This window comes from Streptomyces sp. NPDC002176, from assembly GCF_044903645.1.
Lineage (GTDB): Bacteria > Actinomycetota > Actinomycetes > Streptomycetales > Streptomycetaceae > Streptomyces.
Genome location: NZ_JBJDQW010000005.1, coordinates 224,805 through 281,275 on the forward strand (window position 1 = coordinate 224,805; position 56,471 = coordinate 281,275).

50 protein-coding genes and 1 tRNA gene (2 of these 51 cut by a window edge) are annotated in these 56,471 nt (G+C 71.9%); 23 read left to right on the plus strand and 28 right to left on the minus strand.

From position 1 onward, the window contains the following. A protein-coding gene (gene clpB / locus ACI2LY_RS23870; protein WP_404708949.1) for an ATP-dependent chaperone ClpB crosses the window boundary here: on the minus strand, positions 1-2,597 show its 5' portion. Its footprint begins 1 nt before the window's first position; the window shows 2,597 of its 2,598 coding nt (coding positions 1-2,597); the start codon lies at positions 2,595-2,597; only part of the stop codon is in view: it crosses the left edge, with 2 bases visible at positions 1-2. A 115-nt stretch (positions 2,598-2,712) separates the two neighbouring features. On the opposite strand from clpB, the gene ACI2LY_RS23875 reads away from it, so the two are divergent. Beyond that, positions 2,713-3,126 carry a pyridoxamine 5'-phosphate oxidase family protein gene (locus ACI2LY_RS23875; RefSeq protein ID WP_404708950.1) on the plus strand — a complete coding sequence of 138 codons (414 nt, stop codon included), beginning with the start codon at positions 2,713-2,715 and terminating at the stop codon, positions 3,124-3,126. Positions 3,127-3,264: 138 nt separating this feature from the next. Here ACI2LY_RS23875 and ACI2LY_RS23880 read toward each other — a convergent pair whose 3' ends face one another. Then, positions 3,265-3,600: a hypothetical protein gene (locus tag ACI2LY_RS23880; protein WP_030816552.1), complete on the minus strand. Its 336-nt coding sequence runs from the start codon at positions 3,598-3,600 to the stop codon at positions 3,265-3,267. 349 nt (positions 3,601-3,949) lie between these two features. On the opposite strand from ACI2LY_RS23880, the gene ACI2LY_RS23885 reads away from it, so the two are divergent. After that, positions 3,950-4,963: a helix-turn-helix transcriptional regulator gene (locus ACI2LY_RS23885; protein WP_404708951.1), complete on the plus strand. Its 1,014-nt coding sequence runs from the start codon at positions 3,950-3,952 to the stop codon at positions 4,961-4,963. Between the two features lie 9 nt (positions 4,964-4,972). Here the strand turns inward: ACI2LY_RS23885 and ACI2LY_RS23890 are convergent, their stop codons facing one another. The 6 genes from ACI2LY_RS23890 to dnaK all read right to left on the minus strand — a co-directional run bounded on the left by ACI2LY_RS23890 (position 4,973) and on the right by dnaK (position 11,849). Further along, on the minus strand, positions 4,973-6,001 hold the full coding sequence (locus ACI2LY_RS23890) for a LuxR C-terminal-related transcriptional regulator (protein ID WP_389004023.1): 1,029 nt from the start codon (positions 5,999-6,001) through the stop codon (positions 4,973-4,975). A 219-nt stretch (positions 6,002-6,220) separates the two neighbouring features. Next, a complete protein-coding gene (locus tag ACI2LY_RS23895; protein ID WP_393913151.1) occupies positions 6,221-7,330 on the minus strand; it encodes a sugar ABC transporter substrate-binding protein in 1,110 nt (369 codons plus the stop codon). Positions 7,331-7,666: 336 nt separating this feature from the next. Beyond that, entirely contained in the window at positions 7,667-8,125 is a 459-nt protein-coding gene (locus ACI2LY_RS23900; protein WP_030816557.1) for a heat shock protein transcriptional repressor HspR, read from the minus strand. 5 nt (positions 8,126-8,130) lie between these two features. Continuing rightward, positions 8,131-9,315 (minus strand): molecular chaperone DnaJ, encoded by a 1,185-nt coding sequence (dnaJ, locus tag ACI2LY_RS23905; protein WP_404708952.1) that lies wholly within the window; start codon positions 9,313-9,315, stop codon positions 8,131-8,133. A 45-nt stretch (positions 9,316-9,360) separates the two neighbouring features. Next, positions 9,361-10,011: a nucleotide exchange factor GrpE gene (gene grpE / locus ACI2LY_RS23910; RefSeq protein WP_404708953.1), complete on the minus strand. Its 651-nt coding sequence runs from the start codon at positions 10,009-10,011 to the stop codon at positions 9,361-9,363. Next, entirely contained in the window at positions 10,008-11,849 is a 1,842-nt protein-coding gene (gene dnaK, locus ACI2LY_RS23915; protein WP_161148360.1) for a molecular chaperone DnaK, read from the minus strand. The genes grpE and dnaK overlap by 4 nt, the downstream gene beginning before the upstream one ends. Before the next feature lie 284 nt (positions 11,850-12,133). On the opposite strand from dnaK, the gene ACI2LY_RS23920 reads away from it, so the two are divergent. Together ACI2LY_RS23920 and ACI2LY_RS23925 are read left to right on the plus strand one after the other, a co-directional pair. Further along, a complete protein-coding gene (locus ACI2LY_RS23920; protein WP_404708954.1) occupies positions 12,134-14,416 on the plus strand; it encodes a (Fe-S)-binding protein in 2,283 nt (760 codons plus the stop codon). Positions 14,417-14,636: 220 nt separating this feature from the next. After that, complete coding sequence (locus ACI2LY_RS23925) at positions 14,637-15,392, plus strand: hypothetical protein (RefSeq protein WP_404708955.1); 756 nt, start codon at positions 14,637-14,639, stop codon at positions 15,390-15,392. Between the two features lie 69 nt (positions 15,393-15,461). Here ACI2LY_RS23925 and ACI2LY_RS23930 read toward each other — a convergent pair whose 3' ends face one another. Next, entirely contained in the window at positions 15,462-15,788 is a 327-nt protein-coding gene (locus tag ACI2LY_RS23930) for an antibiotic biosynthesis monooxygenase family protein (protein ID WP_389004011.1), read from the minus strand. Positions 15,789-15,957: 169 nt separating this feature from the next. Between ACI2LY_RS23930 and ACI2LY_RS23935 the strand changes: the two genes are divergently transcribed. Then, positions 15,958-16,884, plus strand: a complete 927-nt coding sequence (locus tag ACI2LY_RS23935) for a YIP1 family protein (protein WP_404708956.1) — start codon at positions 15,958-15,960, stop codon at positions 16,882-16,884. A gap of 69 nt (positions 16,885-16,953) precedes the next feature. Here ACI2LY_RS23935 and ACI2LY_RS23940 read toward each other — a convergent pair whose 3' ends face one another. From ACI2LY_RS23940 to ACI2LY_RS23950, 3 genes are all read right to left on the minus strand, one after another. Further along, positions 16,954-17,451 (minus strand): phosphoribosyltransferase, encoded by a 498-nt coding sequence (locus ACI2LY_RS23940; RefSeq protein ID WP_393594093.1) that lies wholly within the window; start codon positions 17,449-17,451, stop codon positions 16,954-16,956. Between the two features lie 13 nt (positions 17,452-17,464). Further along, positions 17,465-18,040: a dCTP deaminase gene (gene dcd / locus ACI2LY_RS23945; RefSeq protein ID WP_404708957.1), complete on the minus strand. Its 576-nt coding sequence runs from the start codon at positions 18,038-18,040 to the stop codon at positions 17,465-17,467. Between the two features lie 82 nt (positions 18,041-18,122). After that, on the minus strand, positions 18,123-18,281 hold the full coding sequence (locus ACI2LY_RS23950; protein ID WP_389004004.1) for a hypothetical protein: 159 nt from the start codon (positions 18,279-18,281) through the stop codon (positions 18,123-18,125). Between the two features lie 218 nt (positions 18,282-18,499). On the opposite strand from ACI2LY_RS23950, the gene ACI2LY_RS23955 reads away from it, so the two are divergent. Next, positions 18,500-18,573 (plus strand) — tRNA-Gly (locus ACI2LY_RS23955). A 94-nt stretch (positions 18,574-18,667) separates the two neighbouring features. Here ACI2LY_RS23955 and ACI2LY_RS23960 read toward each other — a convergent pair. Beyond that, positions 18,668-19,111, minus strand: a complete 444-nt coding sequence (locus ACI2LY_RS23960) for a PIN domain-containing protein (RefSeq protein ID WP_404708958.1) — start codon at positions 19,109-19,111, stop codon at positions 18,668-18,670. Further along, entirely contained in the window at positions 19,108-19,374 is a 267-nt protein-coding gene (locus ACI2LY_RS23965) for a CopG family transcriptional regulator (RefSeq protein WP_404708959.1), read from the minus strand. The genes ACI2LY_RS23960 and ACI2LY_RS23965 overlap by 4 nt, the downstream gene beginning before the upstream one ends. Positions 19,375-19,506: 132 nt before the next feature. Here ACI2LY_RS23965 and ACI2LY_RS23970 point away from each other — a divergent pair, with 132 nt between their 5' ends. Genes ACI2LY_RS23970 through ACI2LY_RS23980 form a run of 3 tightly spaced genes read left to right on the plus strand, consistent with a single transcriptional unit; the run spans position 19,507 to position 23,590 of the window. After that, positions 19,507-21,702, plus strand: coding sequence for an MMPL family transporter (locus tag ACI2LY_RS23970; RefSeq protein WP_404708960.1), 2,196 nt, complete (start codon positions 19,507-19,509; stop codon positions 21,700-21,702). A gap of 5 nt (positions 21,703-21,707) precedes the next feature. Beyond that, the gene (locus tag ACI2LY_RS23975) at positions 21,708-22,922 is read left to right on the plus strand and encodes a sensor histidine kinase (protein WP_404708961.1); all 1,215 of its coding nucleotides are present in this window, start codon (positions 21,708-21,710) and stop codon (positions 22,920-22,922) included. Beyond that, on the plus strand, positions 22,919-23,590 hold the full coding sequence (locus ACI2LY_RS23980) for a response regulator (protein WP_404708962.1): 672 nt from the start codon (positions 22,919-22,921) through the stop codon (positions 23,588-23,590). Before ACI2LY_RS23975 ends, ACI2LY_RS23980 begins: the two co-directional genes overlap by 4 nt. A gap of 16 nt (positions 23,591-23,606) precedes the next feature. Here the strand turns inward: ACI2LY_RS23980 and ACI2LY_RS23985 are convergent, their stop codons facing one another. Beyond that, positions 23,607-24,749 carry a helix-turn-helix domain-containing protein gene (locus tag ACI2LY_RS23985; protein WP_404708963.1) on the minus strand — a complete coding sequence of 381 codons (1,143 nt, stop codon included), beginning with the start codon at positions 24,747-24,749 and terminating at the stop codon, positions 23,607-23,609. 241 nt (positions 24,750-24,990) lie between these two features. Between ACI2LY_RS23985 and ACI2LY_RS23990 the strand changes: the two genes are divergently transcribed. The 3 genes from ACI2LY_RS23990 (at position 24,991) to ACI2LY_RS24000 (ending at position 29,563) form a co-directional block, all read left to right on the plus strand. Next, positions 24,991-25,521 (plus strand): DUF4232 domain-containing protein, encoded by a 531-nt coding sequence (locus ACI2LY_RS23990; protein WP_404708964.1) that lies wholly within the window; start codon positions 24,991-24,993, stop codon positions 25,519-25,521. Positions 25,522-25,650: 129 nt separating this feature from the next. Continuing rightward, the gene (locus tag ACI2LY_RS23995; protein WP_404708965.1) at positions 25,651-26,409 is read left to right on the plus strand and encodes a polysaccharide deacetylase family protein; all 759 of its coding nucleotides are present in this window, start codon (positions 25,651-25,653) and stop codon (positions 26,407-26,409) included. An 88-nt stretch (positions 26,410-26,497) separates the two neighbouring features. After that, entirely contained in the window at positions 26,498-29,563 is a 3,066-nt protein-coding gene (locus ACI2LY_RS24000) for an FG-GAP-like repeat-containing protein (protein ID WP_404708966.1), read from the plus strand. Between the two features lie 46 nt (positions 29,564-29,609). Here ACI2LY_RS24000 and ACI2LY_RS24005 read toward each other — a convergent pair whose 3' ends face one another. Continuing rightward, positions 29,610-30,980, minus strand: a complete 1,371-nt coding sequence (locus tag ACI2LY_RS24005; RefSeq protein ID WP_404708967.1) for a phosphatase PAP2 family protein — start codon at positions 30,978-30,980, stop codon at positions 29,610-29,612. Positions 30,981-31,283: 303 nt separating this feature from the next. Here ACI2LY_RS24005 and ACI2LY_RS24010 point away from each other — a divergent pair, with 303 nt between their 5' ends. Then, on the plus strand, positions 31,284-31,598 hold the full coding sequence (locus ACI2LY_RS24010; RefSeq protein WP_404708968.1) for an SCO5918 family protein: 315 nt from the start codon (positions 31,284-31,286) through the stop codon (positions 31,596-31,598). A 73-nt stretch (positions 31,599-31,671) separates the two neighbouring features. On the opposite strand, the gene ACI2LY_RS24015 is transcribed toward ACI2LY_RS24010, so the two are convergent. Together ACI2LY_RS24015 and ACI2LY_RS24020 are read right to left on the minus strand one after the other, a co-directional pair. Then, positions 31,672-32,742, minus strand: coding sequence for an LAETG motif-containing sortase-dependent surface protein (locus ACI2LY_RS24015; protein ID WP_404708969.1), 1,071 nt, complete (start codon positions 32,740-32,742; stop codon positions 31,672-31,674). 197 nt (positions 32,743-32,939) lie between these two features. Beyond that, the gene (locus tag ACI2LY_RS24020; RefSeq protein ID WP_404708970.1) at positions 32,940-33,806 is read right to left on the minus strand and encodes a PhzF family phenazine biosynthesis isomerase; all 867 of its coding nucleotides are present in this window, start codon (positions 33,804-33,806) and stop codon (positions 32,940-32,942) included. Positions 33,807-33,897: 91 nt separating this feature from the next. Here ACI2LY_RS24020 and ACI2LY_RS24025 point away from each other — a divergent pair, with 91 nt between their 5' ends. Then, a complete protein-coding gene (locus tag ACI2LY_RS24025; RefSeq protein WP_404708971.1) occupies positions 33,898-34,788 on the plus strand; it encodes a LysR family transcriptional regulator in 891 nt (296 codons plus the stop codon). A gap of 27 nt (positions 34,789-34,815) precedes the next feature. Here ACI2LY_RS24025 and ACI2LY_RS24030 read toward each other — a convergent pair whose 3' ends face one another. Next, on the minus strand, positions 34,816-36,750 hold the full coding sequence (locus ACI2LY_RS24030) for a TerD family protein (protein WP_404708972.1): 1,935 nt from the start codon (positions 36,748-36,750) through the stop codon (positions 34,816-34,818). A 266-nt stretch (positions 36,751-37,016) separates the two neighbouring features. Here ACI2LY_RS24030 and ACI2LY_RS24035 point away from each other — a divergent pair, with 266 nt between their 5' ends. Then, a complete protein-coding gene (locus ACI2LY_RS24035) occupies positions 37,017-37,778 on the plus strand; it encodes a glycosyltransferase (protein WP_404708973.1) in 762 nt (253 codons plus the stop codon). A 19-nt stretch (positions 37,779-37,797) separates the two neighbouring features. Here the strand turns inward: ACI2LY_RS24035 and ACI2LY_RS24040 are convergent, their stop codons facing one another. The 5 genes from ACI2LY_RS24040 to ACI2LY_RS24060 form a co-directional block, all read right to left on the minus strand. Continuing rightward, positions 37,798-39,879 (minus strand): ATP-binding protein, encoded by a 2,082-nt coding sequence (locus ACI2LY_RS24040; protein ID WP_404708974.1) that lies wholly within the window; start codon positions 39,877-39,879, stop codon positions 37,798-37,800. Between the two features lie 265 nt (positions 39,880-40,144). After that, positions 40,145-41,152 carry an MIP/aquaporin family protein gene (locus tag ACI2LY_RS24045; RefSeq protein WP_404708975.1) on the minus strand — a complete coding sequence of 336 codons (1,008 nt, stop codon included), beginning with the start codon at positions 41,150-41,152 and terminating at the stop codon, positions 40,145-40,147. A 135-nt stretch (positions 41,153-41,287) separates the two neighbouring features. After that, positions 41,288-41,941, minus strand: coding sequence for a DUF4328 domain-containing protein (locus ACI2LY_RS24050; RefSeq protein ID WP_404708976.1), 654 nt, complete (start codon positions 41,939-41,941; stop codon positions 41,288-41,290). Between the two features lie 139 nt (positions 41,942-42,080). Then, complete coding sequence (locus ACI2LY_RS24055) at positions 42,081-42,500, minus strand: hypothetical protein (protein WP_389003973.1); 420 nt, start codon at positions 42,498-42,500, stop codon at positions 42,081-42,083. Between the two features lie 132 nt (positions 42,501-42,632). Further along, positions 42,633-43,313: a DUF6445 family protein gene (locus ACI2LY_RS24060; RefSeq protein ID WP_404708977.1), complete on the minus strand. Its 681-nt coding sequence runs from the start codon at positions 43,311-43,313 to the stop codon at positions 42,633-42,635. Between the two features lie 278 nt (positions 43,314-43,591). Here ACI2LY_RS24060 and ACI2LY_RS24065 point away from each other — a divergent pair, with 278 nt between their 5' ends. Continuing rightward, positions 43,592-44,338 carry a DUF4142 domain-containing protein gene (locus tag ACI2LY_RS24065; RefSeq protein WP_389003969.1) on the plus strand — a complete coding sequence of 249 codons (747 nt, stop codon included), beginning with the start codon at positions 43,592-43,594 and terminating at the stop codon, positions 44,336-44,338. Here ACI2LY_RS24065 and ACI2LY_RS24070 read toward each other — a convergent pair. Both ACI2LY_RS24070 and ACI2LY_RS24075 read right to left on the minus strand, forming a co-directional pair. Further along, positions 44,335-45,981, minus strand: coding sequence for a glycoside hydrolase family 13 protein (locus ACI2LY_RS24070; protein ID WP_404708978.1), 1,647 nt, complete (start codon positions 45,979-45,981; stop codon positions 44,335-44,337). The two genes, ACI2LY_RS24065 and ACI2LY_RS24070, sit on opposite strands and share 4 nt — an antisense overlap. 67 nt (positions 45,982-46,048) lie before the next feature. Then, a complete protein-coding gene (locus ACI2LY_RS24075; protein ID WP_404708979.1) occupies positions 46,049-47,014 on the minus strand; it encodes a nucleoside hydrolase in 966 nt (321 codons plus the stop codon). A gap of 168 nt (positions 47,015-47,182) precedes the next feature. Here ACI2LY_RS24075 and ACI2LY_RS24080 point away from each other — a divergent pair, with 168 nt between their 5' ends. The 4 genes from ACI2LY_RS24080 to ACI2LY_RS24095 all read left to right on the plus strand — a co-directional run bounded on the left by ACI2LY_RS24080 (position 47,183) and on the right by ACI2LY_RS24095 (position 50,924). Then, entirely contained in the window at positions 47,183-47,971 is a 789-nt protein-coding gene (locus ACI2LY_RS24080; protein ID WP_404708980.1) for a hypothetical protein, read from the plus strand. Positions 47,972-48,134: 163 nt separating this feature from the next. Next, positions 48,135-48,338: a hypothetical protein gene (locus ACI2LY_RS24085; protein WP_404708981.1), complete on the plus strand. Its 204-nt coding sequence runs from the start codon at positions 48,135-48,137 to the stop codon at positions 48,336-48,338. Positions 48,339-48,751: 413 nt separating this feature from the next. Beyond that, positions 48,752-50,209, plus strand: coding sequence for an LCP family protein (locus ACI2LY_RS24090; RefSeq protein ID WP_404708982.1), 1,458 nt, complete (start codon positions 48,752-48,754; stop codon positions 50,207-50,209). A gap of 43 nt (positions 50,210-50,252) precedes the next feature. Further along, positions 50,253-50,924: a formylglycine-generating enzyme family protein gene (locus tag ACI2LY_RS24095; protein WP_404708983.1), complete on the plus strand. Its 672-nt coding sequence runs from the start codon at positions 50,253-50,255 to the stop codon at positions 50,922-50,924. Between the two features lie 2 nt (positions 50,925-50,926). Here the strand turns inward: ACI2LY_RS24095 and ACI2LY_RS24100 are convergent, their stop codons facing one another. Next, positions 50,927-51,976, minus strand: coding sequence for a hypothetical protein (locus tag ACI2LY_RS24100; RefSeq protein WP_404708984.1), 1,050 nt, complete (start codon positions 51,974-51,976; stop codon positions 50,927-50,929). 77 nt (positions 51,977-52,053) lie between these two features. Beyond that, a complete protein-coding gene (locus tag ACI2LY_RS24105) occupies positions 52,054-53,265 on the minus strand; it encodes a PP2C family protein-serine/threonine phosphatase (protein ID WP_404708985.1) in 1,212 nt (403 codons plus the stop codon). Between the two features lie 230 nt (positions 53,266-53,495). On the opposite strand from ACI2LY_RS24105, the gene ACI2LY_RS24110 reads away from it, so the two are divergent. The 3 genes from ACI2LY_RS24110 to ACI2LY_RS24120 form a co-directional block, all read left to right on the plus strand. Further along, positions 53,496-53,963, plus strand: coding sequence for a hypothetical protein (locus tag ACI2LY_RS24110; protein ID WP_404708986.1), 468 nt, complete (start codon positions 53,496-53,498; stop codon positions 53,961-53,963). Positions 53,964-54,043: 80 nt separating this feature from the next. Then, entirely contained in the window at positions 54,044-54,967 is a 924-nt protein-coding gene (locus tag ACI2LY_RS24115; protein ID WP_404708987.1) for a hypothetical protein, read from the plus strand. A gap of 70 nt (positions 54,968-55,037) precedes the next feature. After that, positions 55,038-56,471 carry the 5' portion of an FUSC family protein gene (locus ACI2LY_RS24120; RefSeq protein ID WP_404708988.1) on the plus strand. It continues 504 nt past the right edge of the window, so 1,434 of the gene's 1,938 nt are visible here — the first part of the coding sequence; it begins with the start codon at positions 55,038-55,040; the stop codon falls past the right edge of the window.

Here is a 56,471-nt window from a genome sequence, read left to right on the forward strand (position 1 = left end):
CAGAGCGACTTCTTCGTCGCCGGGCCCACCCTCAGGCCCTCCTCCGTGCGGTCCACGCGGACCGTGTCGCCGTCCTTGATCTCGCCGGAGAGGATCTCCTTGGCGAGGCGGTCGCCGATGGCGGTCTGGACCAGGCGGCGCAGGGGGCGGGCGCCGTATGCCGGGTCGTTGCCCTCTTCGGCGAGCCAGGCGAGGGCGTCGGGGGTGACGTCGAGGGTGAGGCGGCGCTCGGCCAGGCGGCGGCCGAGGCGGTCGATCTGGAGGCGGGCGATCCGGGCCAGCTCCGCCTCGCTGAGCGCGGAGAACACCACCAGGTCGTCCAGCCGGTTCAGGAACTCCGGCTTGAAGGAGGCCCGTACCGTGTCCAGCACCCGCTGCCGCTTCGTAGCCTCGTCCAGCGCCGGGTCGACCAGGTACTGGCTGCCCAGGTTGGAGGTGAGCACCAGGATGGTGTTGCGGAAGTCGACCGTGCGGCCCTGGCCGTCCGTCAGGCGGCCGTCGTCCAGCACCTGGAGCAGGATGTCGAAGACCTCGGGGTGCGCCTTCTCCACCTCGTCCAGCAGCACCACGCTGTACGGGCGCCGCCGCACGGCCTCGGTGAGCTGGCCGCCCTCCTCGTACCCGACGTAGCCGGGGGGCGCGCCGACCAGGCGGGCGACGCTGTGCTTCTCGCCGTACTCCGACATGTCGATGCGGATCATCGCCCGCTCGTCGTCGAAGAGGAAGTCCGCGAGCGCCTTGGCCAGTTCGGTCTTGCCGACGCCGGTCGGGCCGAGGAAGAGGAAGGAGCCGGTGGGCCGGTCGGGGTCCGCGACCCCGGCGCGCGCACGCCGCACCGCGTCGGCGACGGCCTGCACGGCCTCGCTCTGGCCGATGAGCCGCTTGCCCAGCTCGTCCTCCATGCGCAGCAGCTTCTGCGTCTCGCCCTCCAGCAGGCGGCCGGCCGGGATGCCGGTCCAGGCGGCGACGACGTCCGCGATGTCGTCGGAGCCGACCTCCTCCTTGACCATGGTGTCCCGCGCGGCCTCCTCCTCGGCCTCGGAGGCGGCCTCCAGCTCCTTCTCCAGCTCGGGGATCTCCCCGTACAACAGCTTGGAGGCGGTGTCGAAGTCGCCGTCGCGCTGGGCGCGTTCGGCCTGGCCGCGCAGGTCGTCCAGGCGCTCCTTCAGCTCACCGACCCGGTTGAGGGACTGCTTCTCCTTCTCCCAGCGGGCGGTGAGCCCGCGCAGCTCCTCCTCCTTGTCGGCGAGGTCGCGGCGCAGCCGCTCCAGGCGCTCGCGGGAGGCCGGGTCGGTCTCCTTGCCGATCGCCAGCTCCTCCATCCGCAGCCGGTCGACACCGCGCTGGAGCTCGTCGATCTCGACGGGCGAGGAGTCGATCTCCATGCGGAGGCGGGACGCGGCCTCGTCCACCAGGTCGATCGCCTTGTCGGGCAGGAAGCGGGAGGTGATGTACCGGTCGGACAGGGTCGCGGCGGCCACCAGCGCGCTGTCCGCGATCTGCACCTTGTGGTGCGCCTCGTACCGCCCCTTCAGACCGCGCAGGATCGCGATGGTGTCCTCGACGCTCGGCTCGGCGACCAGCACCTGCTGGAAGCGCCGCTCCAGCGCCGGGTCCTTCTCGATCCGCTCGCGGTACTCGTCCAGCGTGGTCGCGCCGACCATGCGCAGCTCGCCGCGGGCCAGCATCGGCTTGAGCATGTTGCCCGCGTCCATCGCGGAGTCACCGCCCGCGCCCGCGCCGACGACCGTGTGCAGCTCGTCGATGAAGGTGATGATCTGCCCGTCGGAGTCCTTGATCTCCGAGAGCACGGCCTTGAGCCGCTCCTCGAACTCACCGCGGTACTTCGCGCCCGCGACCATCGCGCCGAGGTCCAGCGAGACCAGCCGCTTGTCCTTCAGGGACTCCGGCACATCACCCTTGACGATGCGCTGGGCCAGCCCCTCGACCACGGCGGTCTTGCCGACGCCCGGCTCACCGATGAGGACGGGGTTGTTCTTGGTGCGGCGGCTCAGCACCTGCACGACCCGGCGGATCTCCTGGTCCCGGCCGATGACCGGGTCGAGGCGGCCCTCCCGGGCGGCGGCGGTGAAGTCGGTGCCGAACTTCTCCAGGGCCTTGTACTGACCCTCGGGGTCGGCGGTGGTCACGCGGCGTCCTCCTCTGGCCTTCTGAAAGGCGTCTTGCAGCTTCTTGGCGGTGGCTCCCTGCTCCCGGAGCACTTCCCCGGCGGCGCCGCCCTTCGCGGCGAGACCGGTCAACAGGTGTTCGGTGGAGAGGTAGTCGTCCCCGAGTTCCCCGGCGCGCTCGTCGGCGTCCGCGAGGACGGCGAGCAGCTCCCGGCTGGGCTGCGGGGGCGCGACGGTGGAGCCGGTCACGCTGGGCAGCGTGGCGAGGGCGCGCTCGGCCCCGGCACGCACGGCGGCCGGATCGGCGCCGACGGCGGCGAGCAGGTCGGTGATGTTCTCGTTGTCCTGACCCGCGAGCAGCGCGAGCAACAGGTGAGCGGGCGTCAGGTCGGGGTGCCCCTCCGTCACGGCCCGCTGGCTCGCGGCGTTGATCGCGTCCCGGCTCCTGTTGGTCAGCTCGGCGTCCACGTGCGTGTTCTCCCCTTCCGCCACTACTCCACTGATGACTTAACCAGTGTACACAAACTTGAGTCACCTGCACTCAATTAAGCGGCGCGAGCCTCAGATTGGCTAGGTTTCGGTCATGGCCACACATTCCGTAGACCTGGACGCACCGGACGACGCGTACCTCGCCTTCTGGCGGGAGCGGCACCTGAGCACGCTCACCACCCCGCGCCGGGACGGCAGTCCGCATGTCGTGCCGGTCTGCGTGACCTGGGACCCGGAGGCGGGGATCGCCCGCGTCATCACCAGCGGCACCAGCGCGAAGGCGGCGCACGTGCGCGCGGCCGGACCCGAGGGCGCGCGGGTGGCGGTGTGCCAGGTGGACGGCCGGCGCTGGGCCACGCTGGAGGGGCGGGCGCGGGTACGCGAGGACCGGGAGTCGGTCGCGGAGGCGGAGCGGCGCTTCACCGAGCGGTACGGCCGGGAGCCCCGGGAGAACCCGCTGCGGGTCGCCATCGAGATCGAGGTGGAACGCGCGCTCGGCAACGGCTGAGCAGTTTCGGCCACTTGGCCGGAGGGCGCGTACCCCGAAATATGCGCAGAAACTGCAGCGGCGTCACCGTGTTCAGGTCACGGTGACGCCGCTGCGGGGGGAAGCGCCTGAGCGATCTTTTACGACGGGGGAATCGCGTCAGGCACTGCGGGGGGTGGCAGTTGTGGTCCTGAGGTCGGCGACCTCGGGCTCCGCGAGACGGTGGTCCCGCTGGTCGAGATTGACGAAGATCATGCCGTACCGGACGGCACACCGCACCGGCTGCGGCGCGCCGCGTGGCTTGCGCAGGCAGCGGTACGCCCGTACGTCCTCGTCCTCGTCCCGGGTGACCACGACCGGTTCGCCGAACACCGTCACCATCAACGAGTCGCCGCTGTGGGGGATGGCGGTGACCAGGTCGATGAAGTGCCAGCCGGAACGGTAGGCGGTGGCCATCTCACGACGGAAGGAGCGGTCGTCGGGAGGCGTGGTCATGGTGATCAGTCCCACCGCGTGTCGAGCGGGGCGACGTCCCACCTCGTATCCGCGGTCGTACTGTCCCACCTGGTGTCCAGCGGGGCGGTGTCCCACCGGGTGTCCTGAACGCCCGCCGCTGTCACGGTCCCCCCGGTACCCGGCCCGTGCGCGCTCGCCGCACCGGAGAGGCCCGCCAGAGTTCCGACGGCCGCAACGGCGGAGAGAGCGGCAACAAGCGCCGAGCGAAGCATTCTGTTACGCATGGTCGGCTTCGTCCTCACTTGAAAGTCCCCTCTTCCCCCGTCGAGTTAGACGATGGCTCATTCAGGCACATCATCGCCACACGATCGGTGCATCATGTTCCTGCATGTTCAGGACCCTGGGGGGTGGAGATTCAGTGATAAACGGGACAGAGGCGACACATCCCCACGCGGTGACCGAGATGTGCGCGGATGGGAGCCGTCTCTACGCGAGCGCGCTGCGCACCGGCCGCATCCCGCGCGCGGACGCCGAAGCGGCCCCGTGCCTGATGGAGTTCGCCCTGCTCCACCCCGATCCCGACGACCCCGGCTGGCTGCGGCCCGTGGCGCCTGCCGTCGCGCTGGCCCAGCGGCTGACCCCGATCGAGCGGGAGATCGCCGAGCGGCGGCGCCGGTCCATCGTGCTGTCCGAGATATTCGAACCCTTCATGACGCTGAGCGCGCGCGAGGACGCCCCGACGCACGCCATCACCGTGCTGGAGGGCCTGGACCGCATCAACGCGGCCCTGGACCTGGCGACCGGCCAGTGCCGCACCGAGGTGCTCACCGTGCAGCCAGGCGGCCGCCGCAGCCCCGAGAACCGCCTCCTGGAGGCGCTGGACCGCGACCGCCCGCTGATCGAGCGCGGGGTCCGCATCCGCACCCTCTACCAGCACACCGCCCGCTACAGCGCCGACCGCCTCGCCTACGTGGACCGCTTCGCCGACGGCAAGGCGGAGTACCGCACCATCGACGAGTTGGTGGAGCGGCTGATCATCTGTGACGAGACGGTGGCCTTCATCCCGGTCCAGGAGGACCGCCAGGTCGCCCTGGAGCTGCGCCACCCCGGCCTGGTGCGCTACCTGGTCAAGGTCTTCGAGTTCATGTGGAGCCGCGCGGTCCCGCTGAGCGCGGGCACGCCCTACGAGACCGCGCCGGACGGCCTCACCGATGTCCAGCACTCCATCGCCAAGCTCCTGGTGGAGGGCCATGTGGACGAGGCCATCGCGCGCCGCCTGGGGATGAACGTCCGCACCTGCCGGGCCCACATCGCCAAGCTGGCCACCTCGCTGGGCAGCGGCAGCCGGGCCCAGCTCGGCTACCTCATCGCCCGCTCCGGCATCCTCAACGAGGACGCGTAGGGGCGGAGTTCAGGGTGCGCGCAGGCCGCCCGCGGGCGCCGGGGCCGGTCCGTGCGACGGGCCGTCCAGCCCCACCTGGGCGATCCTGACGCCGAGTTGGGTACGGCTGGTCGCGCCCAGGGTCTCCGAGAGCCGGGCTATGTGCGCGCGGCAGGTGCGCACGCTGATGCCGAGCCGCTCGGCGATCACCGCGTCCTGGTGGCCCTCGGCGAGCAGCGCGGCGATGGCGCGTTCGCGGTGCGAGATGCCCTCGATTCCGGTGTCGGGCAGCGGGGCGGTGAGCGGGATCGCCAGCCGCCACAGCCGCTCGAAGACCGTCACCAGGTACTCCACCAGCGCCGGGTGGCGCAGCTCCAGGGCCATGGTGCGGTCGGTGTTGGCGGGGATGAAGGCGACCGTGCGGTCGAAGAGGATGAGCCGGTCGATGACCTCGTCCAGGGTGCGGGCCTCCACCGCGTCGCCCATCAGCTCCAGGTAGTTGAGCAACCCCTGCCCGTGCCGGGCGACATGGGTGTACAGGTCGCGCATCCGCACGCCCCGGCCGCGCAGTTCGAGCGCCCGGTGCAGTCCCTCGGTCAGCTCGGCCTCGCGCCGGATGCCGCCGGGCTGCACGGTGAGCACCTCGGTCGCACAGCGCTCGGTGGCCTCGTCCATCGCGGCCTGGATACGGGTGAGCCCGTCCAGCACCCGGATCGCGGCGCCTTCACCCTGCGGGGCGAGGTCGGGCAGTTGACGGCCGAGTCCGGCGTACCAGTCGAACGCGGCGACCGCCGAGCCCATCCGGCGCTGGCTCTGGGTGACCTCGTCGTAGACCCCGCGCAGCAGCCGGGTCATCACCTCCTGCGGGGAGGTGGGGACCAGCCAGTCCATGTCGTCGGGGTCGGGGTGCAGCAGGGCCAGTTCCAGCAGGCAGGGCACCGGCTCGGCCTCGGCGCGCGGCACCCGGCCGCGGCGTACCGCGCGGGAGTACACGCGGTCCCCCGGCCCGCACAGCCGGTCGGCACCATGGGGATGTCTCTCCGTCGCGTGCCCGGCCATCGCCCATTCCACCCCCGGTCGCCGCCACTTCGCAGCGCAACTATGCGCGGCCCCGCCCGCCTCCGCAACACGGCTCCCCGCGCCCCGCGGGCCGCGAAACACCGGTATGCCCGGATCGCAAGGGGCCGCCGGGGCACGAAAAAAGGAGGCGGTCCCGCCGTCGGCGGGGCCGCCTCCCTCATGTGTCTCGGGGCCGTGCCCCGACCGTGCCGTACGGCGTCAGCGCAGGCCGACGGCCGCGCAGGCCGCCTTGTAGTCGGCCGTGCAGATGTCGTCGACCGAGTAGATGCCGTCCGCGACGACCGTCTCCTTGATCTTGCTCTTGGTCAGCGCGCTCACCTGGACCAGCTTGGCCGGGATCTGCTTGTCGGTGGGGCTGTCGATGCGGTCCTGGGTGAGGGCGTCGAACTGGATGTCCTTGCCCTGCACCTTGGCGACGGCCATCTGCGCCGCGGCCTCGGCCTCGTCCGGGTAGGACTTGTAGACGCTCATGTACTGCGTGCCCGCCAGGATGCGCTGCACGGCGTCGAGTTCGGCGTCCTGGCCGGTGATCGGGGGCATGGTGGTGACCCCGGCCTTCTTGAGGGCCTTGATGACCCCGGCCGCCATGCCGTCGTTCGCGGAGTAGACGGCCGCGATGTCGGACTTGCCTATCCTGCCGATCGCCTCGGTCATGTTGGCCTCGGCGTTCTCCGGCTTCCAGTCCTTGGTGTCGAAGCTGTCCGCGATCGTCACCTTGCCGTTCAGCTCGGAGAGCGCGCCCTCCTTGAACTGCTTGGCGTTGGGGTCGGTGGGCGAGCCGTTCATCATCACGATCTTGTCGGAGAGCCCGGCACTCGCACCAAGACGCTCCAGCAGGGAGCGGCCCTGCACCTCGCCGACCAGCTCGTTGTCGAAGGAGATGTACGCGTCGATCGGGCCCTCGGCCAGCCGGTCGTAGGCGATGACCGGGATGCCCGCGTCCTTGGCCTTCTTCACCGTCGACGCGATGGCGTGCGAGTCGACCGCGTCCAGCAGGATGACGTTGACCTTCTCGTCGATCATCCGCTGCATCTGGTCGGCCTGCTGACCGGCGTCCGCGTCGGCGTTGGCGTACTCGACCTTCCCCTTTTTGTGGGTCAGTTCGGACACCTTGCTCTTGATGATCGGGTAGTCGAACTTGTCGTAGCGGGTGTTGGCCTTCTCCGGGAGCAGCAGGCCGACGGTGACCTGGTCGCCCATGGTCGGGCTCGCGCTCGCGTCGTCACCCGCCGAGTTCAGGACGCCGCAGCCGGCGAGCGGGAGGACCATCGTGGAGACGGCGGCCACGGACATGGCGATACGACGCATTCGAGGGCTCACTTCAGGTGCGTTCCGACGGGGTGCTGCGTGCGCGACCCAGGTGTCTGAAAAGACAACTTGCAGGCGCCCCATGGCGTCAAGCAAAACAACTTAACGAGATGGCAACACCACGCAGCGTTCAGGAAGTGAAGACATGGGGAAGCCTTGCGCGACCCTCTGTAAACACGCTTCACACCCTCCCCGCCCGACCCACCTGTTACGTACACATGGTCGAATGAAGTCAGCCAGGCTGTGAACGCACCCGTGAACACCCCCGTGAACAACCGAAGGGGCCGGGAGGCGTTGTGCCTCCCGGCCCCTTCGAAGGTGCTCGGATACGTCCCGTCAGTCCGCGGACTGCTGCCGCTTGGGCCGCCACACCACCAGCGCGCTGGTCTGCTGGACCTCCTGGTACGGGACCAGGTCGCGCCGGTAGGACGCGTGCACCGCGGCCTCGCGCTGACGCATCGTCGCCGCCGCGCCGTCCAGGGCCGATTCCAGCTCCGCGACCCGGGACTGGAGAGCCGCGACGTGGTTCTCCAGCTCGATGATGCGCTTGATGCCGGCCAGGTTGATGCCCTCGTCCTGCGACAACTGCTGCACCTGGCGGAGCAGTTCGATGTCACGGGCCGAATAGCGCCGCCCACGACCCGCCGTGCGGTCCGGGGAGACCAGACCGAGGCGGTCGTACTGCCGGAGCGTCTGCGGATGGAGTCCGGAGAGCTGCGCGGCGACCGAGATGACGTAGACCGGGGTCTCCTCGGTCAGCTCGTACGGGTTGCGCCGACGACCGGGTGTGTCCATCGGGCTCATTCTCCCTTCGCGGCCTCGAACAGCTCCGCCCGCGGGTCCTCGTCCGCGGTCGCCTCTCGATACGCCTCGAGCGCGTCACGAGCCTTCCCCGAGAGGTCCTTCGGGACACTCACCTCCACGGTGATCAGCAGATCACCATGGCTGCCGTCCTTGCGCGCCGCGCCCTTGCCCCGCGCCCGCATGGTGCGGCCGTTGGGCGTGCCGGGCGGCAGCTTCAGGGTGACCGGGGACCCGCCGAGGGTGGGTACCCGCACCTCGCCGCCGAGGGCTGCCTCGGCGAACGTCACCGGGACGGTGACGGTGAGGTTGTCGCCCTTGCGGCCGAACACCTTGTGCTCGCCGACATGGACGGTGACGTACAGGTCGCCCGCCGGGCCGCCGCGCTCGCCGGGCGCGCCCTTGCCGCGCAGCCGGATGCGCTGCCCGTCGGTGACACCCGCCGGGATGCGGACCTGCATGGTGCGCGAGGACTTGGCCCGGCCGCTGCCGCCGCACTCGGTGCAGGGGTGCTCGGCGATCAGGCCGCGGCCCTTGCAGTCGGGGCACGGGTCGGTGAGCGAGAAGCCGCCGCCCGAGCCCCGCGCGACCTGTCCGGTGCCGACGCAGGTCGGGCACACGCGCGGCGTGCCGTTCTTGTCGCCGGTGCCCGAACACGCCTTGCAGGGCGCCTGCGAGGTCATCCGGAGCGGTACGGTCGCGCCCTCGATCGCCTCGGTGAAGCTGAGCGTCACCTCGGTGTCGACGTCCTGCCCCCGGCGCGGCTGGGTACGGGTGGTACCCGCGCCGCCCCGGTTGAACAGGCCGCCGAAGACATCGCCGATGCCGCCGCCGAAGCTGCCGCTCTGCGCGCCGCCGGGCCCGCCCGCGCCGCCGAAGAGGTCGCCGAGGTCGAAGTTGAACTGCCCGCCGCCCGCCGCGCCCGGCCCCGGCCGGAAACCGCCGTTGCCGAACAGGGCGCGCGCGTCGTCGTACTCCTTGCGCTTCTTGGGGTCGCCGAGGACGTCGTTCGCCTCGGAGATCTCCTTGAAGCGCTCCTCGGCGCGGGTGTTGCCCTTGTTGGCGTCCGGGTGGAACTCGCGGGCGAGCTTCCGGTACGCCTTCTTGATCTCCGCCTCGGTGGCGTCCTTGGGGACGCCGAGGACCTTGTAGAAGTCCTTCTCGATGAAGTCCTTGGTGCTCATCCCCGACGTCCCTCCTTCCGGTCCTGCGTGATCTCGGTGATTACGTCAGCCCTCCTCCGGGCCACCGTTCTCCTTGTCGTCGGCCGCGCTCTCCTCGGCCTCCTCCGCCTGGACGGTCTGCGCGCCGGGCTGCGGCTCGGCGACGGCCACCCGCGCGGGGCGGATGGTGCGCTCACCGATGCGGTAGCCGGGCTGGAGGATGGCCACGCACGTCGTCTCGGTGACGTCGGGCGCGTAGGAGTGCATCAGGGCTTCATGGATCGTCGGGTCGAAGGGCTCGCCCTCCTTGCCGAACTGCATGAGGCCCATCTTGGCCGCCACGGACTCCATCGACTCGGCCACCGACTTGAAGCCGCCGACCAGTTCGCCGTGCTCCCGCGCGCGGCCGATGTCGTCCAGCACGGGCAGCAGCTCGGTCAGGAGGTTCGCGACGGCGACCTCCTTGACCGCGATGCGGTCGCGCTCGACGCGGCGGCGGTAGTTCTGGTACTCGGCCTGGAGCCGCTGGAGGTCGGCCGTGCGCTCACCGAGCGCCGTCCGCACCTGGTCCAGCTGCGCCACCAGACCGGCGTCCGCACTTGCGTCCCCAGCCGGGGCCGCCTCCTTCTCGGAGGCGGCCTTCGGCTCGGCGTCGTCGGGGTTCGCGCCGGAGGGGACGTCGGGCTTCTCCTCGAAGCCCGGAGTCTCCTCCGTCACGCGGCACCGTCCTTGCGCTCGTCGTCGACGATCTCGGCGTCCACGACGTCGTCGTCCTTGGCGTCACCGGCGTCGGCGGAGGGACCGCCGGCGGCCTGGGCGCCCTGGGCGTCGGCGTACATGGCCTGGCCGAGCTTCTGCGAGACGGCGGCGACCTTCTCGGTGGCCGTACGGATCTCGGCGCTGTCCTCGCCCTTGAGCTTCTCCTTCAGCTCGGCGACAGCCTCCTCGACCTCGGTCTTGATCTCGCCCGGGACCTTGTCCTCGTTGTCCTTGAGGAACTTCTCGGTCTGGTAGACGAGCTGCTCGCCCTGGTTGCGGGACTCGGCGGCCTCGCGGCGGGCGTGGTCCTCCTCCGCGTACTTCTCGGCCTCCTGGCGCATGCGGTCGACCTCGTCCTTCGGCAGCGAGGAGCCACCGGTGACGGTCATCTTCTGCTCCTTGCCCGTGCCGAGGTCCTTCGCGGTCACGTGCATGATGCCGTTGGCGTCGATGTCGAAGGCGACCTCGATCTGCGGGACACCGCGCGGGGCGGGCGGCAGACCGGTCAGCTCGAACATCCCGAGCTTCTTGTTGTACGCCGCGATCTCGCGCTCGCCCTGGTAGACCTGGATCTGCACGGAGGGCTGGTTGTCCTCGGCGGTGGTGAAGATCTCGGACCGCTTGGTCGGGATCGTCGTGTTCCGCTCGATGAGCTTGGTCATGATGCCGCCCTTGGTCTCGATACCGAGGGACAGCGGGGTGACGTCGAGGAGCAGGACGTCCTTGACCTCGCCCTTGAGGACACCGGCCTGGAGGGCGGCACCGATGGCGACGACCTCGTCCGGGTTCACGCCCTTGTTGGCCTCGTTGCCACCGGTCAGCTCCTTGACGAGCTCGGCGACGGCCGGCATACGGGTGGAGCCACCGACGAGGACGACGTGGTCGATCTCGGACAGCTGGATGCCCGCGTCCTTGATGACGTTGTGGAACGGCGTCTTGCAGCGCTCCAGCAGGTCGGCGGTCAGCTGCTGGAACTGGGCGCGGGTGAGCTTCTCGTCCAGGTGCAGCGGGCCCTCGGCGGACGCCGTGATGTAGGGCAGGTTGATCGAGGTCTCCGTGGAGGAGGACAGCTCGATCTTGGCCTTCTCGGCGGCCTCACGGAGGCGCTGGAGGGCCATCTTGTCCTTGGCGAGATCCACGCCGTGGCCGGCCTTGAACTGCTGGACCAGGTAGTCGACGACGCGCTGGTCCCAGTCGTCACCACCGAGGTGGTTGTCACCGTTGGTGGCCTTCACCTCGACGACGCCGTCACCGATCTCCAGCAGCGAGACGTCGAAGGTGCCGCCACCGAGGTCGAAGACCAGGATGGTCTGGTCGTCCTTGTCGAGGCCGTACGCGAGGGCGGCGGCGGTCGGCTCGTTGACGATGCGCAGGACGTTGAGGCCCGCGATCTCACCGGCCTCCTTGGTCGCCTGACGCTCGGAGTCGTTGAAGTACGCCGGGACGGTGATGACCGCGTCGGCCACCTTCTCGCCCAGGTACGCCTCGGCGTCGCGCTTCAGCTTCTGCAGGATGAAGGCGCTCATCTGCTGCGGGTTGAAGCTCTTGCCGTCGAGCTCGATCTTCCAGTCCGTGCCCATGTGGCGCTTCACGGAACGGATGGTCCGGTCCACGTTGGTGACCGCCTGGCGCTTGGCGACCTCGCCGACCAGCACCTCACCGTTCTTCGCGAAGGCGACGACGGACGGCGTGGTCCGGGCACCCTCGGCGTTGGTGATGACGGTGGGCTCGCCGCCCTCCAGAACGCTGACGACGGAGTTAGTCGTGCCCAGGTCGATGCCGACCGCACGTGCCATGGTTGGTTCCTCCAGAGAACTTGAGTGTGACTGGCTCAAGTGTGCCACTCCGATCGCTCTGGGTCAACAGACATGAGCCGACCGGGCTCAACTCTTATATGGCTCTTATATGCAAGGAGGGGTTCGGCCTGGTCGGGGGCGCGTTCCCCCGTCCCGGCGAAGGCAACCCTCAGCGACTCATCTCACCCCGCGCCGTGCTGCATCGCGCAGGAGGATGGGGGTAGTCTCAGACGGACTGCATAAGTTACCGCTTAGTAATTTCGAGGCCGCCTCAGGAGCCCCTCATGCAACTCGCCGCGATCATCGTGTCGCTGGTCCTGACCGTGGTCGGTGTCGCGCTGCTCGCCCGGGCCATCGGACAGTTCGTCCGGTACTTCAAGCTGGGCCAGCCCGTCCCCGCCGGTACCCGGACCGACAACCCGTACCAGCGCAGCGTGACCCTGGTGCGGGAGTTCCTCGGCCACACCCGGATGAACCGGTGGGGCATCGTCGGCGTGGCCCACTGGTTCGTGGCCGTGGGCTTCCTGACGCTGCCGCCGACCCTGGCCCAGGCGTTCGGCCAGCTCTTCAAGGCCGACTGGACCCTGCCCCTCATCGGCGACTTCCTGCCCTTCGAGCTGTACATCGAGTTCATCGGTGTGATGACGATCCTCGGCATCGCCGTGCTGATGGTCATCCGACTGCTGAGCCTGCCCAGCCGACCGGGCCGCAAGTCCCGCTTCGCCGGTTCCAAGTCCGGCCAGGCGTACTTCGTCGAGTACGTCATCCTCACCATCGGCCTGGCGATCTACACCCTGCGCGGCCTCGAGGGCGCCCTGCACGGCGTCGACCACTACGAGGCGGCCTACTTCGCCTCGTACCCGCTGGTCCTCGCCTTCAAGGCGCTCAGCGTCACGACGCTGCAGAACCTGGTCTACCTGGTCGCCATGATCAAGATCGGGACCTCGTTCATCTGGATGATCGTGGTCTCGCTCAACACCAACATGGGTGTGGCCTGGCACCGCTTCCTGGCGTTCCCGAACATCTGGTTCAAGCGGGACGCGGACGGCGGGGTGGCCCTCGGCGCGCTCCAGCCGATGACCTCCGGCGGCAAGCCGATCGACTTCACCGACCCCGGTGACGACGACGTCTTCGGCGTCTCCCAGGTCGAGCAGTTCTCCTGGAAGGGCCTGCTGGACTTCTCCACCTGCACCGAGTGCGGCCGCTGCCAGTCGCAGTGCCCCGCGTGGAACACCGGCAAGCCGCTCTCCCCGAAGCTGCTGATCATGTCGCTGCGGGACCACGCCCACGCCAAGGCGCCCTACCTGCTCGCGGGTGGCGGCAAGACCATGGAGGGCGACGAGAAGGCGTCCGAGGAGCAGCTGAAGGACGTTCCCGCCGCAGCCCTCGCCGAGGCCGAGCGTCCGCTCATCGGCACCGCCGAGGAGAACGGCGTCATCGACCCGGACGTCCTGTGGTCCTGCACCACCTGCGGCGCCTGTGTCGAGCAGTGCCCGGTCGACATCGAGCACGTCGACCACATCGTCGACATGCGCCGCTACCAGGTGATGATCGAGTCCGCGTTCCCGTCCGAGGCGGGCACGATGCTCAAGAACCTGGAGAAGAAGGGCAACCCCTGGGGCCTGGCCAAGAAGCAGCGGCTGGAGTGGACCAAGGAGGTCGACTTCGAGGTCCCGGTCGTCGGCAAGGACATCGAGGACCTGTCCGAGGTCGAGTACCTCTACTGGGTCGGCTGTGCCGGTGCCCTGGAGGACCGCGCCAAGAAGACGACCAAGGCGTTCGCCGAGCTGCTGCACATCGCGGGCGTCAAGTTCGCCATCATGGGCGGCGACGAGAAGTGCACCGGTGACTCCGCCCGCCGTCTCGGCAACGAGCCCCTGTTCCAGGAGCTCGGCATGGAGAACGTCATGTCCCTCAACGCCGCCTTCGGCGAGGAGATGGACGACGACGGCAAGGTGGTCCCCGAGTCGGCGAAGCCCAAGTCGGCCAAGAAGATCGTCGCCACCTGCCCGCACTGCCTCAACACGCTCGGCAACGAGTACCCGCAGCTCGGCGGCGACTACGAGGTCATCCACCACACCCAGCTGCTCCAGCACCTGGTGGACGAGGGCAAGCTGATCCCCGTCACCCCGGTCGAGGGCCTCATCACGTACCACGACCCCTGCTACCTGGGCCGACACAACAAGATCTACACGCCTCCGCGCGAGATCATCGGCAAGGTCCCGGGCCTCCGGAACGAGGAGATGCACCGCCACAAGGAGCGCGGCTTCTGCTGTGGCGCCGGTGGCGCGCGGATGTGGATGGAGGAGCGGATCGGCAAGCGCATCAACAACGAGCGCGTCGACGAGGCCCTCTCCCTCAACCCCGACATCGTCTCCACCGCCTGCCCGTTCTGCCTGGTCATGCTGACCGACTCGGTCAACGGCAAGAAGAACGATGGCAAGGCCAAGGAGTCCATCCAGGTCGTGGACGTCGCCCAGCTGCTGCTGGACTCCGTCCGGACCCCGGCGGACCCGGCGGACGACGACGAGCCCGCGACCGAGCCGGAGCCCGAGCCGGTGAAGTAGCCACGCGGACGATCTGAGCGGTGCCCCCCTGACCAGTGGTCAGGGGGGCACCGCTGCTTCCCCCGGAAAACACCCGTACAGCACGCACCCAGACGGCATATGCAGAACCTATATGCCCCGTTATCTCCCGATACGTTGAGGATGCCGCGTCGGCCGAGGAGCCCGCGCGTGCCTCTTCTTCGACACGAATCAGGGAGTGAGTGTGAAAGCTCGCTTTGGCGTGAGCCGCGCAAAGGCGCTCACGATCGCCGCACTGTCCGCCGTCGCCGCCACGGCCCTCCAGGTACCGGCCTCGGCCGCGGGCGGGGGCACCAGCGGCGCGGACCACTGGGGCGTCATCACCCGCAACACCATCGGCTCGCCGGTGGCCGCCCTCCGGGAAGGCCCCTACGGGTCGTTCGGCGTCACCGGCGCCGCCGCCCGGCCGCCCTTCGGCACCGGCAGCCTCGGCATCGAGGTGGCGGACGACTCCACCTCGCTGACCCCGCCCAGCGAGAAGGTGGACTTCGGCAACGAGGTCGACTTCTACGGCGACCCGGTGCTCGGCCTCACCCAGGTCGGCTTCCGCGTCTTCCAGACCGGCGAGAACGTCACGTACGGCGGCGACCGGAACCTGCCCAACATCAAGTTCGAGATCAACCCGAACGTCGCCGCCCACCCCGGTGACACCTACTCCACGCTGGTGTGGGTCCCCGGCCCGGTCACCACCACCAACCGCTGGAGCGGCTACCTGGACGCCACCACGACCGGCACCTGGTTCCTCACCGGCGGCGAGACCGCCTGCACCCAGGCCGCCCCCTGCACCTTCGCCCAGGTCAAGGCGTCACTGAACGACGGCGGCGCGGCTCCGCTCATCTACACGGCCGCGGTCGGCAAGGGCCGCGACCACCTCTGGGCCGGAGCGGTGGACGGCCTGCGCGTCAACCGGAACATCTACGACTTCGAGGCCGGTGGAGTGCGGGTCCGCCGCGCCTGACGTCAGGCGCGCACGCGACGGCGCCCCCGTCCCGGGTCCGGGAGCGGGGGCGCCGTCGCGTGCGCGAGGTCAGACGCTCTTGGGGGCGGCCTGCTGGACCACGTCGAAGGACCACAGGGTGGAGCCGCTGGCCGCGGGCTTCGGCCGCTCGCCGCCCTCGCCGCCGCCCTGGTGGGCGGCCTTCATCGGACCCTCCATCCACGCCTGGAACGACTCCTCGTCACGCCAGCGGGTGTAGACGAGGTACTGCTCGGTGCCCTCCACCGGCCGCAGCAGCTCGAACCACTCGAAGCCGTCGGAGTTCTCCACGGCGTGCGCCCGCGAGGCGAAGCGCTTCTCCAGCATCTCCCGCTGCTCGTCGGGAACGGTCAGCACATTGATCTTCACTACGCTCATGCCCCCATCCTGCCCCCACCGTCTTACGATCGCGCCCTCACCCAAACCCCCGGCCGCCCCTGGTCTTCTCCCTGACGGTCCCTTAGGGGATGTCACAGGATGGCCGCAATGCCGGGCCCGACCCCCCGGCTCCGACACGCGGGCGGCCGGGAGCAGGTACGTTCGACGGGTGGCTGGATTCAGGATGGGACGCGGGGACCGGGACAACCGCACCGCGCAAGGACAGCAGACGCACGCGCCCCAGGGACCGTCGTACGGCGGCCAGGCCCCGCACCACGGGCAGCGGGGGCCCGGCTACGGCTACCCGCAGGGCCAGCAGGGCTACCCCCGTCCGGGGCACCCGCAGGGGCAGCAGGGCTACGGGTACCCGGGGCCGGTGGACGACGGCCCGGAGTACTTCGGCGACCACGGACACGCGCCCCACGGCGGCGGACACGACCCGTACGCGGCGAACCAGCCGGGCCACACCCAGGCGTTCTCCGTCGACGAGGCGTCCGCCTACAACCAGGGCGAGACCTACCACGCGGGCTCGGCCGCCCCGGCGGGCCCGTCCGGACCGCCGCTGCACTGGAAGGACCTGCTGAAGGGGATCGTCCTCTCCCCGAACCCGACCTTCCTGCGCATGCGGGACTACACGATGTGGGGCCCGGCCCTGATCGTGACGTTCCTCTACGGCCTGCTCGCCGTCTTCGGCTTCGACGGCGCCCGCGCGGACGTGATCGGCGCGACGCTCACCAACGCGATCCCGATCGTGCTGGTCACGGCGGTGACGATCGTGCTGAGCGCGTTCATCCTGGGCGTGGTCACCCACACCCTGGCCCGCCAGCTCGGCGGCGACGGCGCCTGGCAGCCCACGGTCGGCCTGTCCATGCTGATCATGTCGCTGACGGACGCCCCGCGTCTGGTCGTCGCCATGTTCGCCGGAGGCGACGCGAGCTTCGTCAAGGTCATCGGCTGGATCACCTGGCTCGCCGCGGGCGCGCTGCTCACCCTGATGGTCTCCCGCTCCCACGACCTGCCCTGGCCGAAGGCGCTGGGCGCGTCCGCGATCCAGCTGATCGCGCTGCTGTCGATCGTGAAGCTGGGGACGTTCTGAGCCGTTGCTGCGAGAAGGGCCCCCGGAGCTTGCCGCTCCGGGGGCCCTTTTCGTTGCACGGGTCCGCGCTCAGGCGTCCAGTACCTGCCCGGTCCGGCGTACGACGGGCGGCTCGACGCTCCACGGGAAGTTGATCCAGTCCTCGGTGCGCTTCCAGACGTACTCGCACTTCACCAGGGAGTGGGACTTCTCGTAGATGACGGCGGAGCGGACCTCGGCGACGGTGTCGAGGCAGAAGTCGCGCACCAGCTTGAGCGTCTTGCCGGTGTCGGCGACGTCGTCGGTGATGAGCACCTTCTTGTCGGAGAAGTCGATCGCGGCCGGGACGGGCGCCAGCATCACCGGCATGTCCAGCGTGGTGCCGACACCGGTATAGAACTCGACATTCACCAGGTGGATGTTCTTGCAGTCCAGGGCGTAGGCCAGGCCGCCGGCGACGAAGACGCCGCCGCGCGCGATGCTGAGCACGATGTCGGGCTCGTAGCCGTCGTCCGCGATGGTCTGCGCCAGCTCGCGGACGGCCGTGCCGAAGCGCTCGTAGGTGAGGTTCTCCCGCACGTCACTCATATCTTCTTCGTCCTCATACCTGGGTCCGGTGGAAGTTCAGGAAGGACCGCGAGGCGGTCGGGCCGCGCTGGCCCTGGTAGCGGGAGCCGTAGCGCTCGCTGCCGTAGGGGTGCTCGGCGGGCGAGGACAGCCGGAACATGCACAGCTGGCCGATCTTCATACCGGGCCAGAGCTTGATCGGCAGGGTGGCGAGGTTGGACAGCTCCAGGGTCACGTGACCGCTGAACCCGGGGTCGATGAACCCGGCGGTGGAGTGCGTGACCAGGCCGAGCCGACCGAGCGAGCTCTTGCCCTCCAGGCGGGAGGCGAGGTCGTCGGGGAGCGAGATGACCTCGTACGTGCTCGCCAGCACGAACTCACCGGGGTGCAGGATGAACGGCTCGTCGCCCTCGGGCTCCACGCGCCGGGTGAGGTCCACCTGCTCGACCGAGGGGTCGATGTGCGGGTACCGGTGGTTCTCGAACACCCGGAAGTAGCGGTCCAGCCGTACGTCGATGCTCGAGGGCTGAACCATGGATTCGTCGAAGGGATCGATCCGGACCCGCCCGGCGTCGATCTCGGCCCGGATGTCCTTGTCTGAGAGAAGCACGTCCCGAGGATACGCAAGGGGCGCGGACCGCCGACAATCGCGACGAGTCCGCGCCCCTGGTACTGGTGCTGTACTGGTGTGCCTACCGCTTCAGCAGGGTGACCGGCACCACGCTGCGCAGCCGGGCGCAGCGCGGACACCGGACCAGCCGACCGGGGCCGAGCCGCTCGGCCTGCTGCATCGGGAACGAAGCGGCGCTGAAGACGTGCCCGTCCGCGCAGCGGACGACGGTGCGTTCCATCAAGTCCCTCAAGTCCCTTCCCCAGGAGCCGCGTCGGGCTCGCTACCCCGACGCCGAAAGGCACATTACGGGATGAAAGAGACGACCTCCCATGCGGCACTCCGGGGCGCCCGACGCCCCCACCGTACCCCCGGCCCACCCCTCCCCTGCTCGGCCATGGGGTACAGTGAGCGGGCGTTCGGACATCGACTGCACCTCGGTCGATATGTCCGTATTGCGCGGGTGTAGTTTAATGGTAGAACATCAGCTTCCCAAGCTGAGAGCGCGAGTTCGATTCTCGTCACCCGCTCCATGAGAAGCCTCAGGCCGACGGCCTGGGGCTTGTTTCATATTCGGTGCACAAGCCCGTTGCGGAAGCGGGCACTTGAACCCCCGAGGGACCCGCGTCAGAGCGGGAGGTCGTCGGGGAGCACCCGGAACGCCTTGTGGCGGTCCAACGGGCGTACGGCGCGGAAGTCTCGCCGGTCCAGGGTGAGAATCGCGTCCGTGTCGTAGTCGGCGGCAAGCGCCACGTTCACCGCGTCGGCGAGGTCGAGGTTCAGCGCCCGGTAGCGAGCACGGACAGATTGGGCGGCAGCCAGGTGGTCCTCCGTGATCTCCGGCAGGATCACACGCCCCCGGCTCATCCAGCGCCGCAGGTCGTCGACCGCGCTGAGGGCAGCCTCCCTGCCGAGCTCACGCGTCGCGACGTGATCCAGTTCGGCCAGCAGGAGCGGAGACATGACCAGCAGACCCGCCGCCATGATCGCCTCGTTCGCCGCCCGGTGTTCCGGGTGAACCGAGTCCAGGGCGGCCAGAAGGCCGGACGTATCGGCGATGACAATGATCACGCGGCGGATCCGGAACTCGAGCCGGTCCCACGCCGGACGGCCTCGGCGACCGTGTCGCGGACCTCCGACTTGGGCAGCGTCCGCCCCGGCCCCTCGAAGGTGCGCGAGAACAACGGCTCGTCCCAGACGCGGTTGGCCATGGCCGCCAGGTGAATGCCCTGACGAATGATCTCGGCCTCGCTTATACCCCGGCGCTTGGCGGCCTCCTTGATGATGGCCAGGTCCTCGGGGTCGGCGTAGACGTTGGTGCGCTTCATGGACATGTACCAAGCGTAGTCCATGTACCGGATTGATGTATCCCAGCACATTTGCGTTGGTGTCCACCGACCGGTGGACGCCAGGTTCAACCGACCGCCTCTGTCCGGTAAGCGCCCTGCTCGGCGAGGCTTTTGGGCATGGGTTCATTCACTGTGCGCATGGCGCGCTGGAGTGCGAGACATCCGTGGCGGGCGATCATCGGCTGGCTGGTGTTCGTGGTGCTGTGTCTCGGGGTCGGCGGTGTCGTCGGGACGAACGGCGCCAAGACGGCGGACTACCGGGTCGGTGAGGCCGGGCGGGCCGAGGCGTTGGCCGCCGAAGGGCACCTGGAGCGCAGGTCCACCGAGCAGGTGCTGATCTCCGCGAAGTCGGGCGCGCTCGACCGCGACGCGGCGCGGGTCGCCGCGCGAGACCTCACCGTTCGGATGGAACGGCTGCCCGACGTCGCCGGTGTGGCCGCCCCGCGGCTCTCCGACGACGGCGAGATCCTCATGGTCGAGGTGGCGCTCGAGGGGGAGGAGCGGGATGCCAAGGACAAGGTCGGGGCGGTCACGGAGCAGACCGCGCGGGTGCAGACGGCCCATCCCGGCCTGCTACTTCAGGAGACCGGCAGTCCGTCCATCAGCAAGGGAGTCGACCAGCAGCGCGGTGACGATCTGGCGCTCTCCGAGGCGATCACCCTTCCGGTCACGCTGATCACCCTCCTGGTCGTGTTCGGGTCGGTCACCATGGCCGGGGTGCCGCTGCTCCTGGCGCTGTCGTCGATCGCCGCGGCGATCGGGCTCTCCATGGTCGCCTCGCACGTCTCCCCCGACGCCGGGGTCGGCACGAACGTCATCCTGATGATCGGCCTCGCGGTCGGCGTCGACTACACGTTGTTCTATCTCAAGCGTGAGCGCGAGGAGCGGGCCCGTTCCGGTGGTCGGCTCAGCTCCGAGGCGTTGGTGGAACTCGCGGCCGCGACCTCGGGGCGGGCGGTCGTGGTGTCCGGGTTCGCGGTCGTCGCCTCCACCGCGACGCTGTATCTGGCCTCCGACGTGATCTTCTCCTCCCTGGCGACCGGCACCATCGTGGTCGTCCTGGTCGCGGTGGCCAGTTCGCTCACGGCGCTGCCCGCGCTCCTGGTCAAGCTCGGGCAGCGGACGGAGCGTACGGCGGCTCGGCGGGCCCGGCGAGGCAAGCCCGTGCGGGGCCAGGGCGGTGGGTGGCTGTGGTCCGCGCTGCTGCGGCCCGCCGTCCGGCATCCGCTGGCCACCCTGTGCGTCTCCGTCCTCGGTCTGCTCGCGCTCGCCGCGCCGCTGGCCGGACTGAGGATCACCGAGATGAGCCGGGACACCCACTCCCGCGCCATCCCCGCCATGCGGGTGTACGACCGGCTCAACGAGGCTTTCCCGGAGCAGCGGGTGACCCATCAGGTCGTCGTACGCACCGACGCCTCGCACGCCGCCGAGGCGGGCTCGGCCCTGCGTGAGGTGGCCCGACGGGCCGACGCCGACCCGCTGTTCGCCGGAGCCTCGCCGGTCCGGACGTCCGCCGACCACCGGACCAGCGTCCTGGAGCTGAAGGTCCCGTACCTGGGCAACTCCGACCAGGCGTACGACTCCCTCGACCGCCTGCGCCACGACTTCCTGCCGGACACCGTGGGCCGGATCGACGGCGCGGAGTACGGGGTGAGCGGTGATGTCGCCCGCTACGCCGACTATCCCGCCCATCAGAACGGCAAACTCCCCCTGGTCCTGGGCGCGTTGCTCCTGGTGACCTTCGCGATGACCGTGTACGCCTTCCGCTCGGTGGTGCTCGGCCTGATCGGTGTCGTGCTGAACCTGCTGTCGGCGGCGGCCGCACTGGGGCTGCTCGTCCTGGTCTTCCAGAAGACCTGGGCCGAAGGGCTGCTGGACTTCCACTCCACGGGGTCGATCGGCTCGCGCGTCCCGCTCTTCCTCTTCGTGATCCTCTTCGGACTCTCCATGGACTACCAGGTGTTCGTGGTGAGCCGGATCAGGGAGGCCGTGCTCGCGGGTGTCCCCACCCGACAGGCGGTGCTCGACGGCATCCGCAGCTCGGCGAGCGTGGTGACCAGTGCCGCGGTCGTGATGACGACCGTCTTCGCGAGCTTCGTCTTCCTGCACATCATCGAGATGAAGCAGATCGGCTTCGTCCTGGCGACGGCCGTGCTGCTCGACGCCTTCCTGGTCCGGGTCATGGTGCTGCCCTCGGCGATGCTGCTGCTGGGCGAGGCGAGTTGGTGGCCCGGCCGCCCGCGTCCGGTGGCGGATGCGGCGGACGTGGCGGAAAAAGGGGCCGCCCGGCCTTCGGCGGTCGACGTACGTTGATCGGTATGACCGCTCTCGTCGGGCCCACCGCCGACGCCTTCTGGGCCACGTCGCTGCGCCGCTGGAACATGGTGTGCTGGGTGCTGTTCGCCGTGATGGCCGTCGGCCTCGCCGCCATCGACCGGCCCGGCGGGAGCAAGTACGCGGCGCTCGCCCTGCTCGGCAGCGTGGTGCTGTGTTACGCGGTCCTCGACCGCTTCCCGCACAACGTCGTCGTACGACCGCACGTCTACCTCTCGGTGCTGGCGGTGGCGGTGGGCGGGCTGGCGTATCTGCGCGGCAACTACGCGGCGCTGTTCATGGTCACGCTGCCGCACTACTGGATGTTCGGCAGGACACCGAGGGCGTCGATGGCGTTCCTCGGGCTCGCCACGGCCGGCACCCTGGCCGGGACCGTGCTGCGGCAGGACGGCTGGTCGGTCGAGTTCTTCACCGAGACACTCGTGTCCACGGTGATCGTCGTCGCCGTGGGGGTGCTGATCGGGCTGTGGGCGCACTCGGTGGTGGCGCAGAGCACCGAACGGGCGCGGCTCATCGTCGAGTTGGAGCGGACCCAGGCCCAGCTGTCCGAGGCGCACCAGCGGCAGGGGGCGGCGGACGAGCGGGAGCGGATGGCGCGGGACATCCACGACACGCTCGCGCAGGGCTTCGCCTCCATCATCGTGCTCGCGGAGGCGGCCCGGGCGGGACTGGGTACCGAACCCGCCAGCAGCGCACAGCAGTTGCGGTCGATCGAGCGCACGGCGCGGGAGAACCTGGCCGAGGCGAGGGAGCTGGTCGGCTCGGCGGACCGGCCGGGCCGGTCGGCGTCCGGTTCGCTGGCGCAGACGCTGCGTCGGACGCTGGACCGGTTCGCGGAGGACACCGGTCTCACCGTCGAGGCGGAGCTGGCGGACCCGGTGTGCGATCAGCAGACCCGGATCGCCCTGCTGCGCTGCACCCAGGAGTCGCTGGCCAACGTACGCAAGCACGCGCAGGCGTCCACGGTGGGCGTGGTCCTGGCCCGGCAGGCGTACGGGGTGGAACTGGAGATCACCGACGACGGGACCGGTTTCGTGGTGGAGGAGTCGGTGGGCTTCGGCCTTGACGGGATGCGCAAACGGCTGGCGGAGCTGGGCGGGAGGCTGACGGTGACGAGTTCGGTGGGCGACGGGACACGCGTACTGGCGCTGCTTCCCATGGCCGCCCCGGCTGACGGCGAGAGCGGGGTGCGGGCGTGACCGGCGAGCGGGTCCGCGTCATCGTCGTGGACGACCACACCGTCATGCGTGCCGGAGTCGTGGCCCTCCTCGGCACCGGGACCGGCACCGGGACCGGCATCGAGATCGTCGGCGAGGCGGCCGACGGCCGGGCCGCCCTCGAACTCGTCGCACGGTACGAGCCCGATGTCGCCCTGGTCGACCTGCGGATGCCGGTACTCGACGGAGTGGCCACCACGACCGAGATCGTGGCGCGCTTTCCCCGCACCCGGGTGCTGATCCTGACGACGTACGACACCGACGCGGAGATCGAGCGCGGGGTGGAGGCCGGGGCCATCGGCTACCTCCTCAAGGACACCAGCCGTGAGCAGCTGGCCGACGCGATCCACGCCGCGGCCCGCGGGGAGACGGTGCTGGCGCCCCGGGTGGCCGAACGGCTCGTCGCCCGGATGCGGCAGCCCGCCCAGGCCCCGCTGACAGCCCGCGAGACGGACGTCCTGAACGCGGTGGCGGACGGCCTGACCAACGCGGAGATCGGGCGGCGGCTCGTCATCGCCGAAGCCACGGTCAAGACCCACCTCCTCCGCCTCTTCGCCAAGCTCGACGTGAACGACCGGACGCGGGCGGTGGTGGTGGCGATGGAGAGAGGGGTGCTGCCCAGGGGGTCCGGGAGGGGGGAGCAGCGGTGACGGGGCGGCCGGTCGGTCAGTCCCCGGCCGTCCGGTACCAGTGGGTGCCGCCCAGCAGGTACTCGTACACCGGACGCCCCCGGCTCCCGCTCGTGCGGAACGGGGTGCCGTGGTCGCTGATGCGGAGGGTGCCCTGGCGGCCGCCGCTGTTCCATTCGAGGTCCACGTACCACTTCACGTCGCGGGTGTCGGCGTGGGCGGTGATGTAGAGGACCTCGGGGTCGGACCGGCTGACCTTGTAGGGGAAGCCGCGCTGGCCGGCCTTCGGCCGGATGACGGGGTGACCGGCGTCGAGGTCCGTGTCGAACGACCGCGTCTCCACCCCTCCGCCGCAGCCCGACGACCCCAGATACGCGTTCCAGGTCGGCGGCGGGCTCGCGTCCACCACGCCGACGTGCATGGACTCGATGACGACGGTCTCGTCCCCGGTGCCCTGGACGGTCAGCGCCACCCGCTGTTCGTCGGCGGCGACGGCGCGGTGTGCCGTCACCCAGCCCGGCAGGTACTGCCCCATCACCGGCGGCGCGACCTCGGCGGGAGGCCGGTCGATCAGGTACTTCCCCTCGCACTGCGGGTCGTCCCAGCCGTAGGTGCGGGTGCTCACGGTGAGCGGGGTCCCGGCGCCGTCCTGGGCGGGTGCCTTGGCAGCAAAGGGAGTTGACGGGTCGGCGTCCTGGTCGACCGTGAGCGCGGTGGCCACCGCGACGACGGCGGCTACGGCGGCCGCGACCAGGGCCCACCGCCCGCGAGCGGTCCGGCGGCCGACGGCGGCCTCCTCCGGCGGCTGATCGGCGACCGGGACGGGAGGAGCGACGGGCGTGCTCGGCGGCTGCGCCGGGCGCGGGTCCGTGCCGGGCCTGTCGTCCGCGGGCTCCGGTGCCGGGACCGCCGCCGCTCGCCTGCCGCGCTCCCGTGCCGCGTCCGCCAGGACCCAGCGCCGGTGCAGCTCCACCAGCTCGTCGGGGGTAGCCCCGCACAGCCGGGCGAGGCGGGAGACGGCCGCGTAGTCGGCCGGTACTCCGTCCCCTCGGCAGTACCGGTGCAGCGTGGAGGTGCTCATGTGCGCGCGCTTCGCCAGGCCCTCGTAACTCAGCCCGGAGCGCTGCTTCAACTCGCTTAACAGCGCGGCGAATTCCGCGATCTCCTCAGCCGCCCCCACGCGTTCCCCATTCCGTTCGGCATCCCAGGGAGGTCACGTTTCCCCAGTTCAGAGCCGGTGCGGGCATCCCAGCGTCCCGAAAATCCCGATGGAATGGCGGCCGGGACACCCCGTGGCACAGGCTTGGGCCATCCAAGCACGGCGACCCACCGGACACGGTGACGGCCCCGCTCGGCTCCCGCTTCCCCCGCGCGTCGCGTTCAGGGAAGCGCAACTCCCTTACAGACAAGGCAGTCCACTCATGCGTATCGCCACTCTTTCCACGTCCCGCGCCACCGCCTCCGCCCTGGTGGCCGTCGCCGCACTCGCCCTCGTCGGCGTCCAGGTCGGCACGGCGACCGCCGCGACCACGACGACCACCTGCACCACGGCGAACACCAAGCTGACCGTCACCGAGGCGCCCCGTCCGATCAACCACCTGCTGCTCAAGGCCACCAACACCGGCACCACGACCTGCGACGCCTACTACGCCCCCGTCCTGCGGGCCGGAGCCGACGCCCAGGCCCCGCTGGCCCGGTTCGAGGAGAGCAAGCCGCAGGCCGTGGTGACGCTCAAGCCCGGCCAGTCGGCTTACGCGGGCATCCTGACGTACTCCCCCGACGGCGAGGGCGGCGCCACCGAGAAGACCCTGGGGGTGTCCTTCACCGACAGGAAGGCGAACGGGACCGGTAAGGAGAAGACGCTGAACCTGCCGAACGGCGGTGTCTACTTCAACAGCGCCGCCTCCGTGACGTACTGGCAGGACAACGCGGCCGACGCCCGTGCCTGGTAGCGAGGTTGTCCGTGAACTCCCCCGGAATCGTCCGTGATCGGTAACACGCGCATCCCCCCGCTCCCGTCCGCCGTCCTCACAAGTGGTCGCGACGCGGCCGGGGTTCGGTGGGCGAGAGCGGGGGCGGACATGGCGCGGCACAACGGGACGCGGGGCTGGTACGGCAAGGTGGTCGGGGCGGCGCTCGGGGTGACGATGCTCGCCGTCGGGGCCTCCATATGGACCGCGCAGGCCGACACCTCGGGCAAGCCCGCGCCGAAGGCGGCGACGAGCAGCGTCAAGCCGGTCGACGTGACCATCGCGCACGCCTCGGACAAGGGCGCGCGCGGCGTCAACATCACCATCGACGACGGCCCCGACCCCACCTGGACCCCCCAAGTGCTCGCCGTATTGCAGGAGTACGGGGTGAAGGCCACCTTCTGCATGGTGGGGACCCAGGCGCAGGCCCACCCCGACCTGGTGAAGCAGGTCGTCGCGGCCGGGCACCGGCTGTGCGACCACACGGTGTCGCACGACACCGGCATGGACAAGAAGTCCGTGGCCTACCAGTCGCAGCAGATCCTCGACGCCGAACGCATGATCACCGAGGCGTCCGGAGGCGTACGGCCGATGTACTACCGGGCCCCCGGCGGTGCCTTCACCCCCGAGAGCCGCAAGCTCGCCGCGTCGCGGGGCATGCGCCCGCTGGGCTGGAACGTGGACACCAAGGACTTCGAACTGCCGGGCACGGACGCCATCGTCGCCACCGTCGAGCGCGAACTCCCCAACGGGCCGACCCTGTTGTTCCACGACGCGGGCGGCGACCGCTCCCAGACGGTCGCGGCACTGCGCCGCGTGCTCCCCGAACTCAAGCAGCAGGGCTACTCCTTCGGCTTCCCCGTGCGCTGAGCCCGGCAGCGGCGCTCACCTCGGTCAACTGCTACTATCCGCCCGCTTGTTCGGGGGGATGGGGCCCTCCGCAGGGGAGGGGTGGCAAGTGACTCGTCGTAGGTTCGCGCACGGCTCCGTGGCCGTCGTCATCGGTCTGGCGCTCTCGGCGTCCGCCGTGACGGTGACGGCGCCCGCGTACGCGGAGGGCACGCCGGAGATCGTTCTGCCGGCGACGATGCGGACGACTCCGCGCAAGGTGTACCTGGAGAGCGCGGGGGCCTCCGGCTTCCTGCAGTACCGGACCGGCGCGCAGGGCTCGGGGCTCTGGTGGATCGGCTACGACGGCAGCGGTGAGCCGGTGGAGGGCGGCGAGAAGCAGCAGTCCCGCGGTGCGGGCTACCACGGCACCGGCTCGGACGTCGTGGCCCTTCCGCCCGACCAGCGCGGCGGCGGGCAGGTCCTGCTCCGGGACATGGGAACCGGCGCCACGGAGACCGTGACGCTCCCGGCGGACCAGTACTACCTGCAGACGTACGGGCGTACCGTGCTGGCCTACAGCCTGACGGGCACCGACCGGACCGAGCTCTCCCTGCTGCGCGCCGGGAACGGCGGCACGGTGACCAGACCCGTCACCGGGCTCCCGGAGGGGTCGGACTTCCCCTTCCTTCCCGAGGGTTCCGCCTCCGGCATCGTCGTCAGGTTCTACGGCCCGGAGGACCGGACCTTGCGGGCCGCGTGGGTGGACCCGGAGACCGGGGCCGCCACGATTCTCCCGCCGGAGCTGGCGAGCACGGACACCGTGGTGGGGCCGGGATACCTGGCCGCGTGGAACGGCCCGACACAGGTGCGCGTCTACACTCCCGGTGCCTGGGACACGCCCGTGCGCGAGGTCAGGGTGCTCCGCGTCGCCAACATCCAGCTCCTCGGTATCGTCGGTGACGCGGTCGTCACGGGACGGCGGGACGGCACCGGCCTCACGGACGTGACCGCGGTGCCCTTCGACGGCTCCGCGGCCCGGCCCCTGCTGAAGCGGGCGGCCGCCACCTTCCTCACCGCCCCCGACGGCGGCCTGGTCGTCACCGGCGGGGAGTCCGCCGAGGACTACGGCATCGCCCGGATCGAAGCGGGCCCCGACGGTCTGCCCGGGGTGCGCCGGATCGTGGACGTCCCGCCCAGGCCCATGGGCGTCGAGTCGCTCGACCTGAGCGGCGGTGAGCTGCTGACGTACGAGTCGGGCGACGGCGCGACGCATCTGTACAGCCGCTCGCTGACCACGGTCGGGACCCTGGCGGCGGGGCCGCGCACGGACCGGGGCAAGACCTGGCACTGCGGGGTGCTGGACGGGGACAGCGGGAGCTGTCCGACCCTGCTGGGCACGGGTGACGGCCGGGCGGTGACGCTGGACGCGCTCGGGGACGTATCCGTCCTGGAGCGGGGCACGTCCCTCCCCGGCACCGTGCTGGCCTCCGGGCTGCGGGACAACGACGACCTCGCGGGCGCCGCGGGCCGGTACGCCGCCTGGACCGGGCCCACACCGCAGGGCGACGGCCTCAGCGTGGTCGACCTGGACACCGGGAAACCCGTCCGCACCTTCACGGGCGCGGCCGCCCGGTCGACCTCCGTCGCCCTGTGGGGCGAGACGCTGTGGACGGCGACCGGTGACGGCACCGTGACGGCCACCGAGGTGCGATCGGGCACCGCGATCACGTCGTTCCACGCACCCGCCGGTTGTGCCACGGGGAACGTCGAAGCGGTGGGACGCTGGGTGTACTGGTCCGGCACGTGCGACCTTCCCCAGGGCGGCAGTGCGCGGAAGGCCGTCGTGTACGACACGCGCGGGAAGACGCTGGTCGCCGTACCCGCGGCGGCGGACAGCCGCCTGGGCGACGGCTTCGTGGTCTCGCCCGACCCGAGTTCGGGGGCGCTGGTCCTCACCGACGTCAGCCGTGGTTCCGCGGTGAGCCGGACGCTGGCGGCCAAGGCCGGGCCGTGGGACGTCGATCCGTACACCGGCCTGGTCGGTTACGTGGATTCCGCCACCCAGGACATCCACGTCGTACGCGGCGGTGTGCCCGCCACCGACCTCGCGGTCCTCGGCGCGAAGGCGGCCGCCTCGGTCGGTCTGGTGAGCCCGTCGTCCGCGTGGGACGGCACATGGTGGCTGTCGCGACCGGCCGCGTCATGGACGCTGGCGTTCCGGAACAAGGCGACCGGCGCCACCGTGCGCACCCTGTCCGGCGGCGCGGCGACCGACGCGGTCCACGCGAGCTGGAACGGCAGGACGTCCTCGGGGGCGTACGTACCGAACGGCACGTACACCTGGACGCTGACGGTGGTCCCGGCCGACGGTCGCGGCGCGGCGGCGACCTCGTCCGGCTCGCTGAGGCTGACCGGTGGTGCCGCCGTGCGGCGCGACCAGATCGGGTCCGACGGCACCGGTGATCTGCTCACGCTCAACTCCACGGGCGGGCTGACCTTCCACCGGGGCGACGGCGCGGGCGCGTTCGGGGCGAAGACCTCGGGCTCGGGCTGGTCGGCCTCGATCAAGGCGGTGCCGTTCGGTGACCTGAGCGGTGACCGGTGCAACGACCTGCTCGTGCGCTCCCCCGGCGGCGAGCTGCGCGCCTACCGGCCCGCGTGCGGGGCGGCGGTGAAGCCCTCCACCGCGTCCACCTCGCTCGGCACGGGCTGGAACCAGTACGACGTGCTGACCTCGCCCGGCGACGTCAGCGGTGACGGCCGCGCCGACCTGATCGCCCGCCAGTCCTCGACCGGCGACGTCTACCTCTACACGGCGACCAGCACGGGCAAGCTGTCCGCGCGGGTGAAGATCGCGTCCCGGTGGACGGGGTACAAGAAGATCGTCGGCGCCGGTGACCTCGACGGCGACGGCCACGGCGACCTGCTGGTGCAGGACAGGTCGAACGAGCTGTGGCGCTACGGCGGCGCGGGCAGCGGCAAGTTCAGGGGCCGGGTGAAGGTCGCCGACGACTGGGGCACGTCGTACGACACGGTCGTGGGCGTCGGCGACATCACCGGCGACGGCCGGGCCGACCTCGTCTCCCGCGACTCCTCCGGCTCGGTGTGGCGCAACAACGGCAACGGCAAGGGGTCCTTCGGCGGCCGCACCAGGATCGCCACCGGCTGGCAGGCGTACAAGGGCCTGTTCTGACCGGGCCCGTTCCGGACCGGCCCGCTTCCGGGCCGGTCCGCGGGCGTCACGGGGTCGCCGTTGCCGTTCGTACCGGTGTGGTCAGCGGCACGGGCTCCGGCTCCCAGCGGCTGGTGGTCCGCACGTAGCCGTGGATCACGGAACCCAGCGCCAGGAGGAGCAGGGAGCCCGCCACCCAGGGGTGCTTCGCCATCTCCACCGGCAGGAAGCGGACCGCGAGCAGGATCGTGGTGAAGACCGTCACTCCGTAGGCGACCAGCCGGACGGCCGACCGGTCCCAGCCGCGGTCGAGGGCGCGCAGGGCCGTCTCGATCGTGAGCGTGAACACCACGCCGCCGATGAGGTCGATGCCGTAGTGGTAGCCGAATCCCAGGGTCGCCACGAGGGTGGCCACGAGCCAGAACGTTCCCGCGGAACGCAGGAAGCGTGAGGCCCGGCGGGTGTGGATGAAGATCGCGGTGGCCCATGCCGTGTGCAGGCTGGGCATGCAGTTGCGGGGCGTGATCATGTCGTACACCACCGCGTGCGGAGCGCTGACCGGCGGCGCGGTGTGCGGCCACAGTTCGGCGACCGCCCAGTGCTCGTTGCCCGTGCCGAACGCACCGGTGCCGTAGGCGAAGACGGGGCCCACCACGGGGAAGATCATGTAGATGGCCGGGCCGAGCAGGCCGATCACCAGGAACGTGCGCACCAGGTGGTGGCCCGGGAAGCGGCGCTCGGCCGCCACATGGCGAAGCTGGTACAGGGACACGACGACCGCGGCCACGGCGAGCTGGCCGTAGACCACGTGGAGCAGCTGGGCGCCGACCGGGCCCGTGGCCTCGACGACCCGGCCCACCACCCACGACGGGCTGCCCAGCGCGTGATCGGCGACCGCGACGTACGGATCGAGCACCTCCGGGCGGGACTTCGCCGTGACCAGCAGCCAGGTGTCGCCCGTCTTACGCCCGGCCACCAGCAGCAGGCCCAGGCCGACGCCCTTCAGCAGCAGGGCGCGTTCCCGGCCGGTGCGCCGGGTGACGGCGATGACCCCGCAGCCCAGCAGCACCCACAACGCGCCGTTGCCGAAGGGGTAGCCCTCGGTCCCCCCGACCCCGAACACCCAGCGCCCCAGGGCGAGTACGACGTCGATGCCGACGGCCGCCCCGAGGGCGACGAAGCGCTGCCGCCAGGTGAACACCACCATCATCAGCGCCATACCGGCGTACAGCAGGGCGGCCGACTTGGGCCGCCCTACCAGCTCCGCCGCCTGGACGGTGAGCGGACCGGGCAGGCCGTAGTGGCGCGCGGTCAGCTCCAGCGCGATGAGGAATCCGAGAACCGTCACCCCCGCTACGGCCCAGAGTCCCGTCCGTGGTCGGCTCCACGCGTCGGACGCGGTTCTGCCGGATATTCGTGAACTCCCCCGTGACAGCATGCGCCTCGATCTCTGCTCGTTTTGCCTGATTCAGTTGGATAGAGGTCGATTCGGCCGCGGAATCGGCCAAGTCCTGTTCAACTTATCGACACCTGCCCGGAGTCGGTATGCCGGGCAGGGCAGCACCGCACGGAGATCGCGGCGGCCCTGGCCGGGGGGGGCGTCCGCGCCGCGCGGCGTCGTCCGCTTCGGCACCGGTTCGGGCGGAGGTACCCGGTCGTGTGCGAGGGTGGCGACGAGTGCGCCCTCGTCCCGTCCGACTCGCCCCGGCTTTGCCCCTTTTTCTTCCTTCTGTGAGGCAACATGCGCTGTGTCATCGCCCGGTATCCGTTCGAACTCACCAAGGACGGGGTGATCGCCTCGATGGCGGGCATCGCGCCCGAGGCCATCACCGGTGACTCGGTGACGATCGGGCGCCGCCGCTACCCCGTCAAGCAGGTCGGCGAGGTCATCACCCGGCAGGACCGCCGTGACTTCAGCGGCGGCGAGGTCAGCCGCGCCATGGCCCGCCTCGGCTTCACCTGCCACACCCCGGCCGAGGCCGCGCCGCCCGCGCCCGCGGCTGCCACCGACCCGATCCAGGCCGCCTCGGACCTGCTCGGGGGGCCTGGCCTCTGAGGGCGGGCGGAACGTACGGAGCAGGCCCGGACGGGATCGTCCGGGCCTGCTCCGTGTGATGCGGGGGTCCTTGTCAGACCGCGACGTTCCCGCCCTCGTTGCGGCGCCGACGGACGACGAACATCGCGCCGAGGCCGAGCGCGACGGCCGCGCCGCCCGCGAGGGCGATGGCCGGGAGGGCCGAGCTGGAACCGGTCTCGGCGAGGTGACCCTGGGGGACGATCTCGGTGTTACCGGCGGGCTTGGTGGTGGGCAGCGGCTTGCGGCCGCCCTGCGGCTTGGGGGTCGAGTCGTCGACGGGACCGGCGGAGGTGCCCGCGGCGAGGACGTCGAACTGGTAGAAGCTCTCGTCCGGGGCGGCGACGCAGTTGCCCTTGTCGTCCAGGTACATGCCGGTGCTGACGGCGAACCCGAAGCCCGCGGGGGCCTTCTTGTCGACGGCCACGCGCAGGTCGATGGAGAACGACTCCTTCGCCTTCACGTCGGTGTAGCCGAGGTAACCGGCGGCGTCGTCGTCCAGGTCCACGGAGATGTCGTTCCACTTGCCGGTGGACGGGTCCTGGTACTGGAGGGTGAGGTGGTTGACCGGGTCGGAGAAGTCGTCGTCGTCGGCGCTGATCGCCGCGGCGAAGACGCCGAGGTCGACGCGCTTGTAGGAGTGGCTGCCCGAGTTCTTCACGTTCAGCTTGAAGGCGTGGTAGCCGCTGCCCGCGACGATCTTCGACGGCAGCCCGGAGAGCGTGGTGCTGAGGTTCTCGTCGAAGTTCTGGACGTCGTCGGTCAGGCAGTCCTCCGGGTTCTTCGACGCGGAGGCCGACGCGGACGCCGAGGAGGACGCGCTGGTCGACGCGGAGGTGGAGGCCGAGGAAGAGGCGGAGTCCTTGGCGGGCGCGGCCGAGGTGGCGTCGGCGGGCGGGGTCGAGGTGGTGTCCGTGGCGGGCGAGGTGGTGACCTCGGTGGCCGGGGTGGTGGTGACGTTGCCCGCGGGCTCCGTCTCCTTGCTCGTCTCACCCGTCGTGGCCGACTCGGTGGTGGCCGGCTTGGTCTCGTTGTCCGCCGCCTGCGCGACCGAGGCCGTCATCAGGACGACCGGAGACAGGACGGCCGTCGCGGCAGCGAGGGCCAGGGAACGACGCAGCTTCATTACGAACCTCTGGGCAGCAGGAAGGATCAACGTTGGCGCATAGCTGACTCACAACCGGGGAGAAGGGTTGCCCAAAAAGTTTCGATATCTCTACGGGAACTGCTCCGGTTCCCCTTATAGATTGGGCATTACTGATCATTTCGGGGCGATACGGGTGGGGCCCGAGAGACGGATGTCACCTCGGGCGCCGAGCCGCCTCAGGGCGCGGGGATCGGTACGGCCCGCCCCGTCACCCTTACGGGAGTCTCGTACGGGTCCACCTCGATGGTGAGGTCGCTCGGGCGGCCCATGTCCTCGCCCTGGCGGATGGTGATCGTGCTCGGGGCGGTCACCAGGCCGAGCGTGCGCAGGTAGCCGCCGAACGCCGCCGCTGCCGCGCCGGTGGCCGGGTCCTCGACGACACCGCCGACGGGGAAGGGGTCGCGGGCGTGGTAACTGCCGTCGTTCTCCCGCCAGACGAGGTGGACGGTGGTCCACCCGTGGGTGCGCATGACGGCGGTGAGGGCGTCGAAGTCGTAGGCCAGGTCGGCCAGTCGGGCGCGGGACGCGGCGGCGAGGATCAGGTGGTCGTTGCCCGCGAAGGCCACGTGGGGCGGCAGGGCCGGGTCCAGGTCGGCGGCGTCCCAGCGCAGGGCGGCAAGCGCGGCGTCCAGCTCGGCGGCGTCGGCCGGGCGGGAGCGGGTGGGGACGCTGGTGAGGGTCGCCCGTACGGTGCCGTCCCGGTCGGCCACCGTCTCCACCCTGATCTCCCCCGCCGGGGTGTCGAAGAGGAGTTCACCGGGGCCGACGCGTTCGGCGAGGGCCACCGCGGTGGCGACCGTGGCATGCCCGCAGAAGGCGACCTCGGCGAGGGGGCTGAAGTAGCGCACGGTGTAACGGCGGCGGTCCGTGTCCCGTTCGGTGAGGAAGGCCGTCTCGGGGTAGCCGACCTCGGCGGCGAGCGCGAGCATCTCCCGCTCGTCGAGGCCGGTCGCGTCGAGGACGACCCCGGCGGGGTTGCCTCCCTGGGGGTCGGGGGTGAACGCCGCGTAGCGCAGGACATCGGTAGCCGTGGAGTGAGCCATGCCTCCATGCTGGCGGCCCCACGACATCAATACCAACGATTGTTTTTCATACGAGCCATCGGCATCTTCGATGGCTGGCTACCCTTCCGCCATGGAAACCCGGCTGCTCCAGACCTTCGCCACGCTGGCCAGAACGGGCAGCTTCACCGCCGCCGCGGCCGAGCTGCGACTCGCGCAGTCCACGGTGACCGTGCAGATCAAGGCCCTGGAGAAGGCGCTCGGTACCCGGCTCTTCGACCGGCTGGCCAGAGGGGCGCCGCTCACCGAGGACGGGCGGCGGCTGCTCGCAGTGGCCGAAGAGGTGCTGGAGGCGGAGTCACGGCTGTTCGCGGCCGCCGCCGAGGACGGGCCGGTCAGCGGGACGGTGGTGGTGGGCGCGGGCGAGACCCTGTGCTCGGCCCATCTGCCGCGTGTGATCGCCGCGTTGCGTGACCTCCACCCCCAGGTGGAGGTCCAGCTGGAGCCACGCGGCACGTCCGCCGCGCTGACCGGGCTGCGGTCCGGCGAACTGGACCTCGCGCTGCTGCTGGAGGAGTGCGTGGACCACGCGGACATCACCGCCGAGTACATCGCCGCCCAGCCGCTGGACCTGCTGTGCGCGCCCGGGCACCGCCTCGCGGACCGCGACCGTCCCGCGACCTGGCGGGAACTGGCCCAGGAGGACTTCTTCCTCCATGAACAGGGCTGCTCCTACAGCGACTGGCTCGCCGGACAACTCCAGGCGGTCCCCGGCGCCCACCCCCGCATGACCCGCTTCGGCAGCATCGAGGCGGCCCGCTCCTGCGTGACGGCCGGCCTCGGCCTGACGGTCCTCCCGCACGCCAACGTCGCGGAGGCCCTCCGCGAGGGCCGCCTCACCCGCGTCGCGGGCCCCGCCCTCCCCGACGTCCCCATCCACCTCGCCCACCACAGCCGCCGCCACCCGACACGGGCGGCCCGGGCGGTGGTGGGGGAGGTCGTACGGCACTTCAGTACGGCGTGACCCGCCCCGCCACCACCGCCGTCGGCCTCACTCCAGACACGCCACCACCGACCGGTGGAACCGATGCACCGCCTCGTCCACGCTGCGGATGAAGCTGGACTGGGCGTTGCCCCGGGTGCTGCCCATGGTTTTGAGGAGGGAGAGGCGGAAGCCGGTGACCGGGGTGCCGGACTTCGGGAGCATGTCGCCCGGCTCGGGGCGGAGGCGTTCCAGGGTGCCCCGGGGGCCGCCGCCGCCTTCCACCAGGGTTTCCACGTGGAGGTCGGCCGGGGCCTCGGCGAGACGGCGGACGAGGCGCTTCGCCGCGGCCAGGGGGTAGCCCTGGGTGGGCGCGGGGATCTCGATCGAGGTCCGGAGCCGACCGGTGCGCAGGTCGGCGGTGAGGGCCAGCACCCCGGGCGTGCCCTCGATGCGCAGCTCGGCACCGAGACGGCCGTCGTGGCAGAGCTGGTCGGCGAGGAGGGCGCGGCGGGCTGCCGGGTCGGTGCCGCGCCGGGAACGCTGGACGGGCAGCACCTTGTGGCCGAGTTCGCCGCCCAGGCGCAGGCAGACCTGGCGGACCAGGCGCTCCCAGCTCTCCACCACCTCCAGCGCACGCGGGTCGCCCTGGCAGAGGGTCTCGTCGTCGATGCCGTTGCGTACCGGGACCCACGCCGCGCCCATGTTCTGGAAGCCGTGGCAGCCGGAGTTCTCGTGCTGGAGGTAGTGCAGCAGTTCGCGGAGCAGCCAGGCGTGCGCGGCATCGTTCACACCCTCGTGCTGGATCAGCATCTGCGCCTGGTGCGCCACCTCGGCCCAGGACAGGTGCCGGAGCGCCACCTTGTGCTTGCGCCTGCCGTCGATCTTGACGTCGACCAGCGGGCGGCCCTCCAGCTCGACGTCGTTGGTCAGCGTGATGACGGCCTCGTATCCCCGGCGCGCGGCGATGTCCATGTACGTCTGGACCTGGTCGCTCCTGAGGACGTTGCCGTTGGTCTTCGTCTCGACCAGGGCCGTCCACAGCTTGCCCGCCCGCTCGACCCGGATCACCCCGTCCGGACGGCGCGGGGAGTCGCTGTGCGGCAGCGTGACCTCGGTGAACGTCTCCATGCGCCCGGCCGGGGCGCCGAACGCCGCGGTGAGCCGCCGCCCGAACTCCGGGACCTGCGCCATCACCGACAGCAGCACCGAGGTGGCCCGCGCCTCCCGGTCGCGGTCGCTCTTGAGGGCGGACACGGGGAACAGCCGCGCCTCACGCCAGGAGTCGTTCTCCGCCAGCGTCCGCCGGGGCCCCTTCGGCAGGGTGACCTTCTTCTTGGCGGTACGGGGGCGGGCGGGTGCCTTCGCGGTCTCGGCGGGGCGGGGTGCGGGGACCTGCGCCCGTACGGGCTCCTCCGGCGTCCGCTCGACCGGCGCCGGTGCCTCCTCCTCGCCCGCGTCGTCGTCGATGTCCACGCCGAAGTCGGTGGCCAGTCCCGCCAGGCCGGAGTAGTAACCCTGGCCCACCGCACGGAACTTCCACGCCCCGTCCCGGCGGTACAGCTCGCCGAAGATGAACGCGCTCATCGGGCCCGTGTCGGTGATCGTGAAGCCGACCAGGTCCGTCCCGGAGCCGTCCGCCAGCGTCAGGCGCAGGTTCTCCAGCTCCCCGAAGTGCGCCCCCTCGTACCGGCTCGCCGCCACCACGATCCGCGCGACCTCGTCCGGGATCGCGGTCAGGTCGAAGCCGATGCGGTCCTGACTCCCGTCCCCCGTGGGCGTCTTACCGAGCAACTGCACGCTGCCATCCGGCGCGACCGGGTTGTTGTAGAAGTAGAAGTCGGCGTCGCTGCGTACCTTGCCGTCGGAATTCAGCAGCAGTACGGAGACGTCCGCGTCGCCCTCGCCCGTGGGGCTCGACCAATTCAGGCCGACCATCACGGAATCGACGCTCTCGCTCAGCGCCGCCAGTGCCGCGTTGGCTCCCTTGGCCAACTCCTGCATGACGTACCCCCCAAGTAGTGCCCTGCGGACGCGCCTCCCCCCGGGATCGACCTGCGCCGATGACTCCGTGCGACGCGTCGCGCACTCAGTGCCCAAGAACGTTAATACGCACCAGGCATAACCGCGCCCGTCCGGACGGAAGAAGTGCCGCGGGGGAATGCGGTTTGGGGAGCCTTTTACAGAGTCGGCCCGGGTGGCCGGACGCCCGTTAGGGTTGAAAACTTCGGGGCCAGGGCCTCGGCTTGTCGAAGGGGGGCGCGTTCCGTATGCCTACGCTCAGTGTCCTGACGCCCGTTCACAACGGTGGGCATGGCTATCTGCGGGAGTTGTGCGACTCGTTGCGGGCGCAGCGGCTGCCGGGTGGGTGGCGGCTTCAGTGGGTGGTGCAGGAGGACGGGGGCACGGGGCGTCCCGCGGCCCAACTGCCGGACGAGCCCTGGATCTCCACCGGAACCGGACGCCATGGCGGAGCCGCCCGTGCCCGCACCCTGGGTCTGGCTCGCGTCACCGGCGCCCTGCTGCGCTGTGTCGACGCGGACGACCTGCTTCCCGACGCCGACACCCTCGCCCGGGACATCGAGGTGCTGTCCGCCCACCCCGGCTACGCCTGGACCGTCGCCCCCTGTCTCGACCTGCACCCCGACGGCCGTCTCGAACCCGGCCCCTACGACCCCGCCCCCGGACCGCTGCCCGCCCGGACCCTGCTGGAGGGGGCCGCGCGCGGTGCCATGCCGGTGGTGGGCACCACGCAGACCGTGCACACCGAACTGGTCCGCCTGCTGGGCGGCTGGCCCGCCCTGCCCGCGTTCGAGGACGGCGCCCTCCTGCTGAGCTGCGAGGCGGTCAGCCCCGGCTGGATGCAGGAAGAACCCGGCACGCTCTATCGCAAGCACCCCACCCAGCACACCGCGTCCGAAGCCTTCCGCGACCGGGCGGAGTCCCGGCTGCGCGTGCAGATCGCCGTCCAGCGGGCGGAGGCCCTGCACACGGCGGGCTGGCGCTGGCGGCCGACGGCCCTCAAGGACTGACCCCGGTTCGCTGTGTGTTTCACGTGAAACCACGCAACCGCCGTTCAGCCCGGCTCGACGTCCTGCTCGCCGCGGGCGTGTCCGTTCGCGGTGCCGGGACCGTGGGGCGGGCCGCTCGGGGGGTGCGGGGGGACTCGATGTCGGCCAACAGGCGGCGCAGGGAAGCGCGTACGGCGGGGAGGTCGGGGGAGTCGGGGGTGCCCGGCAGGGGGGTGCGGGTGTCCAGGGTGGCCAGGGCGCGGTGGGCGCGGTGCCAGGCACGGGACGTGTGGCCCTGGTGGTGGTCGGTGTAGGCGCGGGCGTAGCGGGCGAGGGCCGTCGCCCACGCGTCGTCGCGTACGCCGGGGGAGGACAGTGCCCGGCGGGCGCTGCGGCCCGCCGCGCCGGGGGAGGTGCGGGCCTGGGCCACGGCCAGGGCGGCCAGGCTCACGGCCGGGGCGGGCCCGCCGGGAGCGAACGCCGGGACGGTGTCGGCGGCCTGCCGGAAGCAGTCGGCGGCGGTACGGGCGTCCCCGCGCTCCCACGCCAGCACGCCCTGGACATGGGCGACCCGGCCGATCAGCGCGTCGTCCCCGGCGAGCACCGCAGCCGTCCAGACCTGGCCGAGCTGGGCGCGGGCGGTGGCCGGGTCGCCGGGGGCGTTCAGCCAGGCGGCGAGCCAGCGGGCGCGGGCGGCGAGGTGGTCGTCGGTCTCGTGGCGGGGCAGCAGGCGGGCCAGATGGGCGCGGCCCTCCTCGCCGTGGTCGTGCGCCGTCCACCAGAACCACAGGTCGGCCACCGTGGCCAGCGCCGCCTTCACCTGCGCGGCCGGGGCGTCGGGACGGGCCGCGTACTCCACCAGCGCGGTCAGGTCGGCCGCGTTGTCCCGGACCAGCCGGGCCGCCTGGCGTTGCTCACCGGCGTACCAGAGGTGCTCGGCGACCTCCGCGAGGCGGCGGTGGTGCAGCACATGGCGTTCCACCGCCACGGTGAACTCCCCTGCCGCGTGCAGCCGTTCGGTGCCGAAGTCGCGGGCGGCGCGGGTCATGCGGTAGCGGGGCGGGCGCAGGCCCCCCGGTTCGTCCAGCGTCTCCAGCACCCCGGCGGCGGCCAGCCGGGCGAGGCAGGCGGAGACCTGGTGCGGGGCGACACCCGCGCCCGCGCAGAGGTAGGCCGCCGTCGGCTCGGTGAACGCCCCCCGGAAGACGCTGCTCCGGCTCCACACCGCGCGCTCCGGCCGGTCGCACAGCAGATACGCCGACCCGACCGCCGAGCGCAGCGAACGGTGCCGGTGCAGCGCCGGTCCGGGCGCGGCCAGCCAGCACTGGTCCCGCTCCAGCCGGTCGGCCAGCGCCCACGCGGACGGCTCCCGGTCCAGCTGCCCGGCCGCCAGCTCCACGGCGAGCGGTACGCCCTCCAGCACCCGGCAGATCCGGTCCACGGCAGCCGCCTCCGCGCCCTCCGCCCGGAAGCCGGGGGCGGTGGCACGGGCCCGCGCGAGGAACAGCTCCACAGCGGCCTCCGCCGCCAGCGGGGCCAGCCGCAGCACCCGTTCCTCACCGAGCCCGAGCGCCTGGCGGCAGGTCACCAGCACCCGCACCCCGGGCACGTCCATCAGCAGCCGCTGCACCAGCCCAGCGCACTCGGTGCGCACCGCGTCGGCGTCGTCGAGGAGGAGAAGCACACGCCCGGTTGTTCGCAGCGCCGAGACCAGGTCGGTGAAGGCGGGCCGGGCTTTCGTACGGGCGCCGGACGTACGGGCCGACGGGCGCGCGTCCGGTACGGCCCCCGCGCCGACCGTCCGCCGCCCGGCCGCGTCCCGGGGCCCCAGCACCACTTCCGCCAGCCGGGCCGCGAGCGCTCCCGCCGCGACGGGTCCCCCGCCGCCCGGGCACCGCACATAGATCACCCGCGCCCAGGGCCCGGCCTCCCCCGCTCCTCCCACGGCGGCGGCCGCCAGCGCGCTCTTGCCCACCCCCGCCGCCCCCGTCACCGTGACCAGCCGGTTCCGGGCCAGGCCCGCCCGGAGATCCGTCGTCTCCGCGTCCCGGCCGATCAGCCCGTCCGGCCCACAACGCCCCGCTGCGGACGCCCACTCGGCGTCCTCGGCGTATGCCCACACTGTTCTGCGCTCCAGAGCTCGCGGCGGTGCGGCACCCCGTGGCCGCACGCTCAGAGAGGAGGCGCGACGCGCAGATAAATCGTTCCTGCACCGCACCGCCTTCACGACAGGTCCAACGGCCGCCCGCGACCTCGGGTGCGGACGCGGGCCAGGGATCACACGCCGCACTGAACCCTCGTACACAGGTGCACATAGCGATGGGCGGCCCGGAATCCGGGCCGCCCGTCCGCCGGAGCCTGCCTGCCTGCCTGCCTGCCGGGAGGACCTAATACTCGTCGTCCTCGTCCGGCCCCTTCCGCTTGTCGCCGCCGCGGCCCGTCTCGTCGCCCCGGTCGATGGTCCGGGTCGGGCGGGTGCGGCCGGGCTCGGGGAGTTCGCCGAGGTGGCTGCGGAGGTAGAGGACGTCGCCGACGAAGAGGTCGTAGAGGAAGATGCCGACCAGGCCGCCGATCAGCGGGCCGACGATGGGAATCCACCAGTAGCCGCTGAACTGGCCCGGCACGCTGCCCGGGAAGGCGAGGCTCCCCCAGCCCGCCGCCCAGGTGAACAGCCGGGGGCCGAAGTCGCGGGCCGGGTTGATGGCGTAGCCCGCGTTGGCGCCGTAGGACATGCCGATCGCGGCGACCGCGAAGCCGACCATCAGCGGGGCCAGGTTCGCCTTCACCGCCTGGTTGCGCAGGTCCAGGATGGCGACCACGAACATCACCAGGAAGCCCGCGCCGACGATCTGGTCGATCAGCGGACCCCAGATGCCGCCGTGGAAGTAGGGCGCCGGGAAGGTGGCGAAGATGGAGAACGAGGCCAGGGTGTGGCCGTCGGTCTTGGGTCCCGGCACCGCGGTGTCGAAGGCGTCGATCGCGTTGTGGTAGACGAGGTACACCAGCGCCGCCCCCGCGAAGGCGCCCGCGACCTGGGCGAACCAGTACGGCAGCACCTTCAGCCAGGGGAAGCCCCGGCGGACGGCCACGGCGAGGGTGACCGCCGGGTTGAGGTGGGCGCCGCTGACGCCACCGGCGACGTACACGCCGAAGGTCACGGCCAGCGCCCAGCCCCAGGCGACCAGCAGCCAGTCACCGGCGGCGAGGAAGATCGTCGTGGTGGTGGCGGCGCGGCCGGAGCCCGGCAGCGCGGCGACCGCCATGGCGACCACGCCGCAGCCGAAGGAGATGAGGACGAAGGTCCCGATGAACTCCGCCATGAGCTCGCCCGCCAGACCGCCCCGGTGCCGGAGCCGGGACGGTTTGATGAGCGGGGGAATGTCGAGAGCAGCCATGGAGGCCCCCTAGCAGAGGAGGGGTAGGGCAAACATCCTCATACTCACCCACCCCACCCCGGCCCGCAGGGCGGGAAACCCGTCTGGCCTAAGGGTTCTTCCCAGGGGCCGCCGAAGTCCTCCTGGCCGTCAGCCTTACGCGAGGCGTGCCGTCTGAGCCGCCGTCACCGTACGCACCATCAGCGCCCCCGCCACGGCCGCGCCCGCCACGGCCAGGTCGGCCGCCAGCAGCGGGCCGATCCCGGAGTAGGCGCGGGCGATGACGGAGTCGGTGTTCCCCTGCTGGAGGACACCGCCGAGCAGACCGGCCAGCCACAGCCCCCACCACACGTTGACCACGAACGGCAGCCGCTGCTCCGGAGCGCTCGCCCGGTAGGCGTCGGCCACGATGCCGCGCGGGAACCAGAGGTTCACCACCGGCACCACCCAGCCCAGGTACACCCAGATCCCCGCGTACTTCGGCGGGCGTCCCGACAGCGCGCGGGCGTTGTCCCGGACCCGCCCCAGCCACATCAGGAAGGCCGCCGCGCACAGCAGGGTGAGCACGGAACCGGCCGCGCTCACCAGGTGGTACGAGTTCTCCAGGGCGTTGAGCGGGCGGTGCACCCCGCCGCCCTGGTCCGGGACCCCGGAGGCGGGCTCGCCCGCGCTGTACAGCCGCACCTCCCACACCGCCCGCGCCAGCCAGCCCGCCCCGGTCAGCAGCAGGGCGCCGGAGGCCAGCCGGGCGAGGGCGTCCGAGGCCCGCGGGTCGGGGGGCGCGGGAGGAGTCTCGAGAACGTCGTCCATGGTCACGGACCCCATCCTCGCCCGGCCAACTGGCCGGACACCAGGGGCTGTCGAGCCAGAGAAGGCCAGGGGACCCGGACAGGAGGCCGGTGCCGCGCGGGAGAGCGTCGCGGCACCGGCCCGTTCGGGGAGGCGGCGGTCAGAAGGCCGTACGGCCCTCCGGGTGCCAGGTCGCCAGCGCCCAGATGATGAAGAAGTCGATCGCGATCAGGATCAGCGACCAGATCGGGGCGTAGGGCAGGAACAGGAACTGGAGGATCAGGCCCAGCGAGGTGATCACGATGCCGACCACCCGCGCCCAGGCCGCTCCCATCAGCACCCCGGCCCCGGTCGCCACCACGATCACACCGGCCACCAGCAGAATCCAGCCCCAGCCGGTCAGGTTGATCTTGTAGACGTAGGCGTTGATCCGGGCGTACACGTCGTCCGCGGCGATCGCCGAGATGCCCTGGAAGATGTGGAGGATGCCGTTCACCAGCATCAGCACACCCGCGAAGACCGCGCCTCCCTCGGCCAGCCCGCTGTGTGGGGCGCGCGCCGACTGCGTCTGCTGGGTCATGGCCGTTACCTCCGACGTCTCGTCCCCCGTGAACCCCTGGTGGGGTCGTAGGTACGACGATCCGGTGAGCGGCGCCCGGCGACCACGGGTGCTAGGCCGAACGGGTGACGCCCCGGCGCGGTCCGGGGGGCCTCACGCCATCCAGAAGAACACCGCCGTCATCCGCTTCTCCGCCAGCGTGCGGCCGGTGTACGCGGTCGCGCTGTGCACCAGGTTGGCCTGGTAGAGCAGCAGCCGGTTGGCGCGGTGCGGGACACGGACGTCCTCCTCGAAGGCGTCGGGGGCGACGAAGCGGGTGCCGAGGGCGTCGACCAGGTTGGTGTGCGGGGCCTGGACGACATTGCCGCCGAGCCGTCCGCCGGGCAGCGCCTGGCGGTAGAAGCTGGTGCCGCAGGACTTCGGCACGGCGGGGTTGAGGTAGAGCACGGCCGCGTACCGGCACAGCGCGCGCGAGTCGGTGTGCGGGCGGGGCTCGCTCTCGCCCTCGCCGACGACCTGGACGCAGTTGTGGTTGAGGGTGCCGCCGCCGGGCGCCCGCTGCACCCACAGCTCCCGCGCGCCGGTCGCCTTCTTCACCAGCCTTTCCACACGCGCCAGTTCACCTGGTTCGAGGCCGGGCATCGCCCGCAGTCCGGGCCAGGTCTCCGAGGTGTACGGGTACCCCTCGGCCCAGTCCTCCTTGGCGAGGCACCGCTCGCGCACCGCGTCGGCGTCGGGCAGGGCGTCGTCCAGGACCCAGTAGTCACGGCCCTCGGTGGGCTTGCGGTAGGGAAGCACGGGGAGGGCCGCGGGCGGTCTCGGCTGTGGGGGCATGCGGCGAAATCTAGGCCGGTGACCTGGGCCACTTCGCCCGAAGGACGGTCAACCTCTGGCCAACGTCCGCTCATACACTGGTTGTTCGCGGGTCAAGGGCGCCCGCGCGGCACGCTCGGGAAACCGGCGCGGAAAATTTGCCTCGGCTGTCGAGACGAAACGTCTCCGCGCCCGTACTGCTGTGTGTCTGAACCGCCTGTCGGCGGAACCACGACCGGGCAGGAGGAACAGTGCGCTTTTCGCGGAACGCGACGGGAACTCTCTTCGTGGGCGGTGCCATGGCACTGACCCTCGCGGCGCTGGCCTATCCGGGCATGCTCGGACTGGACACCGTCTCCACCGCGCAGACCCGCATCATCGCCAACACGCAGTGGGGTCCGCTCACCGAGCAGGACCGGGACTTCGTGGTGAAGGTGCGCGCGGCCGGGCTGTGGGAGTACCCGCTCGGGCAGATCGGGCTCCAGAAGGGCGCCTCCCCGGGGGTCAAGGAGGCCAGCAAGCACCTGGTCGACGGGCACGCGGCGCTGGACGCGTCCTGCCGCAAGATCGCGCCGATGCTGAACATCACGATCCCCAACGTGGCGAGCCCCCAGCAGGAGGGGTTCGTGGTTCAGTTGAAGGGCGAGACCGGCAAGGCGTTCGACACCGACTTCGCCAACATCCTGCGGATGACGCACGGTTCGATCTTCAACGCCATCGCGAAGATCCGGTCCACCACCAAGAACTCGCTGATCCGCTCGCTGGCCGACCAGGCCAACGACACCGTGCTGGACCACATGACGGTGATGGAGAAGACCGGCCTGGTCGACTTCGACCAGACCATCTTCAACCAGACCACCCCGCCCAAGCTGCCCTCGGACAACCTGACGCCGCCCGCGCCGGACCCCGGCCAGCCGCAGGTCGTGCTCACCCCGCCGCCGAACGCCACCTCGACCCCGCTGGCCATCCCCGGCGAGCCGGGCGCGAACAGCACCCGCGAGGACCCGGCCCCGGCCCAGCCGAACCCCAGCCCGACGATCGGCTAGCCCAGCCAGACCGTGGTGTCCGGCGGGAGGATGTCCGGCTCGGCCAACGGCACGCTGGACAGCAGGAGTTCGCCCGCCGGGCGGGCGACCGGCTCGGTGGTGAGGTTGGTCAGGCAGCGCCAGCCGGGGGCGCGGGTGAAGTCCAGGACGTCGGGCGGTGATCCGGGCGTCCAGGTCAGCTCCTCGCCCTGGAGCAGCTTGCGGCGCAGCCGGAGCGCGGTGCGGTACAGCTCCAGCGTGGAGCCCTCGGTACCGGACTGCGCCTCGACGGCGTACTGGGCGAACGACTCCGGCTGCGGCAGCCACGCCGGGCCCGGCCCGAAGCCGTACGAGGGTCCGGTACTCGTCCACGGCAGGGGTACGCGGCTGCCGTCCCGGCCCTTACGGGTGTACCCCGACTGCTCCCAGACCGGGTCGCGCAGGGCCTCGGCGGGCAGGTCGGCGACCTCGGGCAGGCCCAGTTCCTCGCCCTGGTAGAGGTAGGCCGAGCCGGGCAGCGCCAGCATCAGCAGGGTCGCGGCGCGGGCCCGGCGCAGTCCGGCACCGGGGTCGGTCGCGGGGTCGGTGCCGCCCGAGCGCAGCCAGGCGTCCAGGTCGGTGCCGGGCGGCAGGACCAGCCGGGAGGCGTGCCGGACCACGTCGTGGTTGGAGAGCACCCAGGTGGCCGAGGCGCCGACGGTGTGCGCCTCCGCGAGGGAGGCGGTGATGGCGCGGCGCAGCCGGTCCGCGTCCCAACCCGTCTCCAGATATTCGAAGTTGAACGCCTGGCCGAGTTCGTCCGGGCGGGCGTACAGGGCGCGCCGGGTGTCCGGGACCCAGGCTTCGGCGACGGCGGTGCGGGGCGGGTCGTAGGTGTCCAGCAGGGTGCGCCAGTCGCGGTAGATCTCGTGCACCTCGTCCCGGTCCCAGTAGGGGTGGCTGCCGGGGGCGAGCAGGGGCAGCGCCTCCTCGCCGGTGGCGCCGATGCCCCCGACGTCCCGTAGGGGTTCGGTGAGGTCCTTGGCCAGGCCGTGGGCGACGTCCACGCGGAAGCCGTCCACGCCCCGGTCGGACCAGAAGCGCAGGGTGGTGCGGAAGTCCGCGCGGACCTCGGGGTGCGACCAGTCGAGGTCGGGCTGCTCGGGGGCGAACAGGTGCAGATACCAGTCGCCGTCCGGGACGCGGCGCCAGGCGCTGCCGCCGAACACGGACTGCCAGTCGGTGGGCGGGAGTTCGCCGTACGTACCCCTTCCCGGGCGGAAGACGTAGCGGGCGCGGGCCGCCGAGCCGGGCGCGGAGAGCAGGGCCTGCTGGAACCAGGGGTGGCGGTGCGAGGTGTGGTTGGGGACGAGGTCGACGACGACCTTCAGGCCCAGCCGGTGGGCCTCCGCCACCAGGGCGTCGAAGTCGTCCAGGGTGCCCAGGCGCGGGTCGACGCCCCGGTGGTCGGCGACGTCGTAGCCGCCGTCGGCCAGTTCGGAGGGGTAGAAGGGGCTGAGCCACAGGGCGTCGACGCCGAGGGTGGCCAGGTGGTCCAGGCGGGCGGTGACGCCCGCGAGGTCGCCCAGGCCGTCGCCGTCGGCGTCCGCGAAGCTGCGGGGATAGACCTGGTAGATGACGGCCTGCCGCCACCAGTCGGGGTTCCTGGACGAGAGGTCCGCCATGCGGGCTCCGTTCACATCGAGGTCTCGGCAGAAGGCTGTCCAGACCGCCCGGCGCGTGAAACCCGGGTCAGGCCCGCTCCACCGTCTTCAGGTACAGGTCGACATACCGGGCCACGTCGACATCGAGCGCCACGTCCACCAGGGGGCGGGCGCGGGCGCCCTCGTGGATCTCGGACTCGCCGGGGCGGTGGCGCAGGTCCACGATGGTCTGGCCGCGGGCCGGGCCGGGGGCGAGGCTGACCTCGACCGGGAGCGGGCGGGTGGTGAGCCCGGCCGGGTCGGCGACCGCGCAGACCGCGCCCGCGTCACCGAGACCGCCCGCCTCCTCGTCGTCCGGGGTGGTGCCGGGGGCGCTGGGGCGGTGGGACAGCAGGTCACCGGCGAGCTTCGCGCCGGGCTCGGTGGAGGCGCGCAGGCGGCGGACCTCGGTGCCGGGGACGACGACCCGGCTGAACACGTCCAGGCCGTACATCGTGATCGGCACGTCCGCGGTGAGCAGGATCGCGGCCGCCTCCGGGTCGTGCCAGACGTTGAACTCCGCGACCGGGGTGGCGTTGCCGACGCCGACCGCGCCGCCCATGAACACGATGCGCTCGATGTTGCGCGTCACCTCCGGGTGGGTGCGCAGCAGCAGGGCGATGTTGGTCAGGGGCGCGGTGGGGATCAGGGTCACCGGGCGCGGGGAGGCGAGGATCTCCCGGTGCAGCAGGGTGACGGCGTCCAGGGCGGCCGGGGCGCGGGTGGGAGCGGGCAGGCCGAGGTCGCCCATGCCGTCGCTGCCGTGGACGTGGCGGGCCGAGCGGGCGGGCTCCAGCAGCGGGCGTTCGGCGCCGCGGGCCACCGGGATGTCGGGGGCACCGGCCCGCTCCAGCACGGTGAGGGTGTTGCGGACCACGCCGTCCACATCGGTGTTCCCGGCCACGCAGGTCACCGCGCGCAGGTCGAGTCCGGGGTGGCGGACGGCGAGGAGCAGGGCCAGGGCGTCGTCGACGCCGGTGTCGCAGTCGATGATCACAGGCACCACGGGCTGCACGGCGGCCTCCTGCCGGGCGTCGCTGCGTACGGACGCCTCGACCCTAAGGGAGCGTCCGGCCCCCGGTCCTGATGCCCTCACCCGAACGGACCGGAGCGCTGGTGGCCCGTGATCGCCGGTGGTGCCGTAGGAGCAGGCAGCGGCCGGACCGACCAGGAGGCACACCCGATGACCGGAGGCATACGTACCCGCGGCGCCCGTGTGCTCCTGCCGCTAGGCGGACTGCTCGCGCTGAGCGGCTGCGCGACCCTCGGTCTTGAGCATCCGCCGACCGCGACGTACTCCCTGCCGACGGTCGAGAAGCCCTCGCCCAGCGCCAAGGCCCCGGCCGCCGGGGGGTCCGCGCTCACCGACGCGCAGGCGCAGGCGGCGCTGGTCACCGAGTCCGACCTCGGCTCGCCGTGGGCGGCGGCGGGCGGGATCGCGACCTGGCGGGACGGCATGCTGAAGGCGACGTCCGAGGTGGCGGACTGCCAGCGGCTGCTGGACGCGCTCTACTCCGACCAGGTGCTCGGCGCCCCCGCCCGCGTCGCCGTCGCCCTGGACGACCCCGGCTCCGCGGCCCAGCTGCGCTACCAGATCGGCGCCCGCCGCCCCTCCGACGTGGACGCCGACCTGAAGTGGCTGAGCGAGATGCCGGCCAAGTGCGCCCGCTTCACCGCCACCACCCAGACCGGCTGGACCGAGGACGTCCAGGTCTCCGACCTCCCCCTCCCCGAGGTCGGCGACAAACGCCAGGGCCTCCGCGTCACCCTCACCGCCACCGACCCGGAGAACCCCGACGCCGACGAGCAGGACCTGACCCTGGAGCTTGCCGCCGTCCGGGTCGGCGAGGACGCCTTCGCCCTCACCAACGGCGGCCAGGGCGACGTCCCGAACGACGCGACCCAGGCGGCGGTCCAGATCGGCGCGCTGCGCCTGGCGGACGTACGACGGCAGGGGCGGGCGCAGGTCTAGAACGGCGGACCCGCCGGGGCCGGGACCACCTCCGGCACGCCCCGCTCCGGCACCCCCGCGCCTCCCCAACTCCCTTGGTACCTCTTGTCGTTCGGGTCCCGCAGCCTTAGGTTGAACGGCGGCTCAAGTCCGCTTGACTCGTCGCTGATGTTGCGAGGTCGCCGTGCCAGGACGAACCCCCGCCCCCGTCGCACGCCCCCACGCGCCCGCCCGCAACCGGCTCCGCCCGGCGGCCGCCACCCCGCTCGCCAGAGGCGTCGCCGCGGCCGTGGTGGCCGTCGCCGCCCTCGTCACCGCCGCCAACGCGGGACCCGCCCGCGCCTCGGACGCCGCCCCGGAGCCGGTCGCCCGGCACGCCCAGCGCTGAACCCGCACCGCACCGGTACCGGACGACACCCGCCGGGCCCGGCACGCACCGCGCAACCACCAACAACCCATGCGCGCAAGGGGGTTTCCAGAACAAGCACGGGTAAAACCCACCCCAAGCCGGGGCGCCGATCGCCCCAAACCCCCTCAATAGACCGGTTGTACGGGTGTGGAATATCTCACCGTCAACAGTTGACAGTGGACCACGCCATTAGGGTGAGCGCGATCCGGCCAGGCCCACGCCCTCGCGCGCACCGCCCGGCCGCTGAACGGGGAGCTGTTTTCGGTGGCCGGGGTCGGGGCCAGGGGCGGAAGGCACGGGGGATGACGGGTAGCAGCCTGCGCGCGAAGGACACCGGGACACCGGACAGCACGGCCGAAACCACACGGCCACCCAGGAGACGGGCGTCGCGCGTGCTGCGCTGGACCGCGCTCGCCCTGGCCCTGCTCCTGCTCGGCACCGCCACCGCCGGGTACCTCTACTACCGGCATCTCAACGGCAACCTCGCCAAGGCCCCGCTCAACCTCGGCGACAGCCCGAACCCCTCGGCCACCCCGGACGCGGCGGGCCGTACCCCGCTGAACATCCTGCTGATCGGCTCGGACAGCCGGAACACCGCCGACGACCTCGAACTCGGCGGGTCCAGAGGCGATGTGGGGCGCCCGCCGCTGGCCGACGTGCAGATGCTGCTGCATGTGTCGGCGGACCGGAACGACATGTCGGTGATCAGCCTGCCCCGCGACACCATGATCCCGATCCCGAAGTGCACCGACCCCGTCACCAAGAAGGTGTACCCGGAGCTGAGCCTGGCGATGGCGAACGAGTCGCTCGGCCGGGGCGGCCCCGGCTGCACGGTCGCCACCTGGATGCGGCTCACCGGCATCCCCGTCGACCACTTCATGATGGTCGACTTCTCCGGGGTGGTCGCCATGGCCGATGCCATCGGGGGCGTCCCGGTCTGCGTGGAGCAGAACGTCTACTCGCACACCGCGAACGGCCACGGCTCCGGGCTCAAGCTGAAGGCGGGCACCACCCCGGTCAAGGGCAAGCAGGCCCTGCAGTGGCTGCGCACCCGCTACGGCTTCGAGGACGGCACCGACGTCGGCCGCACCCACGCCCAGCACATGTACATGAACTCGATGGTCCGCCAGCTGCGCGCCGACGCCACCCTCGGCAACCCGGCCGAGATGCGCAGGCTCGCGGAGGCGGCGACGAGCGCGCTCACCGTCGACGACGGGCTCGGCACGGTCAAGAAGCTGTACGACCTGACGACGGAGCTCCAGAAGGTGCCCACCGAGCGGATCACCATGACCACGCTGCCCACCACCCCCTGGGCGCAGGACAACAACCGCCTGGTGCCCGCCGCCGAGGACGCCGACAAGCTCGTCTCCATGGTCCGCGACGACGTCGCGCTGGACGGCCGCGACACCGGGAAGCCGAAGCCGAAGGAGACCGACCCGGCCGCGCCCGCCGCCGAGATCACCGTCCGGGTCCAGGGCGGCACCGGAGCGGGCCTGGAGTCCCCCGCGCCCGACCGCGCCGGGGCCGTCGCCGGGCTGCTGCGCGACCGCGGCTTCACCCGGGCCACCACCGACCGGGCGGCCGCCACCGAGCCCGGCACCTCCGTCCTCTACTCCGGCACCACCCTGCGGGGTGACGCCCTGGCCGTCGCCGAGGCGCTGGACATCCCCGCCGCCCGGGTCCGCGAGGTGGACGACGCGCGGGACGTGACCCTCGTCGTCGGCGCCGACTGGCCCTCCGGCGACCGCTTCCCGGAGCCGGCCAAGCGCGAGGTCCCGAAGTCGGCGGCCGTCCTCGGCGGCGCCAAGACCGACGCCTGCATGAAGATCCAGGAGGGCTACACCTGGTGAAACACCGGCCGCCCGGCCCGGATCTCGCTACGATCCCCTGCTCATGGACGTGCTCACGGGACACGAGATGGTCGACATCCCACCCGGCAGGGTGACGCTGTCGGACCGGCGGACCCAGCGCAGCTGGCCGGTCGAGCTCCAGCCCTACCGGCTCGCGGCCTGTCCGGTCACCCAGACGCTGTACGCGCGGGTCACCGGCCGACGGCCCAGCACCTCCGTCGGGAGCCGACTGCCCGTCGAAAGCGTCTCCTGGTGGGACGCGGTGCGGTTCTGCAACGCGCTGTCCCTGCGCGACGGCCTGACCCCCGCGTACCGCCTCACCGACGACACCGAGGACGTCGAGTGGGACCGCTCCGCCGACGGATACCGCCTGCCCAGCGAGGCCGAGTGGGAGCACGCCTGCCGGGCGGGCACCCCCGGCCCGCGGTACGGGGACCTCGAGGAGATCGCCTGGTACCGCGGCAACTCGGGCGAACGCGTCCACCAGGTGGGGGAGAAGCGCCCCAACGCCTGGGGCCTGTACGACATGCTCGGCAACGTCTGGGACTGGTGCTGGGACGTCTACGACGCCGAGGTCTACGGCGGTTACCGGGTGCTCCGCGGCGGCGGCTGGTTCGACGAGCACTGGAGCTGCCGCGCCTCGGCCCGGCGCCGCAGCCACCCCACCTTCCAGGTCGACGACGTGGGGTTCCGCGTCGCACGCTCCGGCACCTGACGTCAGCCGGACCCGAGCTGCTCCAGCCGGGCCCGCACATCGCCCAGGGCACCCTCCCGGCTCCCCGGCACCCGCAGCCTCAACTCCACCAGCCGCACGCCAAGTTCGCGAGCCCGCTCCGGGTCCTCGATACGGCCCCACTGGTGGTGGGCGCGGTCGGCGGCGGACTCCACGGCAGGGGCGTCCGGGGCGTGGCCCGAGGCCAGGCGGAACCCGGCCACGCCCAGCCAGGCGCGGCAGCTGCGCACCGGGTCGCCCGCGAACATCGCCAGGTCGGCCCGGACCTCCGCCCAGTGCAGGGCGTCCTCGGAGGCGGGACCGTGCTCGCGTACCGCCGCCTCCTGGTGCCGGGCGGCCAGCCGGTCGGCCTCGGCGTGCCGCCCGGCCCGCACGGCGGCGCTCAGCGCGGCGTGCGGATCACCGGCGTCGGGCGCGGTGAGCACCAGGTTCGACGGCAGCTCGCCCGCGATCCGGTCCAGCGCCCGCCGGTGCAGCTCGGCGAGCGGCGGCCGCTGCCCGCCCCGCAGCAGCACCGCCACCGCCCGCATGTACGTCGGCTCCGCGATCCTGCGCCACCCCGGCGGCGGCGCGATCCGGCCGTGCACGACCGCCGTACGGCCCGAGTCCAGCGGCCGTCCGGCCAGGTCCGCCCAGGTCTCGGCGTCCGCGTGCAGGTCCAGCAGCAGCTGCGTGGTGCCGACCGGGCGCAGCCGCAGCTCGTCCCTGAGCCAGTGCCAGGGCAGCGCGGTGTAGCGGGCGGTGGCCGGGGTGGTGCGGGCCAGCGCGAGATGGGGCAGCCGCTGGCGCCGGTCCAGCAGCAGCTGCCCGGTGACGTACACCGTCAGCGGGCCGGACGCGGCGGCGGCCGCGCGCAGCCGGGTCAGCACGCCCTGCGGGTCGACGGGGTCGGCGAGTTCGACCACGTGCGCGGTGTCGGTGCCCGCCAGTACGGACGGCGCGACGGCGCCCAGCACCGGCAGCACGGACGCCGCGTCCACCAGGCGGCCACGGCCCAGCGGCGCGGCCGCGAGCAGCAGCACGGTTCCGGGCATCGCGCCTCCCCCAAGGTTCGCCGGACAGGATCTCCGGGCAGGTCAGCACCGTAACTCCGGGGACGGCCGTGCGGGGCTCAGGACGGCGAAGGTCGCCCGGTCGTGGACGCGGGCTCGGGTGCGGGCGCCGCCCCGGGCTCCGGCAGCCGCCGTACGGCGAAGACGGTGGTGTCGTCGCCGAGGCGACCGCGGGTGTGCCGCAGCACCCCCTCGCGGACCCGGCGCACCAGCCGCCGGGGCGCGGCCCGCCCGGGGTCGGCGGCCACCGCCCGCGACACGTCGAGCAGCAGCGGGTAGAACTCACCGGCGCGGTCGCGGGCCTCGGTCACACCGTCCGTCACCATCAGCAGCGTCTCGTCCCGCCCCAGCCGCTCCCGGCAGGCGGGCTCCGCCTCCTCCCCGCCGGGTGCCAGGTCCGCCGTGAGGTCGCCGAAGCCGATCGGCAGCCGCTCCCCGCCGGGCAGCGGGCGCACCCCGCGCGGGCCCACGGCGAGCGGCGGATCGTGCCCGAAGTTGATCATCTCGACCACGTCCGGGGCGTCCTCGGGGAAACCGAGCAGCAACGCGGTGGCGAACCGGTCCCCGTCGTACTGGCCGAGCGCGGCGGTGTGGCCCCGGTGGCGGCACATCCGCACCTCCAGCCGGTCGGCGACGGTCTCCAGGTCGGGCTCGTGGTAGGCCGCCTCCCGGAAGGTGCCGAGCAGCGCGGCCGCCGTCTCCACCGCGCCGAGCCCCTTGCCCTGCACGTCCCCCAGCAGCACCCGGGTGCCGTGCGGGCTGGGCTGGATGTCGTAGAAGTCGCCGCCCACCCGCGCGTCCACGTCGGCGGCCAGATACACGCCCGCGTGCTCCAGACCGGCCCAGTTCGGCGGCAGCGGGCGCAGCACCGTACGGCGGGTGGTCTCGGCGATGTCCCTCATGTGCAGGCCCTGCCGCTCCCGGCGCACCCGCACCACGGACGCGATCACCGCGAGCGCGCCGCCGAACGCCAGCAGCACGAAGTCGGCGGTGCCCGCCCGGTACCGCTCGGGGAAGGCGGTGTCCACGGCGAGGTAGGTGACGAGGGACAGCAGGGCGAACGTGATGGTCGCGCCGACCCCGCAGATCGCGGCGGCGATGCTCGGCACCAGGATGATCCAGGAGACGACGCGGAACTTCTCCCCGGTCCGGAAGTCCACCAGCACGATGGCCGCCAGCAGCACCAGCGGCACCAGCCAGGCCGCGCCCCGGCCGAAGATCCGCCGCTGTTCGCGGCGGCCCCGGTACTCCATCTCGGTCACGAGCCCCATCTCCGTCCCGAGACCGCGCGAAGGTCGCGGCGGGCCGCCGTCCTCGGACACCTCCAGGGGAACCAGAGGAACCTCCAGGGGAACCAGAGGAACACGGACCGATCCCGGCCGCATCCGGGCCCCGTCACCCACCCGGCCGAGTTGCCGGGCCGTCGCCGCAGGTGTGCCCTGGAAGGCGGGGCCGGCGACGGCCCGAAGCGGCGAGACGCCGAGAAGAGAGGAGCGCTCTCATGGCTCACGCGGCACCCGCGCCCGGCGCGCTGCCCCGAGGCGGCCGCAAGGACGCCCCGGCCACGATCAACCTGCCCCCCGACATCTTCGACGCCCGCACCCACCGCATGGCCAGGGTCGCGGTACCGGTGCTGCTGGCGCTGGTCTACGGCTACTGGGCGGCTGCCAACCGGCGCGGCGGCGGCCCCGTCACCGGCTGGAACCTGCTCTTCGGGTTCCTCACCGCGCTGGTCTTCGCGGTCGTGTTCTTCGCCGTGCTGACCGTCGCGCCCCGGCTGCGCCGCGAACTGCACGCCCTGCTGTGGGCGGTGTTCATCGGCGTGTCCTTCGGCTTCCTCTACAACCAGGCGGGCGCCTCCCTGGTCCGCTCGGTGGGCATCCCGCTGCTGGTGGCAGCGGTGACGTTCATCGTGTGCTTCTACCGCTTCTACACCCGCGAGGACGGCGTCGGACACCGCGTGCACTGACGCGTGCGCTGAGGGAGGCCCGTCCCCCGAACGCACCACCACCGCTCGCGCCGCACGGCCGCCGGGACTTGCCTGGAGGGGTGCACCCCCGCCTCAGGAGTGCCCTGTCGGCCGTGCTGATCGCCCTGTCCTGCCTCCTCGTGCCCTTCGGCGCGCTGGCGGCCTGGGCGGCGTACACGCTGACCGACACGGGCCGGTACGTCACCACGATGGCACCGCTCGCCGCCGACCCGGCCGTGCGGGACGCCGTCGCGGAGACGGTCGGCGACGGCATCCTGCGCGCGGTGGACCAGCGCGCGGACATGACCCCCGTACACGGGTCGGTGGGCCCCTTCGTCCGGGACGCGGTGCGCTCCTTCACCCACACCCGCGCCTTCCGGCTCGCCTGGGACACCGGCAACCGGGTCACCCACGACGCGGTGCTGCGCGCGCTGCGCGAGGACGCCCCGACGGGCGGCGCCCCCCGCGCGGTCACCGTCGACCTGGCCCCGGTCACCGCCCAGGTCAAGGCGCAGCTCACCGAGGACCACATACCGCTCGCCGCCCGCATCCCGGTCCGCCACACCGAGGTGCCGGTGCTCCCGGCGGGCGAGCTGACCCGGTACCGCAAGGGATTCCACATGCTCGAAGTCGCCGGTCTGTGGCTGCCGGTGGCAGCCGTCGTGTTCGCCGCCGCCGGGATCGCGCTGGCCGTGCGCCGCCGCCGCGCGGTGGTCGCCACCGCGCTGGGCACCGCCCTGGGCGGCGCCCTGCTCGGCCTCGCCCTCACCGCGGGCCGCGCCCTCACCCTGGCCGACCTCCCGGCCGACGTGCCGCACCCGGTCGCGGGCGCGGTCTACGACGCCCTCACCTCCGGGCTGCGCACCGTCTCCTGGCTGCTGTTGGTGCTGGGCCTGGCGGTGGCGCTGACGGCGTGGCTGACCCGGCGGCGCTCCGCCCGGCGCCGGGGAGCGGGAGGCGGGAAGTCGGCCGGGTCACCTACCCGGACAAGCGCCCGGGTCTGAGGGGCGGCCAACCGTTCGGCCGGGCGGGCCGGTTGAGGGTGGGCACCCCCGGACCGGACATAATGGGCGCATGCCCCGAGAGTTCCCCATCGGCCTCACCCCGCCCGACTGGCTGGTCCGGAACTTCCGCCCGCAGCAGGCACCCGTCAACTGGGCCGCGGTCGCGCGAGCCTCCGTCGCGATGGCGCTGCCGCTCGCGATCGGGTTCGCAACCGGACGGCCCGCGCTCGGCGCGCTCGCCTCCATGGGCGCCCTGAACGGTGTCATCGGCGACACCGCCGACGCCTACCGGATGCGCGTCATCACCATCGCCGTCCCCCAGCTCACCGGCGCCGTCGGCGTCATCCTCGGCCAGCTGGTCTTCGGGCAGGGCTGGTACGCCGTCGCCGTGGTCACCGGGGTCGCGCTGGTCTCCGGGATGATCTCGACCATCGGCGCGGTGGCCTCCGTGTCGGGGCTGCTGCTCCTGCTCAACTGCGTGGTCGGGGCCGGGCTCCCGCTGCCCCACCCCTGGTGGCTGGCGCCGCTGCTGATGACCGGGGGCGGCCTGCTGGTGCTGGCCCTCGCCCTGCTGGCGTGGCCGCTGCGGGCCGGGGTGCCCGAGCGGGCGTCGGTGGCGGGCGCCTACCGCAGGGTGGCCGACCTGCTGGACGACGCCTGCGACGACGACCGCTACATCGGCGCCCGCTTCGACGTCACCCGCTCACTGAACCAGGCGTACGACCTGATCCTCGGCCACCGCGCCCGTCACCACGGCCGCAGCGAGGAACTCACGCGCCTCCTGGCCCAGTTGAACGCCATCACCCCGGTCGTCGAGGCCGCCCCCGCCGTCCATCTCACCGGCCGCCCGCTGCCCCCGCAGATCCCCGAGGCGGTGCGCGAGCTGGCCCGCGCCGTCGAGACCGGCGACACGGCGGGCCTGCGGCTGGCGAGACTCCCCCTCGCCCTCACCGAGACCGAACGCGCCGTCGACCACGCCCTGCGGCACCTCGCCGAGGTGGTCACCTCGCCCTCGGTGGACCCACGCGGCATCGACGAACGCACCGTCGCCCTCCACCTCCGCATCGCCCGCACCGCCCGGGACGCGATGCTGTCCGCGGGCTCCTGGCGCTACGGGCTCCGCCTCGCCGTCTGCATCGGCATCGCGCAGGCCCTCGTCTCCCTCGTGGCGGTCCCCCGGTCCTACTGGGTCGCGCTGACCATCACCTTCGTCCTCAAGCCCGACTTCGGCTCGGTCTTCTCCCGCGCCCTGCTGCGCGCGCTCGGCACGGTGGTGGGGCTGGTGATCGCGGCGGCGGTCCTTGCGGAGGTGCCGATCGGCTGGTGGGACGTCCCGGTGATGCTGCTGCTCGCGCCGCTCGTCCCGGCGCTCACCCCGCGCGGCTACGGCTTCCAAACGGCCGCCATCACCCCGGTGATCCTCCTGCTCTCCGACATCCTCAACCGCCAGGGCACCGGCCTGCTGCTGCCCCGACTGCTGGACTCCCTGATGGGCTGCGCGATC

Excerpts from the sequence above, each read along its gene's own strand:
- ACI2LY_RS23875 (WP_404708950.1), top strand. The coding sequence starts at position 2,713 with ATGGCCACACATTCCGTAGACCTGGACGCACCGGACGACGCGTACCTC.
- ACI2LY_RS23880 (WP_030816552.1), bottom strand. The coding sequence starts at position 3,600 with ATGACCACGCCTCCCGACGACCGCTCCTTCCGTCGTGAGATGGCCACC.
- ACI2LY_RS23885 (WP_404708951.1), top strand. The coding sequence starts at position 3,950 with ATGTTCAGGACCCTGGGGGGTGGAGATTCAGTGATAAACGGGACAGAG.
- ACI2LY_RS23890 (WP_389004023.1), bottom strand. The coding sequence starts at position 6,001 with ATGGCCGGGCACGCGACGGAGAGACATCCCCATGGTGCCGACCGGCTG.
- ACI2LY_RS23895 (WP_393913151.1), bottom strand. The coding sequence starts at position 7,330 with ATGCGTCGTATCGCCATGTCCGTGGCCGCCGTCTCCACGATGGTCCTC.
- ACI2LY_RS23900 (WP_030816557.1), bottom strand. The coding sequence starts at position 8,125 with ATGGACACACCCGGTCGTCGGCGCAACCCGTACGAGCTGACCGAGGAG.
- dnaJ (WP_404708952.1), bottom strand. The coding sequence starts at position 9,315 with ATGAGCACCAAGGACTTCATCGAGAAGGACTTCTACAAGGTCCTCGGC.
- dnaK (WP_161148360.1), bottom strand. The coding sequence starts at position 11,849 with ATGGCACGTGCGGTCGGCATCGACCTGGGCACGACTAACTCCGTCGTC.
- ACI2LY_RS23920 (WP_404708954.1), top strand. The coding sequence starts at position 12,134 with ATGCAACTCGCCGCGATCATCGTGTCGCTGGTCCTGACCGTGGTCGGT.
- ACI2LY_RS23930 (WP_389004011.1), bottom strand. The coding sequence starts at position 15,788 with ATGAGCGTAGTGAAGATCAATGTGCTGACCGTTCCCGACGAGCAGCGG.
- ACI2LY_RS23940 (WP_393594093.1), bottom strand. The coding sequence starts at position 17,451 with ATGAGTGACGTGCGGGAGAACCTCACCTACGAGCGCTTCGGCACGGCC.
- ACI2LY_RS23950 (WP_389004004.1), bottom strand. The coding sequence starts at position 18,281 with ATGGAACGCACCGTCGTCCGCTGCGCGGACGGGCACGTCTTCAGCGCC.
- ACI2LY_RS23965 (WP_404708959.1), bottom strand. The coding sequence starts at position 19,374 with ATGTCCATGAAGCGCACCAACGTCTACGCCGACCCCGAGGACCTGGCC.
- ACI2LY_RS23970 (WP_404708960.1), top strand. The coding sequence starts at position 19,507 with ATGGGTTCATTCACTGTGCGCATGGCGCGCTGGAGTGCGAGACATCCG.
- ACI2LY_RS23975 (WP_404708961.1), top strand. The coding sequence starts at position 21,708 with ATGACCGCTCTCGTCGGGCCCACCGCCGACGCCTTCTGGGCCACGTCG.
- ACI2LY_RS23990 (WP_404708964.1), top strand. The coding sequence starts at position 24,991 with ATGCGTATCGCCACTCTTTCCACGTCCCGCGCCACCGCCTCCGCCCTG.
- ACI2LY_RS23995 (WP_404708965.1), top strand. The coding sequence starts at position 25,651 with ATGGCGCGGCACAACGGGACGCGGGGCTGGTACGGCAAGGTGGTCGGG.
- ACI2LY_RS24005 (WP_404708967.1), bottom strand. The coding sequence starts at position 30,980 with ATGCTGTCACGGGGGAGTTCACGAATATCCGGCAGAACCGCGTCCGAC.
- ACI2LY_RS24010 (WP_404708968.1), top strand. The coding sequence starts at position 31,284 with ATGCGCTGTGTCATCGCCCGGTATCCGTTCGAACTCACCAAGGACGGG.
- ACI2LY_RS24015 (WP_404708969.1), bottom strand. The coding sequence starts at position 32,742 with ATGAAGCTGCGTCGTTCCCTGGCCCTCGCTGCCGCGACGGCCGTCCTG.
- ACI2LY_RS24020 (WP_404708970.1), bottom strand. The coding sequence starts at position 33,806 with ATGGCTCACTCCACGGCTACCGATGTCCTGCGCTACGCGGCGTTCACC.
- ACI2LY_RS24025 (WP_404708971.1), top strand. The coding sequence starts at position 33,898 with ATGGAAACCCGGCTGCTCCAGACCTTCGCCACGCTGGCCAGAACGGGC.
- ACI2LY_RS24030 (WP_404708972.1), bottom strand. The coding sequence starts at position 36,750 with ATGCAGGAGTTGGCCAAGGGAGCCAACGCGGCACTGGCGGCGCTGAGC.
- ACI2LY_RS24035 (WP_404708973.1), top strand. The coding sequence starts at position 37,017 with ATGCCTACGCTCAGTGTCCTGACGCCCGTTCACAACGGTGGGCATGGC.
- ACI2LY_RS24045 (WP_404708975.1), bottom strand. The coding sequence starts at position 41,152 with ATGGCTGCTCTCGACATTCCCCCGCTCATCAAACCGTCCCGGCTCCGG.
- ACI2LY_RS24050 (WP_404708976.1), bottom strand. The coding sequence starts at position 41,941 with ATGGACGACGTTCTCGAGACTCCTCCCGCGCCCCCCGACCCGCGGGCC.
- ACI2LY_RS24055 (WP_389003973.1), bottom strand. The coding sequence starts at position 42,500 with ATGACCCAGCAGACGCAGTCGGCGCGCGCCCCACACAGCGGGCTGGCC.
- ACI2LY_RS24060 (WP_404708977.1), bottom strand. The coding sequence starts at position 43,313 with ATGCCCCCACAGCCGAGACCGCCCGCGGCCCTCCCCGTGCTTCCCTAC.
- ACI2LY_RS24065 (WP_389003969.1), top strand. The coding sequence starts at position 43,592 with ATGGCACTGACCCTCGCGGCGCTGGCCTATCCGGGCATGCTCGGACTG.
- ACI2LY_RS24070 (WP_404708978.1), bottom strand. The coding sequence starts at position 45,981 with ATGGCGGACCTCTCGTCCAGGAACCCCGACTGGTGGCGGCAGGCCGTC.
- ACI2LY_RS24080 (WP_404708980.1), top strand. The coding sequence starts at position 47,183 with ATGACCGGAGGCATACGTACCCGCGGCGCCCGTGTGCTCCTGCCGCTA.
- ACI2LY_RS24095 (WP_404708983.1), top strand. The coding sequence starts at position 50,253 with ATGGACGTGCTCACGGGACACGAGATGGTCGACATCCCACCCGGCAGG.
- ACI2LY_RS24100 (WP_404708984.1), bottom strand. The coding sequence starts at position 51,976 with ATGCCCGGAACCGTGCTGCTGCTCGCGGCCGCGCCGCTGGGCCGTGGC.
- ACI2LY_RS24105 (WP_404708985.1), bottom strand. The coding sequence starts at position 53,265 with ATGGGGCTCGTGACCGAGATGGAGTACCGGGGCCGCCGCGAACAGCGG.
- ACI2LY_RS24110 (WP_404708986.1), top strand. The coding sequence starts at position 53,496 with ATGGCTCACGCGGCACCCGCGCCCGGCGCGCTGCCCCGAGGCGGCCGC.